The organism is Streptomyces sp. NPDC031121, assembly GCF_055570615.1.
The window spans coordinates 234,142-290,641 of sequence record NZ_JBVIGV010000010.1 but is presented as its reverse complement, the minus strand read 5'-3'; the positions used below and the strand labels follow the sequence as shown (position 1 = coordinate 290,641).

At 73.1% G+C, this 56,500-nt stretch carries 50 protein-coding genes (2 of these 50 running past the window's edge); 21 read left to right on the top strand and 29 right to left on the bottom strand.

The features are described 5' to 3' along the window. The 6 genes from ACZ462_RS20815 to ACZ462_RS20790 form a co-directional block, all read right to left on the bottom strand. On the bottom strand, window positions 1–854 hold the 5' portion of the coding sequence (locus ACZ462_RS20815; RefSeq protein ID WP_467806647.1) for a cysteine desulfurase. The gene continues 403 nt to the left of window position 1, outside the view; only the first 854 of its 1,257 coding nucleotides appear in the window; it begins with the start codon at window positions 852–854; its stop codon lies beyond the left edge, outside the window. Continuing rightward, entirely contained in the window at window positions 851–1,615 is a 765-nt protein-coding gene (gene sufC / locus ACZ462_RS20810; RefSeq protein ID WP_114057062.1) for a Fe-S cluster assembly ATPase SufC, read from the bottom strand. Before sufC ends, ACZ462_RS20815 begins: the two co-directional genes overlap by 4 nt. A gap of 7 nt (window positions 1,616–1,622) precedes the next feature. Further along, window positions 1,623–1,940: a bifunctional 3-phenylpropionate/cinnamic acid dioxygenase ferredoxin subunit gene (locus tag ACZ462_RS20805; RefSeq protein ID WP_114057063.1), complete on the bottom strand. Its 318-nt coding sequence runs from the start codon at window positions 1,938–1,940 to the stop codon at window positions 1,623–1,625. Continuing rightward, the gene (gene sufD / locus ACZ462_RS20800; protein WP_467806646.1) at window positions 1,940–3,118 is read right to left on the bottom strand and encodes a Fe-S cluster assembly protein SufD; all 1,179 of its coding nucleotides are present in this window, start codon (window positions 3,116–3,118) and stop codon (window positions 1,940–1,942) included. The genes ACZ462_RS20805 and sufD overlap by 1 nt, the downstream gene beginning before the upstream one ends. A 77-nt stretch (window positions 3,119–3,195) precedes the next feature. Next, a complete protein-coding gene (gene sufB, locus ACZ462_RS20795) occupies window positions 3,196–4,611 on the bottom strand; it encodes a Fe-S cluster assembly protein SufB (protein WP_189809004.1) in 1,416 nt (471 codons plus the stop codon). Further along, window positions 4,608–5,351, bottom strand: coding sequence for a helix-turn-helix transcriptional regulator (locus tag ACZ462_RS20790; RefSeq protein WP_467806661.1), 744 nt, complete (start codon window positions 5,349–5,351; stop codon window positions 4,608–4,610). Before ACZ462_RS20790 ends, sufB begins: the two co-directional genes overlap by 4 nt. Before the next feature lie 249 nt (window positions 5,352–5,600). On the opposite strand from ACZ462_RS20790, the gene ACZ462_RS20785 reads away from it, so the two are divergent. The 4 genes from ACZ462_RS20785 to ACZ462_RS20770 all read left to right on the top strand — a co-directional run bounded on the left by ACZ462_RS20785 (window position 5,601) and on the right by ACZ462_RS20770 (window position 9,533). Next, a complete protein-coding gene (locus tag ACZ462_RS20785; RefSeq protein WP_467806644.1) occupies window positions 5,601–6,527 on the top strand; it encodes an ABC transporter ATP-binding protein in 927 nt (308 codons plus the stop codon). Beyond that, complete coding sequence (locus ACZ462_RS20780; RefSeq protein WP_467806643.1) at window positions 6,524–7,306, top strand: ABC transporter permease; 783 nt, start codon at window positions 6,524–6,526, stop codon at window positions 7,304–7,306. The genes ACZ462_RS20785 and ACZ462_RS20780 overlap by 4 nt, the downstream gene beginning before the upstream one ends. Before the next feature lie 84 nt (window positions 7,307–7,390). Beyond that, window positions 7,391–8,539 carry a hypothetical protein gene (locus ACZ462_RS20775; RefSeq protein WP_467806642.1) on the top strand — a complete coding sequence of 383 codons (1,149 nt, stop codon included), beginning with the start codon at window positions 7,391–7,393 and terminating at the stop codon, window positions 8,537–8,539. Window positions 8,540–8,543: 4 nt separating this feature from the next. Beyond that, on the top strand, window positions 8,544–9,533 hold the full coding sequence (locus ACZ462_RS20770; protein ID WP_467806641.1) for a COX15/CtaA family protein: 990 nt from the start codon (window positions 8,544–8,546) through the stop codon (window positions 9,531–9,533). A gap of 428 nt (window positions 9,534–9,961) precedes the next feature. On the opposite strand, the gene ACZ462_RS20765 is transcribed toward ACZ462_RS20770, so the two are convergent. Together ACZ462_RS20765 and ACZ462_RS20760 are read right to left on the bottom strand one after the other, a co-directional pair. Next, window positions 9,962–10,306: a hypothetical protein gene (locus tag ACZ462_RS20765; RefSeq protein ID WP_467806639.1), complete on the bottom strand. Its 345-nt coding sequence runs from the start codon at window positions 10,304–10,306 to the stop codon at window positions 9,962–9,964. A gap of 24 nt (window positions 10,307–10,330) precedes the next feature. Beyond that, window positions 10,331–11,272: a heme o synthase gene (locus tag ACZ462_RS20760; RefSeq protein ID WP_162793278.1), complete on the bottom strand. Its 942-nt coding sequence runs from the start codon at window positions 11,270–11,272 to the stop codon at window positions 10,331–10,333. 259 nt (window positions 11,273–11,531) lie between these two features. On the opposite strand from ACZ462_RS20760, the gene tkt reads away from it, so the two are divergent. From tkt to pgl, 5 genes are all read left to right on the top strand, one after another. Beyond that, window positions 11,532–13,619, top strand: a complete 2,088-nt coding sequence (tkt, locus tag ACZ462_RS20755) for a transketolase (RefSeq protein ID WP_467806638.1) — start codon at window positions 11,532–11,534, stop codon at window positions 13,617–13,619. A gap of 35 nt (window positions 13,620–13,654) precedes the next feature. After that, complete coding sequence (tal, locus tag ACZ462_RS20750) at window positions 13,655–14,773, top strand: transaldolase (RefSeq protein WP_467806636.1); 1,119 nt, start codon at window positions 13,655–13,657, stop codon at window positions 14,771–14,773. Window positions 14,774–14,778: 5 nt separating this feature from the next. Beyond that, window positions 14,779–16,305 (top strand): glucose-6-phosphate dehydrogenase, encoded by a 1,527-nt coding sequence (zwf, locus tag ACZ462_RS20745; protein ID WP_125540643.1) that lies wholly within the window; start codon window positions 14,779–14,781, stop codon window positions 16,303–16,305. After that, on the top strand, window positions 16,302–17,372 hold the full coding sequence (opcA, locus tag ACZ462_RS20740; protein ID WP_467806635.1) for a glucose-6-phosphate dehydrogenase assembly protein OpcA: 1,071 nt from the start codon (window positions 16,302–16,304) through the stop codon (window positions 17,370–17,372). The genes zwf and opcA overlap by 4 nt, the downstream gene beginning before the upstream one ends. A 95-nt stretch (window positions 17,373–17,467) precedes the next feature. After that, on the top strand, window positions 17,468–18,244 hold the full coding sequence (pgl, locus tag ACZ462_RS20735; RefSeq protein ID WP_467806633.1) for a 6-phosphogluconolactonase: 777 nt from the start codon (window positions 17,468–17,470) through the stop codon (window positions 18,242–18,244). A 75-nt stretch (window positions 18,245–18,319) separates the two neighbouring features. On the opposite strand, the gene pgi is transcribed toward pgl, so the two are convergent. The 12 genes from pgi to ACZ462_RS20675 all read right to left on the bottom strand — a co-directional run bounded on the left by pgi (window position 18,320) and on the right by ACZ462_RS20675 (window position 33,199). After that, window positions 18,320–19,975 carry a glucose-6-phosphate isomerase gene (gene pgi, locus ACZ462_RS20730; protein ID WP_467806660.1) on the bottom strand — a complete coding sequence of 552 codons (1,656 nt, stop codon included), beginning with the start codon at window positions 19,973–19,975 and terminating at the stop codon, window positions 18,320–18,322. Window positions 19,976–20,150: 175 nt separating this feature from the next. Further along, window positions 20,151–20,438, bottom strand: a complete 288-nt coding sequence (locus ACZ462_RS20725; RefSeq protein WP_030197743.1) for an RNA polymerase-binding protein RbpA — start codon at window positions 20,436–20,438, stop codon at window positions 20,151–20,153. A gap of 244 nt (window positions 20,439–20,682) precedes the next feature. Then, window positions 20,683–20,913 carry a preprotein translocase subunit SecG gene (gene secG / locus ACZ462_RS20720; protein WP_114057075.1) on the bottom strand — a complete coding sequence of 77 codons (231 nt, stop codon included), beginning with the start codon at window positions 20,911–20,913 and terminating at the stop codon, window positions 20,683–20,685. A 153-nt stretch (window positions 20,914–21,066) separates the two neighbouring features. Beyond that, window positions 21,067–21,843, bottom strand: a complete 777-nt coding sequence (tpiA, locus tag ACZ462_RS20715) for a triose-phosphate isomerase (RefSeq protein ID WP_467806632.1) — start codon at window positions 21,841–21,843, stop codon at window positions 21,067–21,069. A gap of 6 nt (window positions 21,844–21,849) precedes the next feature. Continuing rightward, window positions 21,850–23,061 (bottom strand): phosphoglycerate kinase, encoded by a 1,212-nt coding sequence (locus ACZ462_RS20710; RefSeq protein WP_467806631.1) that lies wholly within the window; start codon window positions 23,059–23,061, stop codon window positions 21,850–21,852. 147 nt (window positions 23,062–23,208) lie between these two features. Then, window positions 23,209–24,213: a type I glyceraldehyde-3-phosphate dehydrogenase gene (gene gap / locus ACZ462_RS20705; protein ID WP_125540637.1), complete on the bottom strand. Its 1,005-nt coding sequence runs from the start codon at window positions 24,211–24,213 to the stop codon at window positions 23,209–23,211. 210 nt (window positions 24,214–24,423) lie between these two features. Then, window positions 24,424–27,378: a M14 family metallopeptidase gene (locus ACZ462_RS20700; protein WP_467806630.1), complete on the bottom strand. Its 2,955-nt coding sequence runs from the start codon at window positions 27,376–27,378 to the stop codon at window positions 24,424–24,426. A 170-nt stretch (window positions 27,379–27,548) separates the two neighbouring features. Further along, a complete protein-coding gene (gene whiA / locus ACZ462_RS20695; RefSeq protein WP_356849235.1) occupies window positions 27,549–28,538 on the bottom strand; it encodes a DNA-binding protein WhiA in 990 nt (329 codons plus the stop codon). Beyond that, window positions 28,529–29,599, bottom strand: coding sequence for a gluconeogenesis factor YvcK family protein (locus ACZ462_RS20690; protein ID WP_467806629.1), 1,071 nt, complete (start codon window positions 29,597–29,599; stop codon window positions 28,529–28,531). The genes whiA and ACZ462_RS20690 overlap by 10 nt, the downstream gene beginning before the upstream one ends. Beyond that, window positions 29,596–30,546, bottom strand: coding sequence for an RNase adapter RapZ (gene rapZ, locus ACZ462_RS20685; RefSeq protein ID WP_467806628.1), 951 nt, complete (start codon window positions 30,544–30,546; stop codon window positions 29,596–29,598). The genes ACZ462_RS20690 and rapZ overlap by 4 nt, the downstream gene beginning before the upstream one ends. Then, complete coding sequence (uvrC, locus tag ACZ462_RS20680) at window positions 30,543–32,576, bottom strand: excinuclease ABC subunit UvrC (protein ID WP_467806627.1); 2,034 nt, start codon at window positions 32,574–32,576, stop codon at window positions 30,543–30,545. The genes rapZ and uvrC overlap by 4 nt, the downstream gene beginning before the upstream one ends. Window positions 32,577–32,596: 20 nt before the next feature. Then, on the bottom strand, window positions 32,597–33,199 hold the full coding sequence (locus ACZ462_RS20675; protein WP_467806626.1) for a hypothetical protein: 603 nt from the start codon (window positions 33,197–33,199) through the stop codon (window positions 32,597–32,599). Window positions 33,200–33,429: 230 nt separating this feature from the next. On the opposite strand from ACZ462_RS20675, the gene ACZ462_RS20670 reads away from it, so the two are divergent. Beyond that, window positions 33,430–33,669 (top strand): hypothetical protein, encoded by a 240-nt coding sequence (locus tag ACZ462_RS20670; RefSeq protein WP_467806624.1) that lies wholly within the window; start codon window positions 33,430–33,432, stop codon window positions 33,667–33,669. 63 nt (window positions 33,670–33,732) lie between these two features. Then, window positions 33,733–33,918, top strand: a complete 186-nt coding sequence (locus ACZ462_RS20665) for a hypothetical protein (RefSeq protein ID WP_467806623.1) — start codon at window positions 33,733–33,735, stop codon at window positions 33,916–33,918. Between the two features lie 38 nt (window positions 33,919–33,956). Here the strand turns inward: ACZ462_RS20665 and ACZ462_RS20660 are convergent, their stop codons facing one another. Then, window positions 33,957–34,388 (bottom strand): Rieske (2Fe-2S) protein, encoded by a 432-nt coding sequence (locus ACZ462_RS20660; RefSeq protein WP_467806622.1) that lies wholly within the window; start codon window positions 34,386–34,388, stop codon window positions 33,957–33,959. Window positions 34,389–34,489: 101 nt separating this feature from the next. Between ACZ462_RS20660 and ACZ462_RS20655 the strand changes: the two genes are divergently transcribed. Next, the gene (locus tag ACZ462_RS20655) at window positions 34,490–35,362 is read left to right on the top strand and encodes a carbohydrate kinase family protein (RefSeq protein WP_467806621.1); all 873 of its coding nucleotides are present in this window, start codon (window positions 34,490–34,492) and stop codon (window positions 35,360–35,362) included. Window positions 35,363–35,384: 22 nt separating this feature from the next. On the opposite strand, the gene ACZ462_RS20650 is transcribed toward ACZ462_RS20655, so the two are convergent. Together ACZ462_RS20650 and uvrA are read right to left on the bottom strand one after the other, a co-directional pair. Then, on the bottom strand, window positions 35,385–36,617 hold the full coding sequence (locus ACZ462_RS20650) for an NAD(P)/FAD-dependent oxidoreductase (RefSeq protein WP_467806620.1): 1,233 nt from the start codon (window positions 36,615–36,617) through the stop codon (window positions 35,385–35,387). A 283-nt stretch (window positions 36,618–36,900) separates the two neighbouring features. Then, window positions 36,901–39,876 carry an excinuclease ABC subunit UvrA gene (gene uvrA, locus ACZ462_RS20645; protein WP_467806619.1) on the bottom strand — a complete coding sequence of 992 codons (2,976 nt, stop codon included), beginning with the start codon at window positions 39,874–39,876 and terminating at the stop codon, window positions 36,901–36,903. Window positions 39,877–40,061: 185 nt separating this feature from the next. Between uvrA and ACZ462_RS20640 the strand changes: the two genes are divergently transcribed. From ACZ462_RS20640 to ACZ462_RS20630, 3 genes are all read left to right on the top strand, one after another. Continuing rightward, window positions 40,062–40,751, top strand: coding sequence for a maleylpyruvate isomerase family mycothiol-dependent enzyme (locus tag ACZ462_RS20640; RefSeq protein WP_467806617.1), 690 nt, complete (start codon window positions 40,062–40,064; stop codon window positions 40,749–40,751). 10 nt (window positions 40,752–40,761) lie between these two features. After that, entirely contained in the window at window positions 40,762–41,418 is a 657-nt protein-coding gene (locus ACZ462_RS20635; protein ID WP_467806616.1) for an MBL fold metallo-hydrolase, read from the top strand. Between the two features lie 170 nt (window positions 41,419–41,588). Next, on the top strand, window positions 41,589–42,884 hold the full coding sequence (locus tag ACZ462_RS20630) for an MFS transporter (protein WP_467806659.1): 1,296 nt from the start codon (window positions 41,589–41,591) through the stop codon (window positions 42,882–42,884). Window positions 42,885–42,918: 34 nt separating this feature from the next. Here ACZ462_RS20630 and ACZ462_RS20625 read toward each other — a convergent pair whose 3' ends face one another. From ACZ462_RS20625 to uvrB, 4 genes are all read right to left on the bottom strand, one after another. Beyond that, window positions 42,919–43,902, bottom strand: a complete 984-nt coding sequence (locus tag ACZ462_RS20625; protein WP_467806615.1) for a TerC family protein — start codon at window positions 43,900–43,902, stop codon at window positions 42,919–42,921. 230 nt (window positions 43,903–44,132) lie between these two features. Further along, the gene (locus ACZ462_RS20620) at window positions 44,133–46,166 is read right to left on the bottom strand and encodes a TerD family protein (RefSeq protein WP_467806614.1); all 2,034 of its coding nucleotides are present in this window, start codon (window positions 46,164–46,166) and stop codon (window positions 44,133–44,135) included. Window positions 46,167–46,246: 80 nt separating this feature from the next. Further along, on the bottom strand, window positions 46,247–46,825 hold the full coding sequence (locus ACZ462_RS20615) for a TerD family protein (RefSeq protein ID WP_467806612.1): 579 nt from the start codon (window positions 46,823–46,825) through the stop codon (window positions 46,247–46,249). 78 nt (window positions 46,826–46,903) lie between these two features. Then, window positions 46,904–49,042, bottom strand: a complete 2,139-nt coding sequence (uvrB, locus tag ACZ462_RS20610; protein WP_467806611.1) for an excinuclease ABC subunit UvrB — start codon at window positions 49,040–49,042, stop codon at window positions 46,904–46,906. 243 nt (window positions 49,043–49,285) lie between these two features. On the opposite strand from uvrB, the gene ACZ462_RS20605 reads away from it, so the two are divergent. From ACZ462_RS20605 to ACZ462_RS20595, 3 genes are all read left to right on the top strand, one after another. Continuing rightward, window positions 49,286–50,209 (top strand): glycerophosphodiester phosphodiesterase, encoded by a 924-nt coding sequence (locus ACZ462_RS20605; RefSeq protein WP_467806610.1) that lies wholly within the window; start codon window positions 49,286–49,288, stop codon window positions 50,207–50,209. A gap of 66 nt (window positions 50,210–50,275) precedes the next feature. Further along, window positions 50,276–50,842 carry a methylated-DNA--[protein]-cysteine S-methyltransferase gene (locus ACZ462_RS20600; protein WP_467806609.1) on the top strand — a complete coding sequence of 189 codons (567 nt, stop codon included), beginning with the start codon at window positions 50,276–50,278 and terminating at the stop codon, window positions 50,840–50,842. A 156-nt stretch (window positions 50,843–50,998) separates the two neighbouring features. Further along, window positions 50,999–52,297 (top strand): MFS transporter, encoded by a 1,299-nt coding sequence (locus ACZ462_RS20595; RefSeq protein ID WP_467806608.1) that lies wholly within the window; start codon window positions 50,999–51,001, stop codon window positions 52,295–52,297. Here ACZ462_RS20595 and ACZ462_RS20590 read toward each other — a convergent pair. After that, window positions 52,263–52,667 (bottom strand): cupin domain-containing protein, encoded by a 405-nt coding sequence (locus ACZ462_RS20590; RefSeq protein WP_467806607.1) that lies wholly within the window; start codon window positions 52,665–52,667, stop codon window positions 52,263–52,265. The genes ACZ462_RS20595 and ACZ462_RS20590 overlap by 35 nt on opposite strands. A gap of 152 nt (window positions 52,668–52,819) precedes the next feature. Here ACZ462_RS20590 and ACZ462_RS20585 point away from each other — a divergent pair, with 152 nt between their 5' ends. Both ACZ462_RS20585 and ACZ462_RS20580 read left to right on the top strand, forming a co-directional pair. Then, complete coding sequence (locus ACZ462_RS20585; RefSeq protein ID WP_467806605.1) at window positions 52,820–53,764, top strand: pseudouridine-5'-phosphate glycosidase; 945 nt, start codon at window positions 52,820–52,822, stop codon at window positions 53,762–53,764. Next, complete coding sequence (locus tag ACZ462_RS20580; protein WP_467806604.1) at window positions 53,761–54,690, top strand: carbohydrate kinase family protein; 930 nt, start codon at window positions 53,761–53,763, stop codon at window positions 54,688–54,690. The genes ACZ462_RS20585 and ACZ462_RS20580 overlap by 4 nt, the downstream gene beginning before the upstream one ends. A gap of 13 nt (window positions 54,691–54,703) precedes the next feature. On the opposite strand, the gene ACZ462_RS20575 is transcribed toward ACZ462_RS20580, so the two are convergent. Further along, window positions 54,704–55,348 carry a nucleoside/nucleotide kinase family protein gene (locus tag ACZ462_RS20575; protein ID WP_467806602.1) on the bottom strand — a complete coding sequence of 215 codons (645 nt, stop codon included), beginning with the start codon at window positions 55,346–55,348 and terminating at the stop codon, window positions 54,704–54,706. A gap of 93 nt (window positions 55,349–55,441) precedes the next feature. Here ACZ462_RS20575 and ACZ462_RS20570 point away from each other — a divergent pair, with 93 nt between their 5' ends. Then, on the top strand, window positions 55,442–56,500 hold the 5' portion of the coding sequence (locus tag ACZ462_RS20570) for a WGR domain-containing protein (RefSeq protein ID WP_467806601.1). 387 nt of this gene lie beyond the right edge of the window; only the first 1,059 of its 1,446 coding nucleotides appear in the window; the start codon lies at window positions 55,442–55,444; the stop codon falls past the right edge of the window.

Here is a 56,500-nt window from a genome sequence, read left to right as displayed (position 1 = left end):
GCCTCGAACTTGTGGGGCGCCGGGGCGTACGTCGAGGAATGCATCGAGACGGTCTCGATCATCTCGCCGCCGCCGAGGAACGGGGGCAGGTCCTCCAGGAGCTCCTGGCGGCCCCACAGGACGCCGATGCCGGTCGGGCCGCACATCTTGTGGCCGGTGAAGGCCACGAAGTCGGCGCCGAGGGCCTGGACGTCCAGCGGCATGTGCGGAGCGGCCTGGGAGGCGTCGATCAGCACCAGCGCGCCGACCTCCTGGGCCCGCCGGACGATGGTCTCGACCGGGTTGACCGTGCCCAGGATGTTGGAGACCAGCGTGAAGGAGACGATCTTCGTCTTCTCCGTGATGACCTCTTCGAGGTTGGACAGGTCGAGCCGGCCGTCGTCGGTGAGGCCGAACCACTTCAGCTTCGCGCCGGTGCGCTGCGAGAGCAGCTGCCACGGCACGATGTTGGAGTGGTGCTCCATCTCCGTGATGGCGATCTCGGTGTCGCGGTCGACCCGGTAGGGCTCGTCGGCCCAGCCGAGCATGTTCGCGACCAGGTTGAGCGACTCGGAGGCGTTCTTCGTGAAGATCACCTCGTCGCGGCTCGGGGCGTTGATGAAGGCGGCGACCTTGTCGCGGGCGCCTTCGTACAGTGCCGTGGCCTCCTCGGCGAGCACGTGCACGCCCCGGTGGACGTTGGCGTTGTGCCGTTCGTAGTAGGCGTTCAGCGCGTCGAGGACCTGGCGCGGCTTCTGCGAGGTCGCCGCGTTGTCCAGGTAAACGATCTTCTTCCCGTCGTGGACCATGCGATCCAGCAGGGGGAAGTCCTTGCGGATCGCCTCGATGTCGAGGAGGCCGGGCAGCTGTGTCACGCCGTTGCGCCACCCTTCACGTACTTGTCGTAGCCCTCGGCCTCGAGCTGGTCGGCCAGCTCGGCGCCGCCGGACTCGGCGATGCGCCCGTTGGCGAAGACGTGCACGAAGTCGGGCTTGATGTAGCGCAGGATGCGCGTGTAGTGGGTGATCAGCAGGGTGCCGACCTCGCCGGACTCGCGGACGCGGTTGACGCCCTCGGAGACGATGCGCAGCGCGTCGACGTCGAGGCCGGAGTCCGTCTCGTCGAGGATCGCGATCTTCGGCTTCAGGAGCTCCAGCTGGAGGATCTCGTGGCGCTTCTTCTCACCGCCGGAGAAGCCCTCGTTCACGTTGCGCTCGGCGAAGGCGGGGTCCATCTGCAGACGGGCCATGGCCTCCTTGACCTCCTTCACCCAGGTGCGCAGCTTGGGCGCCTCGCCGCGGACGGCGGTGGCGGAGGTGCGCAGGAAGTTGGAGACCGAGACGCCGGGGACCTCGACCGGGTACTGCATGGCGAGGAAGACGCCGGCGCGGGCGCGCTCGTCGACGGACATCTCCAGGACGTCCTCGCCGTCGAGGGTCACCGTGCCACCGGTGATGGTGTACTTCGGGTGGCCTGCGAGGGAGTACGCCAGGGTGGACTTGCCCGAGCCGTTGGGGCCCATGATGGCGTGCGTCTCACCCTGCTTGACGGTGAGGTCGACACCCTTGAGGATCTCGCGGGCGCCGTTCTCCGCTTCGACGGAGACGTGCAGGTCGTGGATTTCAAGCGTTGCCATGGGTGCCTCAGGACTCCTGGGTGAGGGAGACGAGCACGTCGTCCCCTTCGATCTTTACGGGGTATACGGGAACGGGGCGCGTCGCGGGCAGCCCGGACGGCTTGCCGGTGCGCAGGTCGAACGCCGACCCGTGCAGCCAGCACTCGATCATGCAGTCCTCGACCTCGCCCTCCGAGAGGGAGACGTTCGCGTGCGAGCAGATGTCGTTGATCGCGTACACCGATCCCTCGGTGGCGACGATGGACACCGGCGTGCCGTCGAGTTCCACCCGCTTGGGGGTGTTCTCCTCCAGCTCGCTGAGCGCGCAGGCCTTGACGTACGTCATCAGACGGACGCCTCGAGCTCTGCCTCGATCTTGGCGATCAGGCGCTCCTCGATGTCGTCGACACCGATCTGCTGGACGAGTTCCGCGAAGAAGCCGCGGACCACGAGGCGGCGGGCCTCGTCGGCCGGGATGCCGCGGGCCTGGAGGTAGAAGAGCTGCTCGTCGTCGAAGCGGCCGGTCGCGGAGGCGTGGCCGGCGCCGACGATCTCGCCGGTCTCGATCTCCAGGTTGGGGACGGAGTCGACCCGCGCGCCGTCCGTGAGGACGAGGTTGCGGTTCATCTCGTAGGTGTCGGTGCCCTCGGCGCTCTTCTCGATGAGGACGTCGCCGATCCAGACCGCGTGGGCGTCCTGGCCCTGCAGGGCGCCCTTGTAGACCACGTGGGACTTGCAGTGCGGGGCGTCGTGCGTGACGAGGAGGCGGTGCTCCTGGTGCTGGCCGGCGTCGGTGAAGTAGACGCCGAGCAGCTCGGCCTCGCCGCCGGGGCCGGCGTAGCGCACGCGCGGGTGGATGCGGACGAGGTCGCCGCCGAAGGTCACGACGACGGACTTGAAGGTCGCGTCGCGGCCGAGCAGCGCGTTGTGCTGCGAGGTGTGGACGGCGGTGTCGTCCCAGTCCTGGACGGACACGAAGGTCACCTTGGCGCCGTCGCCGACGAGGATGTCGACGTTGGCGGCGCGGACGCCGTCGCCGGTGTGGTCGATGACGATGATCGCCTCGGCGAACGGCTTGACGTCGAAGACGGTGTGGCCGAAGGTCGTGCCGCCCTCGCCGTGCAGGGCGACGCGGATCGGCTCGGTGAGCACGGTCTCCTTGGGCACGGTGACGACCGTGGCCTTGGCGAAGGAGGAGAAGGCCTGGGCGGCGACCCGGTCCACGGGGGTGCCGGCCCTGCCGATGCGCTCGTCGCCGCGCTCGACCGTCTCGACGGTGACGCCCTCGGGGGCGTCGATCTGGGCCTTGATGGTGCCGTCGGCGGCGGCGGTGCCGTCGTGCAGGCCGCGCAGCCGGCCCAGCGGGGTGAAGCGCCACTCCTCCTCCCGGCCGTGCGGGATGGGGAAGTCCGCCACGTCGAAGGACGGCGGCGCGCTCATCCGGGTGGCGACGGTGGACTCCGCGGCCACCGCGATCGAGCCGGCGGTGGTGGAGCCCACCGGGATGTTCTGAGCCTCAGCCATGGCTGTCGTGTTGCTCACTCTCTTGAAAGAACACTGCCTACGTCAAAGATTGCGCCGGAGGTCCCGCGCTGCCGGGGTCAGCCGACCGAGCCCTCCATCTGGAGCTCGATGAGCCGGTTCAGCTCCAGCGCGTACTCCATCGGCAGCTCCTTGGCGATGGGCTCGACGAAGCCGCGCACGATCATGGCCATGGCCTCGAACTCGGTCATGCCGCGCTGCATCAGGTAGAAGAGCTGGTCGTCGGAGACCTTGGAGACGGTCGCCTCGTGGCCCATGGTCACGTCGTCCTCGCGGACGTCCACGTACGGGTACGTGTCCGAGCGGGAGATCGTGTCGACGAGCAGGGCGTCGCACAGGACGTTGCTCTTGGAGCCGGGGGCGCCCTCGCCGATCTCGACCAGGCCGCGGTAGGAGGTGCGGCCGCCGCCTCGCGCCACGGACTTGGAGACGATGTTCGAGGAGGTGTTCGGCGCCATGTGGACCATCTTGGAGCCGGCGTCCTGGTGCTGGCCCTCGCCCGCGAAGGCGATGGACAGGGTCTCGCCCTTGGCGTGCTCGCCCATGAGGTAGACGGCCGGGTACTTCATCGTGACCTTGGATCCGATGTTGCCGTCGATCCACTCCATGGTCGCGCCCTCGTAGGCCACGGCGCGCTTGGTGACCAGGTTGTAGACGTTGTTCGACCAGTTCTGGATCGTGGTGTAGCGGCAGCGGCCGCCCTTCTTCACGATGATCTCGACGACGGCGCTGTGCAGCGAGTCGGAGGAGTAGATGGGGGCGGTGCAGCCCTCGACGTAGTGGACGTAGGCGTCCTCGTCGACGATGATCAGCGTCCGCTCGAACTGGCCCATGTTCTCCGTGTTGATGCGGAAGTAGGCCTGGAGCGGGATGTCCACGTGGACGCCCTTGGGCACGTAGATGAAGGAGCCGCCGGACCAGACCGCGGTGTTCAGCGACGCGAACTTGTTGTCGCCGACCGGGATGACGGTGCCGAAGTACTCCTGGAAGAGCTCCGGGTGCTCCTTCAGGGCGGTGTCGGTGTCGAGGAAGATGACGCCCTGCGCCTCCAGGTCCTCGCGGATCTGGTGGTAGACGACCTCGGACTCGTACTGGGCGGCGACACCGGCGACGAGGCGCTGCTTCTCCGCCTCCGGGATGCCGAGCTTGTCGTACGTGTTCTTGATGTCCTCCGGCAGGTCCTCCCAGGACTCGGCCTGCTTCTCGGTGGACCGCACGAAGTACTTGATGTTGTCGAAGTCGATGCCCGACAGGTCGGAGCCCCAGGTCGGCATGGGCTTCTTGTCGAAGAGCTTCAGGCCCTTGAGGCGGAGCTTCAGCATCCACTCGGGCTCGTTCTTCTTCGCCGAGATGTCCCGGACGACGTCCTCGGACAGGCCGCGCTTCGCCGCCTGGCCGGCCGCGTCGGAGTCGGCCCAGCCGTACTCGTAGTTGCCCAGACCCTCGAGCTCAGGGTGAGCAGTCTCCGTGGTCATGCGGGGTTCCTCCCGGCCGTGCTTGCAGATGCTGATGAGTTGGACTGTGCTGTGCCCGCGCCACGCGGGATGAACGTCGTGCACACCCCGTCGCCGTGGGCGATGGTGGCGAGGCGCTGCACATGGGTCCCGAGCAGGCGGGAGAAGACCTCGGTCTCCGCCTCGCAGAGCTGCGGGAACTGCTCGGCTACGTGGGCCACCGGGCAGTGGTGCTGGCAGAGCTGTTCTCCGCTGTGCGGACCGGGAGCGCTCTTCGCCGTGGCAGCGTACCCGTCCGCCGTCAGCGCCCTGGCGAGGGCCTCGGTGCGGTCCTCGGGGGCGGCGGCCTCGACGGATGCGCGGTAGGCCGCGGCCTGTGCCTCCATGCGGGCCCGCGCGAACGCGGCCACGGCCGCCTCGCCCTGCTCGCCGTCGCCGGCGGACTGCGCGATCCAGCGCAGGGCGTCCGCGGCGAGCGAGTCGTACGACTGGTCGAAGGCGTCACGGCCGCAGTCCGTCAGGGCGAAGACCTTGGCGGGCCGGCCCCGGGTGCGCGCGCCGTAGACCCGCTGTTCGCGGGCTTCGACGACGCCGTCGGTGACCAGGGTGTCCAGGTGGCGGCGGACTGCGGCCTGGGTGAGGCCGAGGCGCGCCGCGAGGTCGGCGACGGTGGACGGGCCGTGGTCCAGGATGGACCGCGCGACCCGGTTGCGGGTGGACCGCTCCCCGGTAGCGGGCTCCCCCTGGGGGGCCTCGATCATCCGTTCGCCGTATTTCACAACGCCATTGTTGCGTAATTGGCCGAGCGGCGACAAGCCGTGACGGACGCCACGCCTGGTGTCCTCCGTCACTAAGGGTCACCTAACATATCCACGCAGAGTGATTCCGGTCGCTTCCTCTCCCCCCTCTCACCAGCACTGATGTGCGGCCTCGCCGGGAGCCCCGCGGGCGCTCCGGGCGTCCCGCCCCGGCGCCCCGGGCGCCTCCGGCCGCTCCGTAGACTCACCCGCATGAGCAACGACCCCGCCGTGGAGATCCGCGGACTGGTGAAGCGGTACGGCCCCAAGACGGCGGTGGACGGTCTCGACCTCACCGTGCGCCGGGGCGAGGTCACCGCGGTACTCGGCCCCAACGGCGCGGGCAAGACCACCACGATCGAGACGTGCGAGGGCTACCTGCGGCCCGACGCCGGGACGGTCCGCGTCCTCGGACTCGACCCGGTCGCCGAGGCCTCCGCCCTCCGCCCCCGGATCGGCGTGATGCTCCAGTCCGGCGGCGTGTACTCCGGCGCCCGCGCCGTCGAGATGCTCCGCCACACGGCCCGGCTGTACGCCGACCCGCTCGACGTGCCGGCGCTCGTGGAGCGGCTCGGCCTGGAGAGCTGCGGCCGCACCCCCTACCGCCGCCTCTCCGGCGGCCAGCAGCAGCGGCTGTCGCTCGCCATGGCCGTGGTGGGCCGCCCCGAGCTGGTCTTCCTGGACGAGCCGACCGCGGGCCTCGACCCGCAGGCCCGCCGGGCGACCTGGGAGCTCGTACGGGAACTGCGCGCCGACGGGGTCGGCGTCGTCCTCACCACCCACCACATGGACGAGGCGGAGCAGCTGGCCGACGAGGTCGCGATCGTGGACGCCGGCCGGGTCATCGCCCACGGCAGCCCCGAGCAGCTGTGCCGCGGCGGCGCCGAGAACACCCTGCGCTTCACCGGCCGGCCCGCCCTGGACCTGGCCTCGCTGCTCAAGGCGCTGCCGGACGGCACGCAGGCCGCCGAGATCCTCCCCGGCGTGTACCGCGTGACCGGTGACGTCGACCCGCAGATGCTGGCCACCGTCACCTCCTGGTGCGCCCAGCACGGGGTGATGCCGGACGGCCTCTCGGTGGAGCGGCACACCCTCGAAGACGTCTTCCTCGAGCTGACCGGTAAGGAGCTGCGCGCATGAGCGCCGGTACGTTCACCCCCCGCCCGGGGGCCGCGCCCGTGTCCCGCATGGTCCTCGCGCAGACGGTGCTGGAGACCCGGATGCTGCTGCGCAACGGGGAGCAGCTGCTGCTGACCGTGGTGATCCCGGCGCTGCTGCTGGTGCTGTTCTCGGCCGTCGACATCGTCTCCGTCCCACTCGACGCGGCCCGCGGGGAGGAGCCCGTGGACTTCCTCGCGCCCGGCGTCATCGCGCTGGCGGTGATGTCGACCGCGTTCACCGGCCAGGCCATCGCCACGGGCTTCGACCGCCGCTACGGGGTGCTCAAGCGGCTCGGCGCCTCGCCGCTGCCGCGCTGGGCGCTGATGGCCGCCAAGACGCTGTGCGTGCTGGTCACCGAGGTGCTCCAGATCGCCCTGCTGACCGCGATCGCCTTCGCGCTGGGATGGTCCCCGCAGGGCGGGGCGCTGTCCGCGGCCCTGCTGGTGCTGCTGGGCACCGCGGCCTTCTCGGGGCTCGGGCTGCTGATGGCCGGAACGCTCAGGGCGGAGGCCACCCTGGCCGCCGCGAACCTGGTCTTCCTGCTCCTCCTGGTCGGCGGCGGGGTGATCGTGCCGATCGAGAAGTTCCCCGGAGCCGTGCAGTCCGTCCTCGGGCTGCTGCCGATCACCGCGCTGTCGGAGGGGCTGCGGGAGGTGCTGCGGTACGGGGCGCCGATGCCGTGGGGCGACGCCGCCGTCCTCGCGGCGTGGGCCGCGCTGGGCCTGGGCGCCGCGGCCCGGTTCTTCCGCTGGGAGTGAATCGCCCGCCCCGTACGTTGGTCCCTGGGGACGATGGGCGCCGCAGCACAGGGGTGGCGCACACCAGGACGCCGGGGGGCGGAAATGGGGCAGCGGGAGGCCGCACTGCGGCTGGACGGGCAGTGGGCGGGGATCAGGTCGGGGGAGCGGGAGGCGGCGTACGGCGAGGCCGAGGCGCTGCTGGGGGAACTCATCGCGGCCCTGCGCGGGCCGGCCGGGACCGACCCGGAGTGCGCGGCGCGGCTGGGGCTGCGCCTGGGCGATCTGGCGGCGCGGCGCTTCGCCGGCGGTGACCGGGCCGGGGCGCTGGCGGCCGTCGAGGAGGGGGTGGGGTACGCACGGCAGGCCGCGGGGTACGCGCCGCAGTACGCCCGCTGGTACGCCCGGCTGCTGATCAACCAGGGCGTCTGGCTGGCGTGGCCGCTCAGCGGCCCCGACCGGCTGCCGCTGAACCCGCTCGGCGCGGCCGCCGAGGACGGGCCGGGGGCGATGGAGCGGGCGGCCGGCGAGCGGGCCCTGGACCTGACGCGCACCGCGGTCGGCGTGTGGAGCGGCCTGGACCAGGAGGATCCGGTCAACCGGCGCGGCCTGGCACAGGCCCTGGTCTTCCTCGGTGACCGGCTCGCCGAGCTGGGCCTGGCCGAGGAGGCTGCGGCCCGCGCGGTGGAAGCGGAGGGTGCCTTCCGGGCCCTGCTTCTGTCCGACCCGGGCTCTGCGGGCGCGGCCGACGCCGAGGAGGCGCTCGACCACATAGGCCGGCAGCTGGAGCTGCGCCTGCGCTTCCTGTCCTTCGGCTCCCTGGTGGGGCTGCGGGCCCGGGGCCTGCTGCCGGGGCGGCTGCTGCCGCAGGCCGTGGTGGCCGCCCGGATCCAGGGGGTGCCGGAGGAGGAGCTGGCGGCCCGGCTGCACCTGGGCGCCGACCAGGTGCGCACCATGCTGGAGGTCACGCCGTGGCGGGCCGTGTGGCGGTTCGAGGCCCGCGGCGCCGACGGGCTGTGGGAGGTCCGGCACGGCGGCTGGCGGGGCAGCGCCGAGGTCCGCAACCGTACGGCCGAGGAGTTCGGCGCGGAGCTGGTGCGCGGCTTCCGGATGTCCTCGCACTACCCGGGGGACGGGACGCACTGGCGGCTGCGGGTGTGGTGGCACGAGGAGGGCGACCCGGCGGGCGCCCGCTTCCGCTACGTCTCCGGCCCGGAATCCGCGGCGCGCCACCCGGGCGACACCCCCTCGTGAAAGTTTGCACAAGGCGCCGCCTACGATAGGGGGCGTGTTTAACCCCCTCGCCTACCTCGCCGCCCGCTGGACGCCCTCGCCGCGGATCGTCCAGCGTGCCGCGCTCGCCGCGCTCACCATGACCGTCGTCATCGTCGTCACCGGCGGCGCCGTACGGCTGACCGGGTCCGGGCTGGGCTGCGACACCTGGCCCAAGTGCACCGACGACAGCCTGATCACCACCCAGGCCCAGGGCATCCACGGCGCCATCGAGTTCGGCAACCGCATGCTGACCTACGTGGTCAGCGCGGCCGTCGGCTGGTGCATCCTGGCCGCCCGGTGCGCCAAACCGTGGCGCCGGTCGCTGACCAGGCTCGGCTGGGCCCAGTTCTGGATCGTCGGCGCCAACGCCGTGCTCGGCGGGATCACCGTCCACACCAAGCTCAACCCGTGGAGCGTGGCCGGTCACTTCCTGCTCGCCACCGCGCTGATCACCGTCACCACGCTCACCTGGCAGCGCGCCCGTGAGGGCGACGGCGCCCCCAGGCCGCGGGTGCCGGGGCCGGTGCGCAAGCTGTCTTGGGCCCTGCTCGCCACCACCGCGGTGCTGATCGCCGCGGGCACCGTGGTCACCGGCTCGGGGCCGCACGCCGGTGACAGCAGCGAGGTGCCGCGTATGCCCTTCGACTGGGAGAGCACAGCCCACGTGCACGCCGTCGCCGCCTGGGTGGTGTGCGCGCTCGCCGTCGCCATGTGGCTGGTGCTGCGGGTGGTGGACGCCCCGGACGACGCCCGCGCCCGCGCACGGGACCTGCTCCTCGTCCTCCTCGCGCAGGGCGCCATCGGCTACGTGCAGTTCTTCACCGACCTGCCCGAGGTCCTGGTCGGCGCCCACATGCTGGGCTCCTGCCTGGTGTGGATCGCGGTGCTGCGCGTGGCGCTGAGCCTGCGCGAGCGGCCCGGGCTCCCGGCCGGGGTCCCGGCCCAGGGCGAACCGTCGCTCTCGGCGGCCTGAGGCGGCTTCCGGCCCGGATCCGGGGCCGGTACGCGGTGGGAGGGGCGGCGCAGCCCAGCGCCGCCCCTCCGGCGTGTCGCGCGGCGGGCGCGGACCGCGGCAACACGGCGGCGAGCGGTACGGGCTTGTTCGGCGTCCCGCCGGAACCGGCCGCCGCCGCGGGCCCGGCCCCGGCTGGCGGCTCGGCCGGCGGCTCAAACCGTACGGAGAGGCTCCGGCCGTCGGATCCGTACGCCTCTGCCGGCCCTGGCCCGCCGTGGAGCGCTCCCCGCACTGCCGGCCCGCGGGGGGTGTCTCGCTCCTGCGGGCATGCCGACGAGGACGCGGGAAGGGGCTTCCACACGTCCTCACGGGTGAACGGGGTGCGCTCGCGGTTGACCGGGGAACCGCCGGGGGGGGCGGCCCGGGGACGTGCGGGCCGGGCGGCGTCAGGCCGCGGGCTGGGTCCCGCCGAGCTGGAGGCCCGCCATGCGGTTCCACTCGTACGGGCCGGTCTTCACGCGCGCGGCGAAGTCGCCGTCGAACTCCTCGTGGAGGGTGAGGGCGGCCTTCTCGGCGGCCAGGGCGGCGGCGGCGTGGGTCGGCGCGACGAGGTCGCCCCAGGCGCCGTCCGCGCCGACCAGCACGATCCGGGTGCCGGCCTGGCCGATGTGCGCGAGGTGCCCTTCGGCACCGCCGTGCTCCTTGGCGAACGCCCCGATCTGCTTGGCCAGCTTCGCGGCGGCCCGCTCCTGCTTCTTGTCCGCGGCGTCCGCGGGGGTGGTGTCTGCCATGGACAGCATGCTACCCGCGGGTAATCAGCGGAGGAAGGGATCCACGGCCACGGCCACGAACAGCAGCGACACGTAGGTGATGGACCAGTGGAACAGGCGCATCTCCTTCAGCTTCGCGCCCGTCACGCCCGCCTTGGCGCGCGCGTGCAGCGCGTGCGCCTCCCAAAGCCACCAGCCGCCGGCCGCCAGCGCGACCGCCGTGTAGAACCAGCCGGTGTACCCCAGCGGGGTGAGCAGCAGCGAGACGGCGACCATCACCCAGCTGTAGGCGACGATCTGCCGCGCCACGGCCCGGTTGCCGGCGACGACCGGCAGCATGGGCACGCCGACACGCGCGTAGTCGTCGGCCACCTTCATGGACAGCGGCCAGTAGTGCGGCGGGGTCCAGAAGAAGATGACGAGGAAGAGGATGACGGCGGCCCAGGAGACCTCGTTGCGGACCGAGGACCAGCCGATGAGCACCGGCATGCATCCGGCGATGCCGCCCCAGACGATGTTCTGGGTGGTGCGCCGCTTCAGCAGCATCGTGTAGACGACGACGTAGAAGAGGAGCGCGCCGAGGGCGAGCGCGGCGGACAGCCAGTTGACGAGCAGTCCGAACCACACGGTGGAGACCACGCCGAGGGTGATGCCGAAGACCAGGCACTCCCGCGGGCTGACCATGCCGGTCACGAGCGGCCGCTGCGAGGTGCGGTCCATCAGCGCGTCGATGTCGCGGTCGATGTACATGTTCAGGGCGTTGGCGCCGCCCGCGGACATGTAGCCGCCGAAGCACGTGGCGAGGACCAGCCAGAGCGAGGGCACGCCCTGCTCCGCGAGGAACATCACCGGCACTGTGGTGATCAGCAGAAGTTCGATGATCCGCGGCTTGGTCAAAGCCACAAAAGCCATGGCACGGGCCCCGAACGGCCGGTGCCCGGGGCTCGTCCCGAGCACCCCCGATGGACGGGATTCGACGGCCGTCACGCACACCCCTGACAGAGAAACCAGCAAGCTCCGGGCATGGGGGCCCGTAAAGGCTTGCGCGTACCACGCCACTGTAGACGTTGCACTTGTGTCGCCCTGCGCGGGGGTCGCCTCGTGTTGGCCCGATCGGGGGCGGCGACGTTGTGACGGACTGCGGGCACTCGAATAGCTGCACGCCGCGGCGGGGGTAGGCTCGGAATCGCGCCGGTGCACCGTACGTCACCGGGAACAGACATGTGGAGAGGAGCCCTGACCCACGGTGAGCACGAAGCCGACGACCACAGAGCTCGATTGGACCGAACTGGACCAGCGCGCGGTGGACACCGCCCGCATCCTCGCCGCGGACGCGGTCCAGAAGGTCGGAAACGGCCACCCCGGCACGGCCATGAGCCTGGCCCCCGCCGCGTACACGCTCTTCCAGAAGGTGATGCGGCACGACCCGGCCGACCCCGAGTGGGTCGGCCGCGATCGTTTCGTGCTCTCCGCCGGACACTCCTCGCTGACCCTCTACACCCAGCTGTACCTGGCCGGCTTCGGCCTGGAGCTGGACGACCTCAAGTCGTTCCGCACCTGGGGCTCGAAGACCCCGGGCCACCCGGAGTACGGCCACACGGCCGGCGTCGAGACCACCACCGGCCCGCTGGGCCAGGGCGTCGCCAACGCGGTGGGCATGGCCATGGCCGCCCGCTACGAGCGCGGCCTGTTCGACCCCGAGGCCGCCCCGGGCACCTCTCCCTTCGACCACATGGTGTACGCCATCGCCGGCGACGGCTGCCTCCAGGAGGGCATCTCCGCCGAGGCGTCCTCCCTCGCGGGCCACCAGAAGCTCGGCAACCTCGTCCTCCTCTGGGACGACAACCACATCTCCATCGAGGGCGACACGGAGACGGCCGTCTCCGAGGACACCCTCAAGCGGTACGAGGCCTACGGCTGGCACGTCCAGCGCATCGAGCAGCAGGCCAACGGCGACATCGACCCCGCCGCCCTGTACGCGGCCCTGGCCGCCGCCAAGGCCGAGACGGAGCGCCCGTCCTTCATCGCCATGCGCTCGATCATCGCCTGGCCGGCCCCGCACGCCCAGAACACCGAGGCGGCCCACGGCTCGGCCCTCGGCGACGACGAGGTCGCGGCCACCAAGCGCGTCCTCGGCTTCGACCCGGAGCAGGCCTTCGAGGTCTCCGACGAGGTCATCGCCCACACCCGCAAGGCGCTGGACCGCGGCCGCGAGGCCAAGGCCGAGTGGGAGAAGGAGCTCTCCGCCTGGCGCACGGCCAACCCGGAGCGCGCCGCCGCCTTCGACCGCATCAACGCCAACGAGCTGCCCGAGGGCTGGGAGGACGCGCTCCCCGTCTTCGAGCCCGGCTCCTCCGTCGCCACCCGCGCCGCCTCCGGCAAGGTCCTCCAGGCGCTCGGCGCGGTCATCCCGGAGCTGTGGGGCGGCTCGGCCGACCTCGCCGGCTCGAACAACACCACCATCGACAAGAACTCCTCGTTCCTGCCGAAGGGCAACCCGCTGCCGGAGGCCGACCCGTACGGCCGCACCATCCACTTCGGCATCCGCGAGCACGCCATGGCCGCGGCCATGAACGGCATCGCCCTGCACGGCCACACCCGCGTCTACGGCGGCACCTTCCTGGTGTTCTCCGACTACATGCGCAACGCGGTCCGCCTGTCCGCGCTGATGCACCTGCCGGTCACCTACGTGTGGACGCACGACTCCATCGGCCTCGGCGAGGACGGCCCGACCCACCAGCCGATCGAGCACCTCGCCTCGCTGCGCGCCATCCCGGGCCTCAGCCTCGTCCGCCCGGCCGACGCCAACGAGACGGCCGTCGCCTGGCGCGAGATCCTGCGCCGCCACACCAAGGTGTTCGGCAAGGGCACCCCGCACGGCCTGGCCCTCACCCGCCAGGGCGTGCCCGTGTACGAGCGGAACGAGGACGCCGCCAAGGGCGGCTACGTGCTCTTCGAGGCCGAGGGCGGCGAGCCGCAGGTCGTGCTCATCGGCACCGGCTCCGAGGTCCAGCTGGCCGTCGCCGCCCGCGAGGCGCTCCAGGCCGAGGGCATCCCGGCCCGTGTCGTGTCGATGCCGTCCGTCGAGTGGTTCGAGGAGCAGGACCAGGCCTACAAGGACGGCGTGCTGCCGCCGTCCGTCAAGGCCCGTGTCGCGGTCGAGGCCGGCATCGGCCTGACCTGGCACCGCTACGTCGGGGACGCGGGCCGGATCGTCTCGCTGGAGCACTTCGGCGCCTCCGCCGACGCGAAGGTGCTGTTCCGCGAGTTCGGCTTCACCCCGGAGGCCGTGACCGCCGCCGCCAAGGAATCCCTCGAAGCCGCCGCGCGCTGACGCCGGTACAAGAACCAGTAGGAGATGCAATTCCCATGACAGACGCACTCAAGCGCCTCTCCGACGAGGGCGTGGCGATCTGGCTGGACGACCTGTCCCGCAAGCGCATCACGTCGGGCAACCTGGCCGAGCTGATCGACCAGTCGCACGTCGTCGGCGTCACCACCAACCCGTCGATCTTCCAGAAGGCGATCAGCAGCGGCGACGGCTACGAGCAGCAGCTCGCCGACCTCGCCGCCCGCAAGGTCACCGTCGAAGAGGCGATCCGCATGATCACCACGGCGGACGTCCGCGACGCCGCCGACATCCTGCGGCCGGTCTTCGACCGGACCGACGGCCAGGACGGCCGCGTGTCGATCGAGGTGGACCCCCGCCTGGCCCACAACACGGCGGCGACGGTCGCCGAGGCCAAGCAGCTCGCCTGGCTGGTGGACCGCCCGAACACGCTGATCAAGATCCCCGCGACCAGGGCCGGCCTGCCGGCGATCACCGAGGTCATCGGCCGGGGCATCAGCGTCAACGTCACGCTGATCTTCTCGCTGGAGCGCTACCGCGAGGTCATGGACGCCTACGTGTCCGGCCTGGAGAAGGCCCGGGCCGCCGGCCTGGACCTCTCCGAGATCCACTCGGTCGCCTCGTTCTTCGTCTCCCGTGTGGACACCGAGATCGACAAGCGCCTGGACGGCGTCGGCACCGACGAGGCCAAGGCCCTGAAGGGCAAGTCGGCCCTCGCCAACGCCCGTCTGGCGTACGAGGCCTACGAGGAGGTCTTCTCCTCCGACCGCTGGGCCGCCCTGGAGCGCCTGGGCGCCAACAAGCAGCGCCCGCTGTGGGCCTCGACCGGCGTCAAGGACCCCGCGTACAAGGACACCCTGTACGTGGACGACCTGGTCGCGCCGAACACGGTCAACACGATGCCGGAGGCCACCCTGGAGGCGGCCGCCGACCACGGGCAGGTGACCGGCGACACCGTGCGCGGCACCTACGAGGACTCCCGCCGGGTGCTCGCCGCGGTCGCGGAGCTCGGCATCTCGTACGACGATGTGGTGCAGCTGCTGGAGGACGAGGGCGTCGAGAAGTTCGAGGCGTCCTGGAACGACCTGCTGAAGTCCACCGAGGCGGAGCTGGAGCGCCTCGCTCCCACGGAGGCCTGAACACCTTGTCTGTAAACGGAGCGAACCCGCTTCGTGACGCACAGGACCGGCGGCTCCCGCGTATCGCGGGGCCGTCCGGCCTGGTCATTTTCGGCGTTACGGGTGACCTGTCGCGCAAGAAGCTGATGCCTGCCGTCTACGACCTGGCCAATCGCGGCCTGCTCCCGCCGGGCTTCTCGCTCATCGGCTTCGCCCGCCGCGAGTGGGAGCACGAGGACTTCGCCCAGGAGGTGTACGAGGCCGTCAAGCAGCACTCGCGCACCCCCTTCCGGGAGGAGGTCTGGCAGCAGCTGGTGCAGGGCTGCCGCTTCGTCCAGGGCGACTTCGACGACGACCAGGCGTTCGAGACGCTGAAGGCGACGATCGAGGAGCTCGACAAGCAGCAGGGCACGGGCGGGAACTTCGCCTTCTACCTGTCGGTGCCGCCGAAGTGGTTCCCCAAGGTGGTCCAGCAGCTCAAGGACCACGGGCTCGCCCAGAAGGAGGGCTCGTGGCGGCGCGCCGTCATCGAGAAGCCCTTCGGGCACGACCTGAAGAGCGCCGAGGAGCTCAACAAGGTCGTCCACGAGGTGTTCCCCCGGGACGAGGTCTTCCGCATCGACCACTACCTGGGCAAGGAGACCGTCCAGAACATCCTGGCGCTCCGCTTCGCGAACACGATGTTCGAGCCGATCTGGAACCGGTCCTACGTGGACCACGTGCAGATCACCATGGCCGAGGACATCGGCATCGGCGGCCGGGCCGGGTACTACGACGGCATCGGCGCCGCCCGCGACGTCATCCAGAACCACCTGCTGCAGCTGCTCGCGCTGACGGCGATGGAGGAGCCGGGCTCCTTCCACCCCAAGGCCCTGGTGGCGGAGAAGCTGAAGGTGCTCAGCGCCGTCCAGATCCCCGAGGACCTGGGCAAGCACACCGTGCGCGGCCAGTACACCTCGGCGTGGCAGGGCGGCGAGAAGGTCGTCGGCTACCTCGAAGAGGACGGCATCGACCCGAAGTCCAAGACGGACACCTACGCCGCGATCCGCCTGGAGATCAACAACCGCCGCTGGGCGGGCGTGCCGTTCTACCTGCGGACGGGCAAGCGCCTGGGCCGCCGGGTGACGGAGATCGCGGTGGTCTTCAAGCGGGCCCCGTACCTGCCGTTCGAGTCGGGCGCGACCGAGGAGCTGGGGCAGAACGCCCTGGTCATCCGGGTCCAGCCGGACGAGGGCGTCACGGTCCGCTTCGGCTCCAAGGTCCCGGGCACCTCGATGGAGGTCCGGGACGTCACGATGGACTTCGCGTACGGCGAGTCCTTCACGGAGTCGAGCCCCGAGGCGTACGAGCGCCTCATCCTGGACGTCCTGCTGGGCGACGCGAACCTCTTCCCGCGCCACCAGGAGGTCGAGCTGTCCTGGAACATCCTCGACCCGATCGAGGAGTACTGGGACAGGCACGGCAGGCCCGCGCAGTACCCGGCGGGGACCTGGGGGCCGATCGAGGCGGACGAGATGCTCGCACGAGACGGACGGAGCTGGCGCCGGCCATGAAGATCGACCTCACGGAGACCACCTCCAGCAAGATCAACGCCGCGCTGGTGCAGGCCCGCCGCGACATCGGCACGCCGGCCATCGGCATGGTCCTCACGCTGGTGATCGTGACCGACGAGGAGAACGCGTACGACGCACTCAAGTCGGCGAACGACGCGTCCCACGAGCACCCCTCGCGGATCATCGTCGTCATCAAGCGGGTCAGCCGCTCGGCCCGCAGCCGCCGCGACGCCCGCCTCGACGCGGAGGTCCGGGTCGGCGCGGACGCGGGCACCGGCGAGACGGTCGTGCTCCGCCTCCACGGCGAGCTCGTCCACCACGCCGACTCGGTGGTCCTCCCCCTGCTGCTGCCGGACGCGCCGGTCGTCGTCTGGTGGCCCGAGGGTGCGCCCTCGGACCTGGCGGGGAGCGCGCTGGGCGCGCTCGGGCAGCGCCGCATCAGCGACACGTACGCGTGCGAGGACCCGATAGGGGCCCTCGCGGAGCGGGCGGCGACGTATGCGCCCGGGGACACGGACCTGTCCTGGACCCGGATCACGCCGTGGCGCTCCATGCTGGCGGCTGCTCTGGACCAGCAGGCCTTCGAGGTGGTCTCGGCGACCGTCGAGGGCGAGGACGAGAACCCGTCCTGCGAGCTGCTGGCCATGTGGCTGGCGGACCGCCTGGAGGTGCCAGTCGAGCGCACGCTGTCGTCGGGCCCCGGCCTGACGGCGGTCCGCCTGGAGACCAAGGAGGGCGAGATCCTCCTGGGCCGTGCGGACGGCTCGCTGGCGACGCTGTGCATGCCGGGCCAGCCCGACCGGAGCGTGGCGCTCAAGCGCCGCGAGACGGCCGAGCTGCTGGCGGAGGAGCTGCGCCGGCTGGACCCGGACAACACGTACGAGTCCGCGCTGAAGTTCGGTGTGACGAAGCTGCGGGCGGCGAAGGGCTCCCCCGCCCCGGCCGCGGCCGCGCAGGCGGCGGACGGCGGCGGCGCCGGGGACGGCGGCGAAGCGGCCGCCCCCGACGGCAAGGCCGCGAAGCCGGCCTCCAAGGCGGCCGCCAAGAAGGCCTCGGCCAAGCAGTGACACCCCCGCGGCCGCCGGCCGGCTCCGCCCCTCCGGGGGCGGTCCGGTCGGCGGCCGCGCCGTTTCCCGACCAAGAAGGCGGCAACAACATGGGTATGACGACTCCCCAGGTCGTCGTCCACCGGGACAAGGAGCTGATGGCCCAGGCCGCGGCCGCCCGGCTCATCACGAAGATCGTGGACGCGCAGGCCGCCCGGGGCACCGCCTCGGTGGTCCTGACCGGCGGCCGCAACGGCAACGGGCTGCTCGCCGCGCTGGCGGCGGCCCCGGCCCGCGACGCTGTCGACTGGGCCCGGATCGACCTGTGGTGGGGCGACGAGCGCTACGTCCCCGCCGACGACCCCGAGCGCAACCACGTCCAGGCCCGCGAGGCGCTGCTGGACGCCGTGCCCGTCGACCCGGCGCGGGTGCACGCCATGCCGGCGTCGGACGGCCCGTACGGGGACGACGTGGACGCCGCGGCCGCGGCGTACGCGGAGGAGCTGCGGCGGGCCGCCGGCCCGGAGGACCACGGCCCGGTGCCCCGTTTCGACGTGCTGATGCTGGGCGTGGGCCCGGACACGCACGTGGCGTCGCTGTTCCCGGAGCATCCGGCGGTGCGGGAGTCCGAGCGGACGGTCGTCGGCGTGCACGGCGCCCCGAAGCCCCCGCCGACCAGGGTCTCGCTGACGCTGCCCGCGATCCGGGCGGCCCGCGAGGTGTGGCTGCTCGCGGCGGGCGAGGACAAGGCCGGGGCGGTCGCGATCGCGCTGGGCGGCGCCGGCGAGGTGCAGGCCCCGGCGGCGGCCGCGTACGGGCGCTCGCGCACCCTGTGGCTGCTCGACCGGGCCGCGGCCGCGAAGCTCCCGCCGGGCCTCTACCCGCCGGTGTGACGCCGGCGGCCGGTCACCGGTACGCGGACGGCCCGCCCTCCCCTGGGGGACGGCGGGCCGTCGCGCGCGCGGCGGTCAGGCGCGGCCGCGCAGCGAGCGGTAGACCGCGACGAGGTTCCGGGTCGACGCGTCGAGCCCGGGGACGTCGGCCCCGTCGGCCAGCGCCGGCTCCACGCGCTTGGCGAGGACCTTGCCGAGCTCCACGCCCCACTGGTCGAAGGAGTCGATGTTCCACACGGCGCCCTGGACGAAGACCTTGTGCTCGTACAGCGCGATCAGCTGGCCGATCACGGACGGGGTGAGTTCGCCGGCCAGGACCGTGGTCGTGGGGTGGTTGCCGCGGAAGGTCTTGTGGGGGACGAGCTCCTCGGCGACGCCCTCCGCGCGGACCTCGTCCGCGGTCTTGCCGAAGGCCAGCGCCTGCGTCTGCGCGAAGAAGTTGGCCATCAGCAGGTCGTGCTGGGCCGCGAGGCGCGGCGGCAGCTCGGCGACGGGGCGGGCGAAGCCGATGAAGTCGGCCGGGATCACCTTGGTGCCCTGGTGGATCAACTGGTAGTAGGCGTGCTGGCCGTTGGTGCCGGGGGTGCCCCAGACGACGGGGCCCGTCTGCCAGTCGACGGGGCGGCCCTCGCGGTCCACGGACTTGCCGTTGGACTCCATGTCGAGCTGCTGGAGGTAGGCGGTGAACCGCGACAGGTAGTGGCTGTAGGGCAGGACGGCGTGCGACTGGGCGTCGTGGAAGGCGCCGTACCAGATGCCGAGGAGGCCGAGGAGGAGCGGGGCGTTCTCCTCCGGGGGCGCCGTGCGGAAGTGCTCGTCCATCAGCCGGAAGCCGGCGAGGAGTTCGCGGAAGCGGTCCGGCCCGATCGCGATCATCAGCGAGAGGCCGATGGCCGAGTCGAAGGAGTAGCGGCCGCCGACCCAGTCCCAGAACTCGAACATGTTGGCCGGATCGATGCCGAAGCCGGTCACCTTCTCCGCGTTGGTGGAGAGCGCGACGAAGTGCCGTGCGACGGCGGCCTGGTCGCCGCCGAGACCGTCCAGCAGCCAGGCGCGGGCCGATTCGGCGTTGGTGATGGTCTCGATCGTCGTGAACGTCTTGGACGCGACGATGAACAGGGTCCGCGCCGGGTCGAGGTCGCGGACGGCCTCGTGCAGGTCGGCGCCGTCGACGTTGGAGACGAAGCGCACCGTCAGCCCGCGGTCGGTGAAGGGGCGCAGCGCCTCGTAGGCCATCGCCGGTCCGAGGTCGGAGCCGCCGATGCCGATGTTGACGATGTTGGTGAGGGGTTCTCCGGTGAAGCCGGTCCACTCCCCGGAGCGGATCCGCTCGCTGAAGGAGGCCATCTTGTCGAGGACGGCGTGCACACCGGGGACGACGTCCTCGCCGTCGACCTCGACGACCGCGCCGGCGGGGGCGCGCAGCGCGGTGTGCAGGACCGCGCGGCCCTCGGTGTTGTTGATCTTCTCGCCGCGGAACATGGCCTCGCGCAGTTCGGCGACGCCGGTGGCGGCGGCCAGTTCGCGCAGCAGCGTGAGCGTCTCGTCGGTGACGAGGTGCTTGGAGTAGTCGATGTGGAGGTCGCCGACGCGCAGCGTGTACGCCGTGCCGCGGTCGGGGTTCTCCTCGAACAGCTGCCGCAGATGCGTCTGCCCCAGCTCTTCCCGGTGCTTGCCGAGGGCAAGCCACTCGGGGGTCCGGTTGAGCCTTGCCCGGCCTTCTGCGTTCATCTCGGACATCAACCCGTTTCTTCCGTCCTGTCGTGCCCCGCCGATCACCAACTTAAGGGATAGAGGGGCCCTGTGCGGGACAGCGCTGCGGTGGGCGCGCACGGCGAAGGGCCCGGTCCGCCGGAGGGGGCCTCCTGCGGGCCGGGCCCGGTACCGCGCCGGTGCGCGGCTCTCGTCAGATCTCGCCGCGGAGCTTGGCGAGGGCCTCGGCGAGGATGGCCTCGCCGTCGGCGTCGGTGCGGCGTTCGCGCACGTACGCCAGGTGCGTCTTGTACGGCTCGGTGCGCGGCGGCGCCGGGGGGTTGTCCCGGTCCTGGCCGGCCGGGAACCCGCAGCGCGGGCAGTCCCAGGTGTCCGGCACCTGTGCGTCGCTGGCGAAGCTGGGCTGAGTCTCGTGCCCGTTCGAGCACCAGAACGAGATGCGCAGGCGGGGCGCGGACTCGCCGCGCTCGGCCTCGCCCATCGGCCCCGCCCCGACCCGGCTGCCACGGATCGCGTTGCCACTTGCCACGGTCGTAACTCCCCTGCGTGATGGTGCCGCGAAGCGTGAGAGGTTTCCGCCGCGGGCGCCCCAGTCTATGGAAGGCCCAACGGACGTCCAGCAAATGGAGTTACTCACTCCGAGCCGTGGACGCCGCCTTCATGATAGGCGGGGCGCACCGGGCGGGACGGCCGGATTGGCGAGAACCGGCGGCTGCCGGAAGGCGTCAGCCGTTCGACTTCATCATCAGGCCGAGGGCGACGATGCACGCGAACCACAGCAGGCCGACCACGACCGTGATGCGGTCGAGGTTGCGCTCGGCGACCGAGGAGCCGCCGACGGAGGACTGCATGCCGCCGCCGAACATGTCGGAGAGGCCGCCGCCCTTGCCCTTGTGCATCAGCACGAGCAGCATCAGCAGCGCACTGAAGACGATCAGGGCGATCGAGAACCCCATAACCACGGCTGATTCCTACTTTCTGGCTTCCGAAGGCTTTCCGGCTGTGCCGGATGGGCGCGGGGGCCAGTGGCTGGTGGTGCAGCCTCCTGGCCCCCGCAAGGGTACGACGGATCCGGCCCGCGGCCTACTCGCTGCCGCGGGGGTGCGCCACTACTGGTCCCGGAACCGGACGATCTTGACGAACTCGTCCGCGTCGAGGGCGGCGCCGCCGATCAGGGCGCCGTCGACGTCGGGCTGCGCCATGATCGCCGCGATGTTGTTCGCCTTGACGGAGCCGCCGTACTGGATGCGGACCTTGTCGGCCAGCTCCTGGGAGTACAGCTCGGCGAGGCGGCCGCGGATGGCCCCGCAGACCTCCTGCGCGTCCTCGGGGGTGGCGACCTCGCCGGTGCCGATGGCCCAGACGGGCTCGTAGGCGATGACGATCGACTCGGCCTGGTCGGCCGGGACGTCCTTCAGGCCGCCGTCGACCTGGGCGAGGGTGTGGGCGACCTGGTCGCCGGCCTTGCGGACCTCCAGGCCCTCGCCGACGCACAGGATCGGGGTGAGGCCGTGCCGGTAGGCGGCCTTGACCTTGGCGTTGCAGACCTCGTCGCTCTCGCCGTGGTACTGGCGGCGCTCGCTGTGGCCGACGGCCACGAACGTGCACTTGAGCTTGGCGAGCATGGAGCCGGAGATCTCGCCGGTGTAGGCGCCGGCGTCGTGGGCCGAGAGGTCCTGGGCGCCGTACTTGATCTTCAGCTTGTCGCCGTCGACGAGGGTCTGGACGGAGCGCAGGTCGACGAAGGGCGGCAGCACCGCGACCTCGACGGCGTCGTAGTCCTTGTCGGCGAGCGCGAAGGCGAGCTTCTGGACGTGCGCGATGGCCTCGAGGTGGTTGAGGTTCATCTTCCAGTTGCCCGCCATGAGCGGGGTGCGCGTGGTCATCGGGGGTCAGACCTCCAGTGCAGCGAGACCGGGGAGCGTCTTGCCCTCGAGGTATTCGAGGGAGGCGCCGCCGCCGGTAGAGATGTGGCCGAAAGCGTTCTCGTCGAAGCCGAGCGTGCGCACGGCCGCGGCGGAGTCGCCGCCGCCGACGACGGTGAAGGCGCTGCTGTCGACGAGGGCCTGCGCGATGGCGCGGGTGCCGCCCGCGTAGTCGGGGTGCTCGAAGACGCCCACGGGGCCGTTCCAGAACACCGTCTCGGCATCGGCGATCTTCGAAGCGTACAGCTCGCGGGTCCTGGGGCCGATGTCGAGGCCCTCCTTGTCGGCGGGGATGCTGTCCGCGTCGACGGTGGTGTACTCGGCCGGGGTCTTGCCCTTGAGGTCGGGGAACTCGGCGGCGGCGAGGACGTCGACCGGCAGGACGAGCTCGACGCCGTTCGCCTCGGCGCGGGCCATGTACTCCTTGACGGTCTCCACCTGGTCCTTCTGGAGCAGGGAGATGCCGACCTCGTAGCCCTTGGCGTGGAGGAAGGTGTAGGCCATGCCGCCGCCGATCAGGAGGCGGTCGGCCTTGCCGAGCAGCTCGTCGATGACGGCGAGCTTGTCGGAGACCTTGGCGCCGCCGAGGACGACCACGTAGGGGCGCTTGACGTCGGCGGTCAGCTTCTTCAGGACGCCGACCTCGGCGGCGATCAGGGAGCCGGCGGCGTGCGGGAGGCGCGCGGGCAGGTCGTAGACCGAGGCGTGCTTGCGGTGTACGGCGCCGAAGCCGTCGCCGACGTAGACGTCGGCCAGCTCGGCGAGCTGGTCGGCGAAGGCGCCGCGCTCGGCGTCGTCCTTGGCGGTCTCGCCGGGGTTGAAGCGGAGGTTCTCCAGGACGGCGACCTGGCCGTCGGAGAGCTTCGCGACGGTCTCCCGGGCGGAGGCGCCGACGGTGTCGGCGGCGAAGGCGACGGCGGCGCCGAGGAGTTCGCCGAGCCGCTTCGCGGCCGGGGCGAGGGAGAACGCCGGGTCCGGGGCGCCCTTGGGGCGGCCCAGGTGCGAGGCGACGACCACGCGGGCGCCGGCCTCGGCGAGGCGGGCGATGGTCGGCTGCACGGCGCGGATCCGGCCGTCGTCGGTGATCTCGTCTCCGGCGAGCGGCACGTTGAGGTCCGCGCGGACGAAGACCCTCTTGCCCGAGACGCCCTCGGCGAGGAGTTCGTCGATCGTCTTCATGTGTTTCTACTCCTTGTCCCCCGGCACGGGCCGTACCGGCGCGGGGTGGGTGGGGCGGGCAGGCAACAGGGCCCGTACGGCGCTTCGTCGCGCTGCGCGGACCCTGTGCTCACATCATGGGAGTTCGGCTTGTGTGTCCGACGTGCGTCAGAGCCGGCCGCCGACGTAGACGGTCAGGTCGACGAGTCGGTTGGAGTAGCCCCACTCGTTGTCGTACCAGCCGACGACCTTGACCTGCTTGCCCTGGACCATCGTCAGCGACGAGTCGAAGGTGCAGGAGGCCGGCCAGTTCACGATGTCGGAGGAGACGATCGCGTCCTCGGTGTAGTCCAGGATGCCCTTGAGCTGGCCCTCGGACGCCTTCTGGAAGGCGGCGTTGATCTCGTCCTTGGTGACCTCGCGGTCGAGTTCGATGACGAGGTCGGTGACCGAGCCGGTCGGGACCGGAACGCGCATGGCGATGCCGTCCAGCTTGCCCTTCAGCTGCGGGAGGACCAGTGCGGTGGCCTTGGCGGCACCGGTGGAGGTCGGGATGATGTTCTCGGCGGCGGCGCGGGCGCGGCGCAGGTCCGAGTGCGGGAAGTCCAGGATGCGCTGGTCGTTCGTGTACGCGTGGACCGTCGTCATCATGCCCTTGACGATGCCGAAGTTCTCGTCGAGGACCTTGGCCATCGGCGCCACGCAGTTGGTGGTGCAGGAGGCGTTGGAGATGACGTGGTGGTTGGCCGCGTCGTACTTGTCGTGGTTGACGCCCATCACGATGGTGATGTCCTCGTCCTTGGCCGGGGCCGAGATGAGGACCTTCTTCGCGCCGGCGGCGATGTGCTTGGCGGCATCGGCCTTCTTCGTGAAGATGCCGGTCGACTCGATGACGATGTCGGCGCCCAGCTCGCCCCAGGGGAGGTTCGCGGGGTCGCGCTCGGCGAACGTCTTGAAGGTGTTGCCGCCGACCGTGATCGTGTCCTCGGTGTGCGTGACCTCCTGCTTGAGGCGGCCGAGGATGCTGTCGTACTTGAGGAGGTGCACCAGGGTGGCGTTGTCCGTCAGGTCGTTGACACCGACGATCTCGATGTCCGCCCCCTGCTCCAGGAGAGCTCGGAAGTAGTTGCGGCCAATTCGACCAAAACCGTTGATTCCTACGCGGATCGTCACGAACCGATCTCCTCGTTGGTGCGCCGGTCTGTGCGCCCGGCGAGCTGTAAATGGGATGTCCCCGACCGCTTACGACCCTACCTCTCCGTGAGCTTGCGAGTGACATCGTCCGGGACCTGACACACCCCGGGACCCCGCGCCGGCGGGCCGGAGCGGGCTCCCGGGGTTCGGGTGCCGGTCACTCGGTGTGAGCGGCGGCCGGGGCGGTGATCAGCGGTTCAGCGCTCGGAGCGCCTTACCGACGAGTAGCGCGCGGTCGGCCGGTTCGCGGAGGTGCTCCAGGCCGAAACCGAGCAGGACGGTGTCACGCGTGGTGACCGAGGCGTACGAGCGGAACAGCTCGCCGGAGCGCGCCCAGTCGCCGGGAACTTCGGCGCTTCCCACAGGGGCGCCGACCGCCGTCCAGGAGCCCAGGGAGGTCTCGAACCCCTCGGTGGTCTGGTCCACTCCGCCGACGGAGAGGCGGACGTCGTCGGCGAAGACGCCGCGGCCGCCGTCGCTCCCGTCCGTGATGTACGACAGGGACACCTCGACGGTCCGGCCCGCGTACGCGCTCAGGTCGAAGGACGCCTGCTTCCAGCCGTCGGACGAGCCGGTGAGGCTGTGCCACGCCCCGCTGCTCCCCTGCGCGGTGCAGCCGCCGCCCTCCAGGGCGAGGTAGTGCCGCAGGAAGGGGTGCGCGTTCACGAGGAAGCCGGCCCCGCAGTCGGTCGGCACCTGGCTGCGGGTCAGGCCGCCCGCCTCGGGCAGGGTGGTCCAGTCGTCGGCGCCCGCCGTGCGCGCCTCCACGACGGCGTGGTCGTAGCCCCTCTCGGTGTGCCAGTTCAGGGCGGCCTTGAGCTGCGGCGCGTCCGCGGCGGACACGTTCGTGAGGTCGAGGGTGCGGGTCAGCCGCCGCCAGTCCCCGTCGGCGTGGGTCGCCGCGGCCATGCCGGTGCCGGTGTGGGGGGCGTACGGGTTCGCGACCCCGGCGTACCCGCCCGCCTGCGCGCTGCGGAACTGGGGGAACCGGTCCGCGGGCAGGGTCTCGGAGGTGACGGTGAAGGCGCCGGGCGCGTCCAGCGGGTTGCCGTCGGCGTCCCCGAGCCCGCCCCGCGTCCCGGCGAGGCCTCCCGCGCCGGTGAAGCCGGTGGCTCCGCGGACGCTGCTGCGGCCGTAGGCGCCGAGCCAGTACTGGCCGAAGTCGTCGGTGAGGGCGGGCCCGACCCGGGCGTCGCCGCCGGCCGACTCGCCGGCCTCGATCAGCTTGCCGCCCTCGTTGAGGTACGAGCGCAGCGCGAGCTGCGTGGCGCCTCCGGGGGCGCCGGCGCCGGTGTAGTGGACGGCGGTGCGGAAGTGGGCGAGGACGCCGAGGCGGTGCGGGGCGCCCTGGACGGCCGTGTCCCAGACGGCGGCGGACCGGCCGTTGGCGCGCAGCGCGTCGGCGTAGCCCCGGGCATGCCGGGCGGGGGCGCCCTCCTCGGCGACCACGAGGGCGTCGGCGCGGGGCCGCTCGGCGACCGTGTACGTGAAGCGGTCGCTGGAGACGCGGCGGCCGTCCCGGTCGCGGCCGGTGAACCAGACCTCGACGCGGTCGCCGGGGCGGGCGCCGTGCACCGCGCCCCGGTACTCGTCGAACCAGTTGTTGTCCTCGCCGCCGTAGACGGAGCCGCCCTTCCAGGGCTTCAGGCCCCGGTCGTGGGTGCGGCCGCCGTTGACGCGCCAGTGCAGCCGCTTGTCGCCGAGCGCCTTGCGGGCGGTGACGGCGACCGGCTGGTCCCGGCCGTCGGCCGCGTAGGAGGTGGTGAAGGGGTCGAGGGTGAAGTCGGCGGCGGCCAGGCCCACCGGCGACACCGGCCGGTCGGGGCGCGCGGCGCTCTCGCCGACGGCGAGCGCGAAGGGGATGTTCTTGGCGAACTCGGCCTGGATCAGCTTCTCGTCGTCGGGGAAGTTGAAGCCGGAGCGGCAGTCCTCGGGCTTCCAGCGGTCGTTCGGGTCGGAGGCCGAGGCCGTCCGGCAGGTGGTCATCTCCGGGGTGAACATCATGATGCCGTTGACGTTCGAGGCGTGGCCGTCGGCCTCGCCGTTGGTGGTGTACAGCTCGGACGACAGCTGCGGGCGGTAGCCGGGGACCGCCGGGTTCTCGGGGGTGCCGGCGAGCGCCCGGTAGGCGGTGTCGTCGGGGGTGGGCGTGGCGACCTGCCAGCCGACGCCGTAGAGGATGAGCTCGGCGGCGGAGTGGTAGTTGACGGCGTACTCGAAGCCGATCCGCTTCTGGAACCGGTCGAGGGCGGCTGTCTCGGGCTCGGAGGCCGCGGACGGGCCGCGGTAGGTCTCGTTCGCGGGGTTGGGCGAGGAGCCCTCGTCGTCGTAGCCCCACTTGTAGGCGAAGTTCCGGTTCAGGTCGACGCCGTCGCCGCTGGTGGTCTTCCCGTCGCCGTTGTTGTCGCGCAGGTTCTTGCGCCAGAGCCGGTTGGCCTCGGAGGCGTGGGTGTGGTCGTAGCCGTCGGGGTTGGCGGACAGCAGGAACCACAGCTCGGTGGAGTCCACCAGCTTCGTGATCCGGGGGTCCTTGCCGTAGCTGTCCAGCGTGTGGTGCATCAGGCGCCGCGTCATCTCGGGCGTGATCCACTCGCGGGCGTGCTGGTTGGACATGTACAGCACGGAGGGCTTCGCACCGTCGCGCGTGGTGCGGGCGTTCTTCGTGACCTTCAGCGCGAGGATGTCCCGGCCCTGCACGGTCTTGCCGATGGAGACGGCCTTGGCGAGGCCGGGATGCTCCCGCGCGGTCCGCAGGACCTCCTCCTTGAGTCCGCCCTTGCCGCTGTACGGGCGGAAGACGCCGTCGCCGGGGGCCTGCGAGCGGGCGGCGGCGCCGGCCCTGCGCTCGGCGAGGGGCACGCCGCGGGCGGCGAGTGCGCGGGCCTGGCTCTCGGTGAGGAACAGCTCCACGCGGGCGGTGCCGGTCTCCGGGGCGCGCTCGGAGAGTTCGTGCCCGTCCTGGCCGGCGGCGAGGACGAGCGGGACCTGCTCCTTGGTGATGTCGGCGTCGTAGACCCGGACCTCCTCGGCGCCGGGGGCGGCGTCCGCTGCGGGGCGGGCGTGGGCCGCGGCCGGGAGGGCGGCCGTGGTGGTTGCTAACAGGAGTGAGCTGGCGGCGAGGATCAGTCCCGCGCGGTGCCTCATGTGCCCCCCTGGGCGTCGACTGCCACGAAAGCGTTCGGACGACAGGCTCACGAGGCCTCGTGTCCATGTCAATGGGGCGTTGCGGGAACGAGCCGCCGCGCACCGGGGGCCCGTACGCGGCGCGCTGTGCGGCGTACGGGCCCCGGTGCGTGGCGCGGCGGCCGGGCCGGTCAGCCGGCCATGTTGTCGGCCAGCTCCTCGCTGAGGTTGGACTCGGTGCCCGGGATGCCGAGGTCCTGGGCGCGCTTGTCGGCCATGGCCAGCAGGCGGCGGATGCGGCCGGCGACGGCGTCCTTCGTCAGCGGCGGGTCGGCGAGGGCGCCCAGCTCCTCCAGGGAGGCCTGCTTGTGCTCCATGCGCAGCCGGCCCGCGGCGGCCAGGTGCTCGGGCACCTCCTCGCCGAGGATCTCCAGGGCGCGCTGGACGCGGGCGCCGGCGGCGACGGCGGCGCGGGCCGAGCGGCGCAGGTTGGCGTCGTCGAAGTTGGCCAGCCGGTTCGCGGTGGCGCGGACCTCGCGGCGCATCCGCCGCTCCTCCCAGGCCAGCACGGACTCGTGGGCGCCGAGCCGGGTCAGCAGCGCGCCGATGGCGTCGCCGTCGCGGACGACGACGCGGTCGACGCCGCGGACCTCGCGGGCCTTCGCCGCGATGGAGAGCCGCCGGGCGGCACCCACCAGGGCCAGGGCTGCCTCGGGACCGGGGCAGGTGACCTCCAGCGAGGAGGACCGGCCCGGCTCGGTGAGCGAGCCGTGGGCCAGGAAGGCGCCGCGCCAGGCCGCCTCGGCGTCGCAGGTGGCCCCGGAGACCACCTGCGGGGGAAGGCCCCGGATGGGGCGGCCGCGGCCGTCGACCAGGCCGGTCTGGCGGGCCAGCTGGTCGCCTCCGGCCACGACGCGGACGACGTACCGGCTGCCGCGGCGCAGGCCGCCCGGCGCCATGACGACGAGGTCCGAGGAGTGGCCGAAAATCTCCAGGATGTCCTTGCGGAGCCGCCGCGCGGCGATCCCGGTGTCGAGCTCCGCCTCGATGACGATCCGGCCGCTCACCAGGTGCAGACCGCCGGCGAACCGAAGAATCGCCGAGACCTCCGCCTTCCTGCAGCAGGTCCGGGTGACGGGGAGCCGGGAGATCTCATCCTTCACCGCTGGCGTCATCGCCATGGGCCGATCCTTCCATGCATCCGAAAAATACGGTCGTACGCGGCTGCGAGCAGCTCCGGGTCGTGCTTGGGCGAGCCGTCTTCCCTGGCCACCGGCGCCAGCTCGACCGCGGCACCGAAGCGCTGCGCGGCATCGGCGAGGGACTCGCGGTCGGGCACGGCGGCCTGGTCGGCCAGCACCACGTCCAGGGCGAGTTTAGGGGCGTGTCGGGCCAAAACCTCCAAATGACGCTGCGGAGAGAAGCCCTCTGTTTCACCGGGCTGCGGGGCCAGGTTCAGCGACAGCACGCGCCGGGCCTTGGTCTCCGTCAGCGCCTCGAGGAGTTCCGGCACCAGCAGGTGCGGGATGACGGACGAGAACCAGGACCCGGGCCCGAGCACGACCCAGTCCGCGTCGAGGACGGCGGCCACGGCCTCCGGCACGGCGGGCGGGTCGGACGGCACGAGGTGCACGGACAGCACCTCGCCGGGGGTGGTGGCGACGGTGGCCTGCCCCCGGACGGTGTCCACGTCCGCCGGGCGGGCCGGGTCGTGCCCCCGTACGAGCGCCTGGAGCTCCAGCGGCACCGCCGACATCGGCAGCACCCGGCCCTGCGCGCCGAGCAGCCTGCCGACGAGGTCCAAGGCCTGGACGGGGTCGCCGAGCTGCTCCCACAGGGCCACGATCAGGAGGTTGCCCACCGCGTGCTCGTGGAGGGCTCCGGCCGACTGGAAGCGGTGCTGGATGACGCGGGCCCAGGTCTGGCCCCAGTCGTCGTCCCCGCACAGCGCCGCCAGCGCCTTGCGCAGGTCGCCCGGCGGGAGGACGCCGAGCTCCTCGCGCAGCCGCCCGCTGGATCCGCCGTCGTCGGCGACGGTGACGACGGCGGTCAGCTCGCCGGTGATCCGGCGCAGGGCGGCCAGCGACGCCGACAGGCCCATGCCGCCGCCGAGCGCGACGACCTTGGGCGCGGCGCCCTTGGCGGCTGCGCCGCGGCGCGGCGCGGTGCGGACCGCGCCGTCCTCGCCCCGCCCCGGGGTGAGGCGGCGCAGGCGGCGCAGCCGCAGGGTGCGTCCGGTCACTCGCGCCCCATGTCCCGGTGGACCACGACGGTCTCGACTCCCTCGGAGGCGAGGCGGGCGGCGAGCTTCTCGGAGACGGCGACGCTGCGGTGCTTGCCGCCGGTGCAGCCGACGGCGATGGTCACGTACCGCTTGCCCTCGCGGCGGTAGCCGGCGGCGATGAGCTGGAGCAGCTCCGTGTAGCGGTCGAGGAACTCCTTGGCGCCGGGCTGCCCGAAGACGTAGCCCGAGACCTCCGGGTTCAGGCCGGTGAACGGCCGCAGCTCGGGCACCCAGTGCGGGTTCGGGATGAAGCGGCAGTCCACGACGAGGTCGGCGTCGACGGGGAGGCCGTACTTGTAGCCGAAGGACATGACGGTGGCCCGCAGCTCGGGCTCCTCCTCGCCGGCGAACTGGGCGTCCATCTTGGCGCGCAGCTCGTGCACGTTCAGGCTGGAGGTGTCGATCACCAGGTCGGCGTCGCCGCGCAGCTCGCGCAGCAGGTCGCGCTCGGCCGCGATGCCGTCGGTGATCCGGCCCTCGCCCTGGAGCGGGTGGGGGCGGCGCACGGACTCGAAGCGCCGCACCAGCGCGTCGTCGGAGGACTCCAGGAAGACGATGCGCCGGGTGACGCCGCGCAGCTCCAGGTCGGCGAGGGACTCGCGCAGGGCGTCGAAGAACTGGCGGCCGCGGACGTCGACGACGACCGCGATCCGCGCCACGTTGCCCTGCGAGCGGGCGCCGAGCTCCACCATGGTGGGGATCAGTGCCGGCGGGAGGTTGTCCACGACGAACCAGCCGAGGTCCTCCAGGCACTTGGCCGCCGTGCTGCGGCCGGCTCCGGACATCCCGGAGATGATCACCAGCTCGGGAATGGCGGCCTCGGCGCTCTCGCCGGGCTCCAGTGTCGTGCCCGTACTCACCTGTGCTCCGTCTCGGTCGTACTCGGTCTCGTGCTGCTCGGTCATCGGTCGGTCCCCCGTTCGGACGAGGTTCCCGCGGGCGCGGGGGTCTCCTCCTCCATGATCTCCCCTGTCGCCGTGTTGACGGCAGGAGCGGCGGGGACCGCCCGGGCGAGGGCCGCGGCCACCGTCTCGGCCGTCTTGCGCCCTATGCCCGGGACCTCGCAGATCTGGTCGATTGTCGCCTGTCGCAGCCTCTTCACCGAACCGAAGTGCTTGACCAGGGCCTGCTTGCGCGTTTCGCCGAGGCCGGGCACCTCGTCGAGCGGGCCGGCCTTGAGCCGCTTGCCGCGCTTGCTGCGCTGGTACCGGATGGCGAAGCGGTGCGCCTCGTCGCGGACGCGCTGGAGCAGGTAGAGGCCCTCGCTGGTGCGGGGCAGCACGACGGGGTCGTCCTCGCCGGGAAGCCACACCTCCTCCAGGCGCTTGGCCAGGCCGCACACGGCGACGTCGTCGATGCCGAGCTCCTCCAGGGCCCGCTGCGCGGCGGCGACCTGCGGCCGGCCGCCGTCGACGACGACGAGCTGCGGGGGGTAGGCGAAGCGCTTGGGCCGCCCGTCGTCCTCCGCCCGCCCGTCGCCGGCCCGGCCGTCCCCGTCGGCCGCGCTCTCCTCGGGGGACCACTCGCCGGTCTTCAGCTTCTCCTGGAGGTAGCGGCGGAAGCGCCGGGAGACCACCTCGTGCATGGAGCGGACGTCGTCCTGCCCGGCGAAGGACTTGATCTGGAAGCGCCGGTACTCGCCCTTGCGGGCGAGCCCGTCCTCGAAGACGACCATGGAGGCCACGACGTCGTCGCCCTGGAGGTGGGAGATGTCGAAGCACTCGATGCGCAGCGGCGCGCTGTCGAGGCCGAGGGCCTCGGCGATCTCCTCCAGGGCGCGGGAGCGGGTGGTCAGGTCGGCGGCGCGCTTGGTCTTGTGCAGGGCGAGGGCCTGCTGCGCGTTGCGGTGGACGGTCTCCATGAGGGCCTTCTTGTCCCCGCGCTGCGGGATGCGCAGGCTGACCTGCGAGCCGCGCCGGCCGGCGAGCCACTGGCCGAGGGCGGGCGCGTCCTCGGGCAGGGCCGGGACCAGCACCTCCTTGGGCACGGCCTCGCCGGTCTCCTCCCCGTACAGCTGCTGCAGGGCGTGCTCGACGAGCCCGGCCGTGTCGACGGCCTCGACCTTGTCGGTGACCCAGCCGCGCTGGCCGCGGACCCGGCCGCCGCGGACGTGGAAGATCTGCACGGCCGCCTCCAGCTCGTCCTCGGCGACCGCGACGAGGTCGGCGTCGGTGGCGTCGGCGAGGACGACGGCGTTCTTCTCCATGGCGCGGCGCAGCGCCCCTATGTCGTCGCGCAGCCGGGCGGCCTTCTCGTACTCCATCTCCTCGGCGGCCTCGTGCATCTGCGCTTCGAGGCGGGAGAGGTAGGTGCCGGTGCGGCCGGCCATGAAGTCGCAGAAGTCCTCGGCGAGTTCGCGGTGCTCATCGGGGGTGACGCGGCCGACGCAGGGGGCGGAGCACTTGCCGATGTAGCCGAGGAGGCAGGGCCGGCCGATCTGCGCGGAGCGCTTGAACACCCCGGCGGAGCAGGTGCGGACGGGGAAGGCGCGCAGCATCAGGTCGACGGTCTCGCGGATCGCCCAGGCGTGCGCGTACGGGCCGAAGTAGCGGACGCCCTTCTTCTTGGGGCCGCGCATGACCTGGACGCGCGGGTACTCCTCGTTCATGGTGACGGCGAGGGAGGGGTAGCTCTTGTCGTCCCGGTACTTGACGTTGAACCGGGGGTCGTACTCCTTGATCCAGGAGTACTCCAGCTGGAGGGCCTCGACTTCGGTGGAGACGACGGTCCACTCGACGGAGGCGGCCGTGGTGACCATGGTGGCCGTGCGCGGGTGGAGGCCGGCGATGTCCTGGAAGTAGTTCGCCAGGCGCTGGCGCAGGCTCTTGGCCTTCCCGACGTAGATCACCCGGCGGTGCTCGTCGCGGAAGCGGTAGACCCCCGGCGAGTCGGGGACCTGGCCCGGCTGGGGGCGGTAGCTGGAAGGGTCGGCCATGCCGCCCACCCTACTGTCGCCTACCGACATCCAGGCCCCTGCCACCGGGCCGCCCGAGGCGCCGGCGGGGTACCGGTGAGCGGCGGGCCGCCGCGGCCGTCCCGGCCGGCGGCCCGCACCGTAGAGCGGTCAGCCCGTACGCCGGCCCGGGCGCCGACGGCGCACCGCGAGGAGCCCGGCGGCGGCGGCCAGGGCCGCTCCGGCGGCCCCTGCGGCCCCGCCGGAGGCGACCCGTCCGGCCCGGCGGAGGCGGCCTCGGCGTAGCCGCCGGCCTGCCCGCTGCGGTCGTACGCGGACCCCGGCAGCTTGTCCCCGTACGCGGCGGCGACGCGCGCCCGGTGGGCGGCGAGGGCGGTGCCCCGCTCCCCCACCGCGCGGACGGCGTCCTCGTCGAGCGGGAGCACCCGGCCGCCGCCGGCGGCGTACCGGGCGTCGATCTGCGGCTCGCGGAACACGGTGCCGCCGGGCATCCGCTCCGCCCCGGGCCGGGCTTGGCGGAACTCGTCGTCGCCGCCGGCCGTGTTGACCACCTCCCAGCCGCGGCGGGTCCGCGCGGTCCACACCGCGGCCTGCCGGCCGTCGGCGGCGACGGCCCGGCCGGTGAGGAACTCCAGGCGGGACACGGCGGCGCCGGGGTGGCCGGCGACGAAGTCGGCGGGAGGTGCGTACCTCGGCGGGCTCCCCCGGGGCTGCCCTGCGGCGGCGGCGCCGGGGCCGCCCTCCCGGCCGAAGAACCGGGTGCGGACCGCCAGGGTGTCGGGTGCGCCTGCGGCCCGGGCGGCGGCGGCCCGGTCCTCGGCCCCGGCGGTGGGCGGCTGCGGGACGGCGGCGGGGGCGGCCGCCGCGGCCTGCGGTGCGAGGCCGAGGAGGGCGGTCGCGGCGAGGACCGCTGCGGCGGTGGTGCGCTTCGTACCTCGCCGTCCACCACGGCGACCCCGGCTGCGACGCGGCCCGCGTACGGGTGCAGGCGGGCGAGAACTGCCGGACGGGGCGGGTCCGCTGGCACCGCGAGGCCGAGGTGCTCGTCGCGGTGCTGCTGTTCGAGCGGCGGCTGCGCACCGGGGAGACGTACGTCTTCGGCTACGGCTTCTAGGACGGCACCGGGGCCCGGTGCACCGAGTACGTCCGCGGCTTCGGCCACGCCGGCGGGCAGTACGTGCTCCCGGTCCGCTTCGACGAGGCCGCGCTGCCCGTGCGCTGCCGCCGCTTCACCCGGTGCGGGTCCGGGGGGCGCCGCGCAGCGGCCTGGCGGACCTCACGCCCGGCGGCCGGCGGCGCCGTGCACATCGGGGAGCCGGCGGTGCGGCGCGGCCTCCTCGGCATCGCCTGGGACCGGGCCTGACCGGCGCCCGGACCCGGCTGCGGCGGGGCCGCCCGGCCTCAGCCCGCGATCAGCTTGCCGCCCTCGGCGCGGACCGGCACCTCGGGCAGCGGGTCGGTGGCGGGGCCGCGCAGCGCCTTTCCGGTGGCGGTGTCGAAGCGGCTGCCGTGGCAGGGGCAGTTGCCCTCCCCCTGCACGATCTTGTCGAGGACGCAGCCGGCGTGCGTGCACTGAGCGCTGAACGCCTTGTACTGCCCCTCCGCCGGGCAGCTGACGATCAGCTTCCGTTCCCGGTACAGCTTCGCGCCGCCGACGGGCACGTCCGCGGCGTCCCCGAGTTCGACGGGCGCCGTGGGGACGGCCGGGCTGCCGTGACCGCTGTTGGTCTCGGTGGAGCACGCGGTGAGGGCCGCTCCGGCGCCGGCGGCCCCGACGATCGCGGCCGCACCCCTGAGGACGGTACGGCGGGCGGCGGACTGCGGCGCGGACATGCGGATCTCCCGGGTGGTGCGGACTGCTGGGGGCCGCGGCGGCGGAGGGCCGGCCGGGCCCACCCGACGATACCCCCGGCCGATGGGATACCTTCCCCCGCGTGATCGTCGTCGGCGGAGAAGCCCTGATCGACCTGGTGCCTGCGGCGCAGCCGCCGGGTGCGCTGCTGCCGCGGCCGGGCGGGGGCCCGTACAACACCGCCGTCGCGCTGGGCCGCCTCGGAGCGGAGGTGGCGTTCTGCTCGCGGATCTCGGCCGACGGGTTCGGCGAGAGCCTCCTCGACGGGCTGCGGGCCGCCGGGGTCGACGTCTCGCTCGTGCAGCGCGGGCCGGAGCCGACCACCCTGGCCGTGCCCTCCCTCGGCGCGGACGGCTCGGCCGTGTACGGCTTCTACGTGGAGGGCACCGCCGACCGGCTGTTCCGCCTGCCCGACGCGCTGCCGGCCGGCGCCCGGGCGCTGGCCGTCGGCACGTGCTCGCTGGTGCTGGAGCCGGGCGCGAGCGCGTACGAGGCGCTGCTGCGCCGGGAGGCGGCCCGCGGGCTGCTGACCCTGCTGGACCCCAACGTGCGGCCGGCGCTGATCGCGGACCCGGCGGCGTACCGGGCCCGGTTCCTGGGCTGGCTGCCGTCGGTGTCCGTGCTGAAGCTGTCCGAGGACGACGCCGACTGGCTGGGCGGCCGCGTGGAGGACTGGCTGGCGGCGGGTCCGTCGGCGGTGGTGCTGACCCGCGGGGCGAAGGGGCTGACGGTGCGGACGCGGGAGGGTGCCGAGCACTCGGTGCCGTCCCCTGCCGTGGCCGTGGCGGACACGATCGGTGCGGGCGACACCGTCAGCGCGGCGCTGCTGCACCGCCTCGCGGGCGGCGGCCCGCCGGACTGGCCGGACGTCCTGGCGTACGCCGCCCGCGCGGCGGCCCTGACCTGCACCAGGCCGGGCGCGGAACCCCCTTGCGCCGCCGAGCTCGGCGGGTAGCGGCCCGCGCTCCGCGCCGGGCTCACAGGACGCCGGGCGCCTCCTGCGCCATCCGCTCCTCCATGTGCCCGAAGAACACCTCCGGCGGCGTCACCCCGGCCGTCACCCGGACGAACTCGTCCCGCGCCTGCGGGCTCCGGGACACCGCCGCCAGCAGCTGCTGCATCTCGGGCGGCGGCGGCTCCATCTGCGCGAACCCGGCCGTGAACTCGTACATGGAGGCGACCTGCGCGTCCCGCGCCTCCTGGGCGGCCCGCATCGCCTCCCCGAAGGGCCTCCGGCCGGCGAGGACGTCGTCGAGGGCGGCGGCGCACCGCTCCGCGTCCCGGAAGGAGTCCTGGATGCCCTGGGCGGTGATGGGGTCCCTCAGGTAGCCGGCGTCGCCGACGAGGACCCAGCCGGGGCCGTACGGCTTGCGGAAGTAGTTCGGGATGGCCGTGCCGACGAACCGCTCGGCGCGGGCGGCGGCCGCGACCCGCTTGGCGAACGCCGGCGCGCGGGCCAGCGTCGCGTGGTAGTTGCCCTCGACGTCGTCGCGGTTGGCCTCGAAGTCGCGCATGGACCAGCCGCAGATGACCATCGTGAGCCCGTCGTTGGTGGGCCACGCGGCGAACGCCCGGTCGCCGCGGTCGTAGGCCTCGAACATCCCGTTCATCGGGAGCCCCGACCAGTACGTGTAGTAGTAGGCGTTGATCTTCGGCTTCTCCGCGTAGGCCGCGGCGCCGGTGGCCCGGGCGACGGACGAGTGGAGGCCGTCCGCGCCGACGACGAACGGGGCGCGGTGCCGTGCGGGGCCGTCCCGGCCGCGTCCGGCGACGCCCGTCACGGTGTCCCCGTCGAAGAGCAGCTCGTCGACGGTGAACCCCTCCACGACCTCGGCGCCGGCCTCCGCCGCGGCGTCGACGAGGATCTTGTCGAGGACGGTGCGGCGGGGCGCGTACGAGGCGTCGAAGCCCTCGCCGGCCGGCGATCCGGAGATGCTGATCGGCCCGAGGTCGAACAGGTAGGTGTGGATGGGCGGGCATCCGGTGGCGACCATCCGTTCCAGCAGCCCCCACCGCTGCAGCGCGGCCAGTCCGGGCGGATGGATCAGGTGGGTGGAGAGGGTGTCGCTCGGGAAGGTGGCCCGGTCGACGAGGAGGACCCGGTGTCCGCGCCGGGCGAGGAGCATCGCGGTCGGCGCGCCGGCGCAGCGCGCGCCGACGACGATCACATCGTGGGAGGGGGTGCCGGCGGAGCCGGCGCTGCCGGTCATGGCTCACCTGCCGATCCTTGCGGCGGCACGCCGGACGGGCGGCGCGAAGGGGAGCACGAGGAGGTGCGGAAGGGAAGGCCGCCGGCCCGCGGCCGCCGCGCATGCGGGGGACTACTTCCACGGTAGGCCGTCTCCTCCGGCCCGGCCCGGCCCCCGACGCCCGGCACCGCGTACCGGGGCCCTCCCCGGCTTCCCGGGAGCGCCCCGGGTAGGCCGAGGGGCCCGGCCGTACGGACGGCCGGGCCCTTCGTCGATCGCCGCGGGCGGTGCCGCGGGCCGCGGGCTACGCCTTGCGGGCCCGCGGGGCGGCCTTCTTCGCCGCGGCCTTCTTCGCCGGGGCGGCCGCCTTCCTGGCCGCGGTCTTCTTCGCGGCCGTCTTCCGCGCCGGGGCTGCGGATGGGGCCGCGTCGGAGATCCGGTCCGCGCCCAGGATGTCCCGCAGGAACTTGCCGGTGTGGCTGGCGCCGACGGAGGCCACCTGCTCCGGGGTGCCCTCGGCGACGACCATGCCGCCGCCGTGGCCGCCTTCGGGCCCCATGTCGATGACCCAGTCGGCGGTCTTGATGACGTCGAGGTTGTGCTCGATGACGATCACCGAGTTGCCCTTGTCGACCAGGCCCGACAGCACCTTGATCAGCTTCGAGATGTCCTCGAAGTGCAGGCCGGTCGTCGGCTCGTCGAGGACGTACACCGTCCGGCCCGTCGACCGCTTCTGCAGCTCGGAGGCCAGCTTCACACGCTGCGCCTCGCCGCCTGACAGGGTGGGCGCCGACTGCCCGAGGCGGACGTAGCCGAGCCCCACCTCCGTCAGCGTCTTCAGGTGCCGGGAGATCGTGGGGACGGCCTCGAAGAAGCCGAGGGCCTCCTCGATCGGCATGTTGAGGACTTCCGCGATGGACTTGCCCTTGTAGTGGACCTCCAGCGTCTCCCGGTTGTAGCGGTCCCCGTGGCAGACCTCGCACGGGACGTACACGTCCGGCAGGAAGTTCATCTCGATCTTGATGGTGCCGTCGCCGGAGCAGTTCTCGCAGCGGCCGCCCTTGACGTTGAAGGAGAAGCGGCCCGGCAGGTAGCCGCGCACCTTCGCCTCCATCGTCTCCGCGAACAGCTTGCGGATGTTGTCGAAGACGCCCGTGTACGTGGCCGGGTTCGACCGCGGCGTGCGGCCGATCGGCGACTGGTCGACGTGCACCACCTTGTCGACGAGGTCGTCCCCTTCGACGCGGGTGTGCCGGCCCGGCACCGACCGGGCGCCGTTCAGCTCGCGCGCCAGGTGCGTGTACAGGATGTCGTTGACCAGGGTCGACTTGCCCGAGCCTGACACGCCGGTGACCGCGGTCAGCACTCCGAGCGGGAAGGAGACGTCGATGTCGCGGAGGTTGTTCTCCTTCGCGCCGTGGACGGTGAGCCTGCGGTCGCCGTTCACGGGGCGGCGGATCTCCGGGACCGGGATCGACCTCTTGCCCGAGAGGTACTGGCCGGTCATCGAGGTGCCGTTCTCCAGCAGCTCGGCCAGCGAGCCGCTGTGCACGACCTTGCCGCCGTGCTCGCCGGCGCCGGGGCCGATGTCCACGACCCAGTCGGCCACCTTGATGGTGTCCTCGTCGTGCTCGACCACGATGAGGGTGTTGCCCATGTCGCGCAGCCGGACGAGCGTCTCGATGAGCCGGTGGTTGTCGCGCTGGTGCAGGCCGATGGACGGCTCGTCCAGCACGTACAGCACGCCGACGAGTCCGGAGCCGATCTGCGTGGCCAGGCGGATGCGCTGTGCCTCGCCGCCGGACAGGGTGCCCGCGGCGCGGTTCAGCGAGAGGTAGTCCAGGCCGACGTCGACGAGGAAGCGGAGCCGCTCGTTGACCTCCTTCAGGACCCGCTCGGCGATCTTCTTGTCGCGGGCGTCGAGGCGGAGCCGGCCCAGGAAGTCGGCGCACTCGCTGATCGACATCGCGGCGACCTCGGCGATGGACTTCTCCATCACCGTCACCGCGAGGACGATCGGCTTGAGGCGGGTCCCGCGGCAGGTCGGGCAGGGCACCTCGCGCATGTAGCCCTCGAAGCGCTCGCGGCTCGCGTCGCTCTCGGACTCCGCGTGCCGGCGCCGCACGAACGGCACGGCGCCCTCGAAGGCCGTCGTGTACGCCCGCTCCCGCCCGTACCGGTTGCGGTAGCGGACCTCGATCTGCGTCTTGTGCCCGTACAGCAGGGCCTTCCTCGCGCGCTGGGGCAGTCCGGCCCACGGGATGTCCGTGCGGAAGCCCAGCTCGTCGGCGAGGGCGCCGACCAGCCGCTGGAAGTAGTCCTTGGTGTGGCCGAGCGACCACGGGGAGACGGCGCCCTCGTCGAGGGACTTCTCCTCGTCGGGGACGATCAGCTCCGGGTCGACCTCCATGCGGGTGCCGATGCCGGTGCACTCGGGGCAGGCGCCGAACGGCGAGTTGAAGGAGAAGGAGCGCGGCTCCAGCTCCTCGAAGGACAGGTCGTCGTACGGGCAGTACAGGTGCTCCGAGAACATCCGCTCGCGCTCGGGGTCGTCCTCCGGGAGGTCGACGAAGTCGAGGATCACCATGCCCCCGGACAGCCCGAGGGCGGTCTCGACGGAGTCGGTGAGGCGGCGTTTGGCGCTCTCCTTCACCGTGAGGCGGTCGACGACCACCTCGATGGTGTGCTTCTCCTGCTTCTTGAGCACCGGCGGCTCGGAGAGCTGGATGGTCGTGCCGTCGACCCGGGCGCGGCTGTAGCCCTTGGTCTGGAGGTCGGCGAAGAGGTCGACGAACTCCCCCTTGCGCTCGCGCACCAGCGGCGAGAGCACCTGGAAGCGGCTGCCCTCGGGCAGGGCGAGCACCTTGTCGACGATGGCCTGCGGCGACTGCCGGGAGATCGGCCGGCGGCACTCGGGGCAGTGCGGCTTGCCGATGCGCGCGAAGAGCAGGCGCAGGTAGTCGTAGACCTCGGTGATGGTGCCGACCGTGGAGCGCGGGTTGCGCGAGGTCGACTTCTGGTCGATCGAGACGGCCGGGGAGAGGCCCTCGATGAAGTCCACGTCGGGCTTGTCCATCTGCCCGAGGAACTGGCGGGCGTACGACGAGAGCGACTCGACGTAGCGGCGCTGCCCCTCGGCGAAGATCGTGTCGAAGGCCAGGGAGGACTTGCCGGACCCGGACAGACCGGTGAAGACGATGAGCGAGTCGCGGGGCAGGTCGAGCGAGACGTTCTTGAGGTTGTGCTCGCGAGCGCCACGGACGATGAGTCGGTCGGTCACGCCGGTCCGCACCTTTCTTGAGAGAGCGGGGGCACGGGCCCCCGTCCCAGGGTATGGGGGGCGCCTCGGCAATGGGGTCGGGCTGGACTTCCGAGCGTATAGCACGCGCATTCGATTTACGGCACTCCGCCGTCTGCTTCACCCGTTCGTGTGGCCCAGGGCACGGTGCCACTAGGCTCGCCCCCATGACCGATCATGTGCACGACCTGCAATCTGTACGTGAGGCCACGGACCGGCTGCTGACCGCGGTCGCGAAACTGGACAACGCCGACCTGGCCGGGGAGTCACACCTCCCGGGCTGGAGCCGCGGCCATGTGCTGGCCCACCTCGCCCGCAACGCCGACGCCCTCGTGAACGTCCTCGCCGGCCGCCCCATGTACGAGAGCGCCGCCGCCCGCGACGCGGACATCGCCGCCGGCTCCGGCCGCCCCCTGGACGAGCAGCTCGCCGACCTGCGCGACAGCCACGCCCGCTTCCTCGCCGAGACCGCCGCCGACCAGGACTGGTCCCGCACCGTCGAACTGCGGGGCGGCGTCACCGACCTCGCCTCGAACGTGCCGTTCCGCCGCCTCGTCGAGGTCGAGCTGCACCACGTCGACCTGAACGCCGGCTACGGGCTGGAGGACCTACCCGCCGAGTTCACCCGCCGCGAGATCGACTTCCTCGCCGACCGCTGGAGCGGCCGCCCCGAGGTGCCGCCCACGGCCCTGGCCTGCGACGACGGGCGCACTTGGCGGACCGGCTCCGCGGGCGACCCGGCCGTTACCGTGTCCGGCCCGGCCGCGGCCCTCCTGGCCTGGCTCGCCGGCCGCGGCGACAAGGGCGCCTCGCTGACCGTGTCCGGCGGGCCCCTCCCGGCCCTCCCCCCGCTCTAGGATCGGAACCATGACGTACAGCGGAGCGGTCAAGGTCGGCGGTCCCGCCGACGTGCACGAACTCGCGGACCTGATGATTTCCAAGGTCGCCGTGGGCGAGATGAACAACAACGCCTACCTGCTGCGCTGCCGGGCCACCGGCGAGCAGCTGCTGATCGACGCGGCCGCCGAGGCGGACACGCTGCTCAGCCTGATCGGCGACGACGGCATCGCCTCGGTGGTCACCACGCACCGGCACGGCGACCACTGGGGCGCCCTGCAGGCCGTGGTCGACGCCACCGGCGCCCGCACCTACGCGGGCGCCCTGGACGCCGAGGGCATCCCGGTGCCCACCGACGTGCCCGTCGCCGACGGCGACACGATCACGGTGGGGCGGGTCTCCCTGACCGCCCGCCACCTCGTCGGGCACACCCCCGGGTCGATCGCCCTCGTCTACGACGACCCGCACGGCCACCCGCACGTCTTCACCGGGGACTGCCTCTTCCCGGGCGGCGTCGGGAACACGCACGGCGACGCGTCCGCGTTCGCCAGCCTGATCGACGACGTGGAGGCCAAGATCTTCGCGCAGCTGCCGGACGAGACCTGGGTCTACCCGGGCCACGGCAACGACACCACGCTCGGCGCCGAGCGGCCGCACCTGGCCGAGTGGCGCGAGCGCGGCTGGTAGGCCCGGCTGGTAGGCCCGGCCGGAAGGTCTCGGTCGCAGCCCGGGTCCGGTGCACTCGTTCAGGTCGAACATGACCGGGCGCACGGCCGGGCCGGACGGGGCGGGGTAACTGCTGCACCATGCGACAGGACCCCTCCCCGCCCGCGTCCGGCCGTCCCCGGACCCCCTCGATGCCGCGGCTGGCCTCGGCGGCCCTCGCCGGCACCGCCATCGAGTTCTACGACTTCTTCGTCTACGGCACGGCCGCGGCCCTCGTCCTCGGGCCGCTCTACTTCCCGTCCTTCTCCCCGCTCGCCGGCACCCTCGCCGCGTTCGGCACGTTCGGCGTCGGTTTCCTCGCCCGCCCCCTCGGCTCGGCGCTGTTCGGGCACGTCGGCGACCGCCACGGCCGCCGCCCGGTGCTGCTCGCCTCGCTGCTGCTGACGGGCGTGGCCACCGTCGCCGTCGGCTTCGTGCCCACGTACGCCTCGATCGGCCCGGCCGCCCCGGCCCTGCTGCTCCTGCTGCGGTTCCTCCAGGGGCTCGGCCTGGGCGGCGAGTGGGGCGGCGCGGTGCTGGTGACCGTCGAGCACGCGCCCCCCGAGCGGCGCGGGCTGTGGGCGAGCTTCCCGCAGATCGGCCCGTCGGTGGGCTTCCTCCTCGCCAACGGCCTGACGCTGGCGCTGTCCGCGCTGCTGACCGACGCCCAGTTCGCCTCGTGGGGCTGGCGGGTGCCGTTCTGGGCGGCGGGCCTGCTCGTCCTGGCCGGGCTGTGGCTGCGCCGCTCCATCACGGAGACCCCGCAGTTCCGTCAGCTCGCCGAGACGGGCTCCCGCGCCGAGGCCCCGCTCGCCGAGGTGCTGCGCGGACACTGGCGGCTGCTCCTGCTGACCGGCGGGGCGCTCGCCTCCGCGTACTCCGTGTTCTACGGGGTGAGCACCTGGTCCCTGGCGTACGGCACCGAGCAGCTCGGCGTGGACCGGACGACGATGCTGTCCTGCATCCTGCTCGCCGTCGCCGTCATGACGGTGTGGACGCCGGTCGCCGCGGTCCTGGGCGACCGCTGGGGCCGCCGCCCGATGTGCCTGGCGGGCTGTGCGGCCTGCGCGCTGTGGATGGTCCCGTACGCGGCCCTGCTGGGCTCGGCGAGCCCGCCGCTGGTGGCCGCCGGGGCGGTCCTGGCGCTGCTGTCGGTCGGGACGGTGCTGTCGGTGATCGGCGCGTACCTGCCCGAGCTGTACGCCCCCCGGATCCGCTGCACCGGGGCGGCCGTCGGCTACAACCTGGGCGGGGTGCTGGGCGGGGCGCTGACCCCGATCGTGGCGACGGGCCTGGCGGGCGGCTCCGGTCCGCCGTGGGGCGTGGCGGCGTACCTGGCCGGCATCGCCGTGGTGAGCCTGGCCTGCTTCGCGCTGCTCCCGGAGACCCGCCCGGGCGCGGGTACGGGCACGGAAGCGGGGGCGGCCGAAGCGACCGCCCCCGTGTAGGCCCGCCGCGGCCGGGGCTCCCGGCCGGTGCGGGTCAGGCCCCGATGCTCTCCTTGCGGGCGGCCGCCTCGGCGGCCTCCTGCTTCCGGGCGGCGATCAGGCTGGTGATCGTGGTGATCACCAGGACGCCGCAGATGACGCCCAGGGAAACCGGGATGGAGATCTCCGGGACGTGCACGCCTGACTCGTGCAGGGCGTGCAGCACGAGCTTGACGCCGATGAAGCCGAGGATGACGGACAGGCCGTAGCTGAGGTGGACCAGCTTCTTCAGCAGGCCGCCGATGAGGAAGTACAGCTGGCGCAGGCCCATCAGGGCGAAGGCGTTGGCGGTGAAGACGATGTACGGGTCCTGGGTGAGCCCGAAGATCGCGGGGATCGAGTCCAGGGCGAAGAGCACGTCGGTGGTGCCGATGGCGAGCATGACGATCATCAGCGGGGTCAGGACGCGCTTGCCGTTGCTGATGACGGAGAGCTTGGTGCCGTGGTAGCGGTCGGCGACGCCGAACTTCTTCTCGATCGACTTCAGCAGGCGGTTCTCCTCGAACTCGTCGTCCTCCTCGTCGGCCCGCGCCTCCTGGATGAGCTTCCAGGCGGTGTAGATCAGGAAGGCGCCGAAGAGGTAGAAGACCCAGGAGAAGGTCGTGATGATCGCGGCGCCGGCGGCGATGAACACCGCGCGCAGGACCAGGGCGATCAGCACGCCCACGAGCAGCACCCGCTGCTGGAGGTGGGACGGCACGGAGAACTTCGCCATGATCAGGACGAAGACGAACAGGTTGTCGACGCTCAGGGACTTCTCGGTGATGTAGCCGGCGAAGAACTCCTGGGAGGCCTGGCCGTTGCCGAAGAACAGCAGGCCGAGGCCGAAGATCACGGCAAGGACGATCCAGACGACCGTCCAGATGCCCGCCTCCTTGACGGACACGTCGTGCGGTTTGCGGCCGACGAGGAAATCGGCGCCGATGAGGAGGGAGAGACCGGCGATGGTCAGCACCCAGAGGGTCGTCGAGACGTCCACTTTGCTTTGCCTCCGGCAGATGGCTCAGGACACAGGTCAGCGACACAGGTCGGCGATCGCTGCCGGAGGTCTCTTCCACCCGCGGGCCGCTGGGGCCGCGGGCCGGCGCCCCGGGACCGGGTGGTCCGTACTGACGGGTACGCCGTAGCAGGAAAGCAGGAGTACTCCCCTCCGCACGGCCGAGGATACCGGGCGGAGGCGCTGAAGGTAAAGGGAAGGCCAAGTGATGGTCACGGGCGGGCATGGCGGCGGGCGCGCGCGGCCCGCTCCACGGCCTGGTCCAGGACGAGGCTCCCGGCCGGCGGCAGGTCCGGTTCGAACGTCCAGGCGTGGCCGACCCAGGGGTCGGCGAGGTGGTCGTCGGGGACGGGGGTGAGCCGCATCAGCTTCCGCCACAGCGGGTCCAGCAGCGGCCCGTAGGCCGCGGCCTCGTCCCGGTCGGCGACCATCAGCAGGTGCACGCCGACGGCCGGACCCTCGTCGGCGAGGTACCGGAGCCGGGTCACGGCGCGGTCGTCGAAGCCGTGCGGGAAGTCGTGGACGATCAGCAGCTGCTCGGCCGTGTCCACGTCGGGCGGCAGGTCCTCGGGCGCTCCGGCCCGCACCGCCATCTGGACGAGGTCCACCCGGCGGGTGAGCCGCTCCAGGACCTCGGCGACCCCCGCGGCACCGGCGGCGGGCGGCCCGGCCAGCACCCCGGCGTTCACGAGCGGCGCCAGGGACGCGGCGCCGGCCCCGGCCGCGTCGATGACGTGCACGGAGTACCGGCCGGCCGGGTGCACGGCGAGCAGCCGTGCCGCGTGCGCGACGGCCATGTCCATGGCGGCCCGGCGCAGCCGGTCGGTGTCCGCGGCCATCGCGGCCTCGGAGCCGGTGCGGCCGTTGTCGATCCACAGGCCGCGCTCCAGGGGGAGCCGGACGAGCATGGGGATCCGCAGGTCGGGGCGCTCGGGCAGGCGGAGGTCGCCCAGGCGCAGTGCCATGGGAGCCTCGTCGGGGCCGGCCGCGGGGGTGTCGTGCCAGACGGGGGAGGCCCAGCGGGCGTAGGCGGCGGGCAGGGCGGGCTCGACGACGGCGGCCTCGGCGGCCAGCTGGTCGAGGTCGCGGTCGAGGACGGAGCGGGCCTGGGCGACGAGTTCCTCGCGGCGGGCGCGGGCGGCGTCCCGGGCGGGGTGGCCGGCTCCGGCCATGCGGTGGCGCGGGTCGGACAGGGCCGCGTCGAGTTCGCGGTCGAGTCGGGAGTCGGCGAAGTCGCAGGCGCTGCGGTAGGCGGCGACGGCGCGGGCCAGGTCCTCGAACATGCCCCAGACCTGGTTGTAGAGCCGTTCGTCCATGGTCCAGCCGGACGCGTCGCCGGCGACGGGGACGGGCGCCTCGCCGGGGGCCGCAGGGGCGGGGGCCTGCGGGCCGGGCTCGGGGGCCTCGGAGGTGCTGCGGCGGCGGCGCGGGTGGACGTAGTCGACGGTGGGCGGCCCGCCGGCGCCGTCCGCGGGTGCCGGGCCGGGCGTACCGGCGTACGGGGCGCCGGAGACGGGGCCGGGCACGGTGGCCGGCCCGCCTCCGTCCGGCCCTGCCCCCGCCGGGCCCGTTCCCGCGGGCCCGGCGGCGGTGCCGGCCGGCGGGGTGTCCTGCGGGCCGGGGAGGCCGTGCGTGCCGGCCGCGGCGTGCACCGCGGCGACTCCGGCGCCGTCCCGGGCGGCCGCGCCCGACCCGGCCGGTCCCGCCGCCCCGGCCGCCGCCGAGGCGAGGGCCGCGGCGGCCTGGGCGGACAGCCCGGCGTCGGCCAGGAGCGCGGGGAGGCCGTCGGCGTAGCCCTGGCCCACGGCGCGGACCTTCCAGGCGCCCTGGCGACGGTAGACCTCCAGGGCCGTGACGGCGCCCTCGGCGTCCAGGCCGGCGAGCGCGAACCCGGCGAGGTCGGCGCCGCCCGGTTCGGCGACGGCCGTGTACGGGGCCGCGACCGATCCGAAGCGCGCGGGCCCGCCAGGCGGCAGCGCGAGGACGACGCGGAGCTGGTGCACGGACGGCGCCACGGCGTCGAGGTCGACGGCGAAGCGATGCGCTGCGGCCGCCTCCGCCGGGGCGGCGAGGCCGGGCAGGGCGGCCGGGTCCCCGGGGTGCGCGAGCGCGTCGGGGCCGGCCATCCGGCCGGTGTCGTCGCAGGCGGCGACCAGGGCGAGCAGCGGCGTGCCCGCCGCGATCCTGATCTCCACCCGGGTGCGGGACAGGGGGCTGTTCTGCCCCCGGACCAGTTCGGCCGTCATCGTGCAGCCCTCCCCCGTGCCTCGTGCCGTGCTGCCGTTCGGTGCACCGCGCCCGGCCGGGCGCGGTGCCTGGTCTTCTCCTACAGGTGCGGCAGGATCGCCGGCATCAGGTCCTGGAAGGTGCGGCCGTTGGCGGCGGCGCCGATGGCCGTCATCTGCCAGCCGGCGCCGGCCCGGGACACCTTCGCCATGATCTGCGCGGTGTACTGGCCGCCCCCGTCGAGGGTGTAGCGGGCCAGTTCCTGGCCGTTGGTCTCGTCGACGAGGCGGCAGAAGGCGTTCTGCACCTCCTGGAACGTCTGGCCGGTGAACGAGTTCACCGTGAAGACGATCGTGTCGATGTGGACCGGCACGCGCTGGAGGTCGACGAGGATCGACTCGTCGTCGCCTCCCTGGCCGGCGCCGCCGACGAGGTTGTCGCCGGTGTGCCGGACGGAGCCGTCGTCGCTCTGCAGGTGCCGGAAGAACACCACGTCCACGGGCTGCTTCTCCGCGAAGAGCACCGCGGAGGCGTCCAGGTCGACCTCGCGGGTGCGCGACCCGAACAGCCCGCGGCGCTTGGCCGCCTGCCAGCCGAGGCCCATCCGGACGGAGGTCAGCGAGCCCCCGTCGCCCTTCTGAAGACTGATGGCCTGTCCCTTGGACAAGTTGACCGTCACGCGCCGTCCCCTTTCATAGCCACCCCCAGGCAAAGCGTGTACCTGCGGCTGCCGCCACCCTACTGAGCCGGTCCCCTGTCAGGCGAGGCCTGCCTCCTTCATCTGCCGCAGCTCCTTCTTCAGCTCGCCGACCTCGTCCCGGATCCGGGCCGCGACCTCGAACTGGAGCTCGGCGGCCGCGGCCCGCATCCGCTCGGTCATCTGCTCGATCAGCGCGGCCAGTTCCTCGGCGGGCCGGTCGGTGGGCACCGCGGCGGCCCGGCCGCCCTTGGCGGCCTTGCCCGCGGCGGCCCCGGCGGAGGACAGCGCCGGCACCGGGGCCTTCGCCCCCTTGCCGTCCTTGGCCTGGCGGTAGCCGGTGCCGAGGAGCTGCTCGGTGTCCAGCTCCTCGCGGGCGATGGTCGCGACGATGTCGTTGATCTTCTTGCGCAGCGGCTGCGGGTCGATCCCGTTGGCCGTGTTGTAGGCGATCTGCTTCTCCCGGCGCCGGTTCGTCTCCTCGATGGCCTTCTCCATCGCCGGGGTCATCTTGTCCGCGTACATGTGGACCTGGCCGGAGACGTTGCGCGCTGCGCGGCCGATCGTCTGGATCAGCGAGGTGCCCGAGCGCAGGAAGCCCTCCTTGTCGGCGTCGAGGATCGCCACCAGCGACACCTCGGGCAGGTCCAGTCCCTCGCGCAGGAGGTTGATGCCGACCAGGACGTCGTACTCGCCGGCCCGCAGCTCGCGCAGCAGCTCGATGCGGCGGAGCGTGTCGACGTCGCTGTGCAGGTAGCGGACGGCGATGCCGAGCTCCAGGAAGTAGTCCGTGAGGTCCTCGGCCATCTTCTTGGTGAGGGTCGTGACGAGGACGCGCTCGTCGCGCTCGACCCGCTGCCGGATCTCGTGCACGAGGTCGTCGATCTGCCCTTCGGTGGGCTTGACGACGACCTCGGGGTCGACGAGGCCGGTGGGGCGGATGATCTGCTCGACGAAGCCGTCGCCGCGGGAGAGCTCGTACGCTCCCGGGGTCGCCGACAGGTAGACCGTCTGGCCGATGCGCTCCTGGAACTCCTCCCACTTCAGCGGCCGGTTGTCGAGTGCCGAGGGGAGCCGGAAGCCGTGGTCGACGAGGGTCCGCTTGCGGGAGGCGTCGCCCTCGTACATGGCGCCGATCTGCGGGACCGTGACGTGCGACTCGTCGATGACGAGGAGGAAGTCCTCCGGGAAGTAGTCGATGAGGGTGTTGGGCGCCGAGCCGCGCTCGCGGCCGTCCATGTGCAGCGAGTAGTTCTCGATGCCGGAGCAGGAGCCGATCTGACGCATCATCTCCAGGTCGTAGGTGGTGCGCATGCGCAGTCGCTGCGCCTCCAGCAGCTTGCCCTGCTTCTCCAGCTCGGCCAGCCGCGCCTCCAGCTCCGCCTCGATGCCGCGGATCGCGTTCTCCATGCGCTCGGGGCCGGCGACGTAGTGGCTCGCCGGGAACACGTACAGCTCGCGGTCCTCGCTGATGACCTCGCCGGTCAGCGGGTGCAGGGTGGAGAGGGCCTCGATCTCGTCGCCGAACATCTCGATGCGGACGGCCAGTTCCTCGTACACGGGGAAGATCTCGATGGTGTCGCCGCGCACGCGGAAGGTGCCGCGCGTGAACGCGAGGTCGTTGCGCGTGTACTGGATGTCGACGAAGCGGCGCAGGAGCCGGTCGCGGTCGATCTCCTCGCCGACCTTGAGCGGGACCATCCGGTCGACGTACTCCTGCGGGGTGCCCAGGCCGTAGATGCAGGAGACGGACGCGACCACGACGACGTCGCGCCGGGTGAGCAGCGAGTTCGTCGCGGAGTGGCGCAGCCGCTCGACCTCCTCGTTGATGGAGGAGTCCTTCTCGATGTACGTGTCCGACTGCGGGACGTACGCCTCGGGCTGGTAGTAGTCGTAGTACGAGACGAAGTACTCGACGGCGTTGTTCGGCAGGAGCTCGCGGAACTCGTTCGCCAGCTGCGCGGCCAGCGTCTTGTTCGGCGCCATCACCAGGGTGGGCCGCTGGAGCCTCTCGATCATCCAGGCGGTGGTCGCCGACTTGCCCGTGCCGGTCGCGCCCAGCAGGACGACGTCCTTCTCACCTGCGCGGATGCGCTTCTCCAGCTCGGCGATGGCCGCCGGCTGGTCGCCGCTGGGCTGGTAGGGGCTGACGACCTCGAAAGGCGCCACCGTGCGTTCGATCTTCGATACGGGCCGCATGACTCCACCGTACGACCCCGCGCCGACAGTCACCGCCCCCGCCGGGCGGCGCCGCCCCCGGCGCACGGGCCGCGCCGCGCGCCGTTCCCCCGTTCTGGTCCGTTTGTCGTAGTTCGGTGGCGGCCCGGTGATCTTCGAGCCCATGATCGCCCCAACGGACACCGCAGTGAGTCACCACGGCAACGGCTGCCGCTGCGCGCCTGTCTGACGCAGCAGCAGGGTTCACGACCCGAGGGAGAACACATGTACCTCCGACCCGCCGCAGCGGCCGCCGCCGCCGTCCTGGGCTTCACCTTCACCGCGCTCGGCGGGACGTCCGCGGCGGCCGCCGCGGATCCGGGCTCCCCCGCCGCGGCGCCGGGCCTGCTCGGCCCCGTCGTCTACGCCCACCGGGGCGCCTCGGCGTACGCGCCCGAGAACACGCTGGCCGCGGTCGACGCGGCGATGCGGCTGGGCTTCGCCTGGGTGGAGAACGACGTCCAGCGGACCATGGACGGCGAGCTGGTGGTGATCCACGACGACACCCTGGCCCGCACGACCGACGTCGAGGAGGTCTTCCCGGGCCGGGCGCCCTGGCGCGTGCGGGACTTCACGGCGGAGGAGATCTCCCGGCTGGACGCGGGCAGCTGGTTCGGCGCCTCCTTCGCCGGGGCCCGCGTCCCGACGCTGCGGGAGTACCTCGCCCGGGTGCAGCGCAACCGGCAGCGGCTCCTGTTGGAGATCAAGAAGCCGGAGCTCTATCCGGGCATCGAGGAGCAGACTGTGCGGGTGCTGGACGAGGAGGGCTGGCTCGATGCCGCCCACGTGCAGCGCCGGCTCGTCGTGCAGAGCTTCAGCGCCGACTGCGTACGCCTCGTGCACGGGCTGCGGCCCGACGTGGTGACGGCCTTCCTGGGCACACCGCCGGTGGCCGAGCTGCCCGCGTACGCCGAGTTCACCGACCGCATCAACCCCTGGCACACCACGATCTCCGCCGACTGGGTGGCCGCCGTGCACGGGCTGGCCGGGGCCCACGGCAGGGCGCTGGAGGTGGACACCTGGATCGTGGACGACGCGGTGACCGCGCGGAAGGTCCGGGAGATGGGCGTGGACGGGATCATCTCCAACGCCCCGGACGTGGTGCAGCGCGCCGTGCAGGAGGCGGCTCTCGGCTCGCTCGTGCCCTGACCCCCGCGGGGCGCCGGACCCCCGGGGCGCGGCCGCGCTGTCGGCGGCCGCCCGTACGGTGGAGGGGTGGACACCCCCGAGCGGCCGGACGGGCCGTACCTGGAATGGACCGTCGTCCCCAGCGGCATCGGCCCGCTGCTGCTCGCCGCGACCCCGCAGGGCCTCGTCAAGGTCGGCTTCCACGCCGGCTCCGCGGACCTGGACCGCCGGACGGCCGAGGCGGTGGCCGCCCGGCTCGGCGCGCGGGCCCGGCGCCCCGAGCCGGGCGCGGAGGTGCTGCTCGCCGAGCCGGTGCGCAGGCTGGCCGCGTACTTCGCCGGATCCCTGCGCCGCTTCGACCTGCCGCTGGACTGGCGGCTGTGCGCCGGCTTCCACCGCGAGGTCCTCCAGGAGCTGGACCGCTCCGTCCCCTACGGGTCCGTCATCGGGTACGGGGATCTGGCGGCCCGCGTCGGCCGGCCGGGCGGCGCGCAGGCGGTGGGGCACGCGATGGGGTCCAACCCGCTGCCGCTCGTGGTCGCCTGCCACCGGGTCGTGGAGAACGACGGGGGGATCGGCGGCTTCGGCGGCGGCGTCGAGACGAAACGGGCCCTGCTGGCCCTGGAGGGCGTCCTGCCGCAGCCGCTGTTCTGACCGGCCGGGCGGCGGGGAGGCCGGGCCCGGGCGGGCGGTTCCGCCGCGGGGCGGCGGCTGGGAGACTGCTGCGGTGACCACTCCCGCCGCGCCAGGCCGCCCCGCACCCCGCACCGCCCCGCTTCCCGCACCGCAGCCGCACCGCGGGGGCCCGGCGTGAGCGCCGCACCGGGCGCCGGATCCGGAACCGCGGGCCCGGCGGCCGCCGCCGTCGACCCGGCGGAGCTGACCCGGCTGCGCCGCCGCACCTCGTGGGTGCTGATCGCCTCCCAGGTCCTGGGCGGCGTCGGTGTGCCCATCAGCATCGCCCTGGCTCCGGTCCTCGCCACCGAGGTCGGGGGCAGCGAGGCCCTGTCCGGGCTCGCCTCGACCGCCTCGGTCATCGGCACGGCCGCCGTCTCGCTGCCGCTGGCCGCGCTGATGACCGCGCGGGGCCGCCGCCCGGGCCTCGTCCTCGCGTACGCGATCGGCGCCGCGGGCTCGGCCCTCGTCGTGCTGGCGGCCGTGGTCCGCAGCTTCCCGCTGCTGATGCTCGGCATGGCCGCCTTCGGGGCCGCCTCCTTCGCCAACTTCCAGGCCCGGTTCGCCGCCGCCGACCTCGCCGCCCCGGACCACCGCGCGCGGGCCATCTCCGTGGTGGTCTGGGCGTCGACCATCGGCGCCGTCCTCGGCCCGAACCTGTCCGCGCCCGCCAGCCGCAGCTTCGCCGGCACCTCCATACCCGCGACGGCGGGCCCCTTCGTGTGGGCCGGAGCCGTCTTCGTCCTCACCGGCCTGCTGCTCGCCGTCCTGCTGCGGCCGGACCCGCTGCTGACCGCCCGCGCGCTCGCCGGGCCCGACGAGCACGGGCACGCGGGCCACTCGCTGCGCGCCGGCATCGCGGCCGTCCGGGCCTCCGCGCGGGCCCGGGTGGCGCTGGTCGCCGTCGCCGTCTCCCACACCGCCATGGTCTCGATCATGGTGATGACCCCGGTCGACCTCGGCCACCACGGCGCCGGGCTGCACATGGTCGGCCTGGTGATCAGCGGCCACATCGCCGGCATGTTCGCCTTCTCCCCGGTGATGGGCTGGCTGGCGGACCGCCTCGGCCGGCTCTCCGTGATCGGCCTGGCCGCCGGCCTGCTGGCGCTCGCCGCACTGCTCGCCGGCACGGCCGGCCCGAACCACGGGCAGAGCGCCCTCGGCCTGTTCCTGCTCGGGCTCGGCTGGTCCGCCGGGCTCGTCTCCGGATCCGCGCTGCTGACCGACTCGGTGCCGGCCAGTGCGCGGGCCGCCGTCCAGGGCCTGAGCGACCTGACGATGAACACCTGCGCGGCGGTGGGCGGCGCCGCCTCCGGCCTGGTGATGGCGGCGGCCGGCTACGGCTGGCTGAACGCGATCGCCGCGGCGCTGCTGCTGCCGATGGCGGCGCTCGCCCTGCTCACCGCCCGGCGGCAGGCCGCGGCGCGGAAGTGATCTGGTAGACCTTGCGGAGGGTCTCGTGGACGGTCCACACCGTCCGGTCGCCCTCCCGCAGGATGCAGGCGGAGCCCGGCCCGAGCTCCAGCGCCGCGCCGCCCTCGACCTCGACGGTCGCGCGGCCGCTGACGACCACGAACAGCTCGTCGGCCTCGGTGTCGGCCACCACTCCGGGGGTGATCTGCCAGATCCCGCGGACCTGGCTGCCGTCGGGCGACTCCCACAGCACCCTGCCGGTGACGACGGGGTTCCCGGAGAGGATCTGCGCGGGGTCGAGCTCCTCGGCTTCGAGCGCGGCGTCGGGGATGTCCGGCACGCTGACCGCGAAGGAGGCGGGGGCCGCGGCGCTGTGATCGCTGGTGCTCATGGGGCGCCAGCGTAGTGCGGCGGGGGGCCGCTCCGGGGTGGCCTGAGTGTCCGGTTCCGCGCGGCGGAACGAGGCACTGTGTCCAGCGCCGCGGCCGCCCGGTCCGGCCGCCGGGTGTTTGCGGGTGCTGATCCGGTGCCATGGATGGGGACATGTCACAGCACTCAGCATCTGCGCCGCGGCCCGCCGGGCCCGTCCTGTCCGAAGAGGTCCGCGAGGCGGTCGAGCAGGGACAGCCGGTCGTGGCTCTGGAGTCAACGATCATCACGCACGGCCTGCCGCGCCCCCGCAACCTGGCGGTGGCCGCGGAGCTGGAGGCCGCCGTACGCGCGGAGGGGGCCGTACCGGCGACGGTCGCGGTCGTCGACGGGGTGGCGCACGCGGGCCTCGACAAGGACCAGCTGGAGCGGATCGCGGCCGGTGAGGGCGTACGCAAGCTCGGGCACCGGGACCTGCCCGCCGCCCTCGCGACGGGGGCGACCGGGGCGACGACCGTCTCGGCGACAGCGTTCCTCGCCGCGCGCGCCGGGCTGCGCGTCTTCGCGACGGGCGGGCTGGGCGGCGTCCACCGGGGATACGCGCAGACCCAGGACGAGTCGGCGGACCTGGGGCTGCTGGCCCGGACCCGGATCACGCTGGTGTGCGCGGGAGTGAAGTCGATCCTGGACGTGCCGGCGACGCTCCAGCGGCTGGAGACGCTCGGGGTGGCGGTCGTCGGCTACGGGACGGAACGTTTCCCCGGCTTCTACCTGGCGGACTCCGGCGAGCCGGTCGACTGGACCGTCCACCGCCCCGAGGAGGTGGCGCGGATGATGGCCGCCCAGGACGCCCTGGGCGGCCCGGAGTCGGCCCTGGTCGTGGCCAACCCGGTGGCGGAAGAGGAGCAGCTGGACCCGCAGCTGCACGACCGGGTCCTGGCCGAGGCCCTCGACGAGGGCCGCAGGCGCGGCATCACGGGCCAGGCGGTGACGCCGTTCCTGCTGGACCACCTCGTCCGGGCCACCGGCGGGGCCTCCCTGGAGGCCAACCTGGCGGCGGTGCGGGGCAACGTGGTGCTCGGCGCCCGGATCGCGGCGGCCTGGGCGGCCCGTCCGTGACGGCGGCCGGCGGGCGCCCCGGCGCCGCGCCGCGGCCGGGGGCGCTGCTGGTCGTCGGGGACGTGGTGACGGACGTGGTCGCGGTGCACCCGGAGCCGCTGGCTCCGGCGACCGACACCGCCGCCCGGATCCGCACCCTGCCGGGGGGCGCCGGGGCGAACGCGGCCTGCTGGGCGGTCCACTCCGGCGCCCCGGAGGTACGCCTCCTCGCCCGGGTCGGCGCGGAGTCGGCGCAGTGGCACGAGCGGGCGCTGCTGGCGGCCGGGGTGCGGCCGCGCCTGCTGATAGACGCGGCCGAGCCGACCGGGACGGTGGTCGCCCTGGTCGGCCGGGACACCGAGCGCACCTTCCTGACCGACAGCGGGGCCGCGCTGCGGCTCGGCCCCGCGGACTGGTCGCCGGACCTGCTCGACGGCGTCGTGCACCTGCACCTGTCCGGCTACCTGTTCTTCGCCGACTCCGCACGGGCCCTGGCCGCCGCGGCGCTGGCCGACGCCGTGCGGCGCGGGGTGCCGGTGAGCGTCGACCCGGCGTCGGCGGGCTTCCTCACCGCGCTCGGCCCGGACCGCTTCCTGCGGGCGGCGGCGGGGATCGGCGTCCTGCTGCCGAACGAGGACGAGGCCCTGCTGCTGGCCGGGCTGCCGCCCTCGGCCGGGACCGCGCGGGCCGCGGCGGAGCTGAGCCGGCGCGTGCCGCTGGTGGTGGCCACGCGGGGCGCGGCGGGCGCGCTGGTCGCCGAGGGCGGCCGGGTCGTCGCGGAGGTCCCGGCGGAGCCGGCCCGCGCGGTGGACTCCACCGGAGCCGGGGACGCGTTCACGGGCGGGTTCCTCGCGGCCCGGCTCGCGGGCGCGGATCCGGCCGGGGCGGCCCGGGCGGGCTGCCGGTCGGCGGCCCTGGCGGTGGCCCGGCTGGGCGGGCGCCCGTAACGGCGCCCGCGGGTCAGCGGCGCAGGCCGGTCCAGGCGGGGTGGCGGGGGTCGTCGGCCCGGACGACGGCGTCGGCGAGTTCGGCGGGGCCGGTCTCTGCCTCGTAGCGGGCGAAGGCGGGCAGGGTCCAGCGCTCGGACTCGCCGGTGCGGCGCGCCAGCGCCCCCGGGGAGAGCCGGATGTGCACGCTGAGGTCGAAGGGGAACCAGTGGCCGAGGAGCAGCGGCCCGTGCACGATGACCGCGGCGCCGGGCGGAAGTTCGGCGTAGGGGCTGCGGGTGGCGCGATCGGTCGCCGGGTCCCACAGGTCGGGCAGGACGCGCCCGGTGCCGCCCGGGTCGGTCGGGCCGAACACCTCCCGCCACAGGGCGCCGGTGTCGTACCAGCCGGAGAGGTACGAGTCGGCATCCCGGCGGCCGTGTTCGAACCGCAGGGAGGCCGGCCGCAGGAACCCCTCGGCGGGGACGGCGAGGACGGCGCGGCCGCGGGCGCGCAGGGCGTCGGCGAGCAGGGCGGCGAGGCCGCCGGTGTCCGCGGCGGGCGCGCCGTCGATGCCGACGCGCTGCCAGGCCGGCGGGTCCGCGGCGGGCGCGTGCTCGTCCAGGTGGCCGGCGAGCCGCTCGGCCATCCGCTGCCAGGTGATCGGTTCCAGGTGCACGGGTCCCATTGTCAGTGCGCGCCCCTAGCTTCTTCCCCGAAGGGATCACCGGCGGGACGGAGCCGTCGGCCCGACCTTGGGGAGGGGTCTGTCATGGCTCGCGAGACCACGTATCTGGAGCTGTCGCAGGACGGCGGCGGGGCGCACAAGTTCTACGAGGTCGTCGTGGACGGCACCGCCGTGGTGGTGCGGTACGGGCGCATCGGGGCCGCCGGCCAGGTGCAGCAGTCGTCGTTCCCGACCGCCGAGAGGGCGCGCGCGGCCGCCGCGAAGAAGATCGGGGAGAAGATCCGCAAGGGGTACGCGCCCGCGGTGCAGGGGCAGCGCGGGGCCCGCCCGGTGACGCGCCGCCAGGTGGTCTCGGCGCCGTCGACGGCGCGCGCGGCCGCCCCGGTGCTGTGGCGGTTCCGGACGGGCGCCTCGGCGTTCGGGATCCACGTGGACGAGGACCGCTGCTGGGTCGGCAACCAGGCGGGCGACGTCTACACGCTGAGCCACGGCGGCGAGGTGCTGGCCCGCTACTCGCTGCCGGACGGGGTCAAGTGCCTCGTGGCGGACGAGTTCTGGATCTACGCCGGGTGCGACGACGGCGCCGTGTACGACCTCTCCTCGAAGGTCCCCTTCAAGGCGTACGACATCGCGGAGGACGTCGACATCTTCTGGCTGGACATCCGCGAGGGCGTGCTGAACGTCGCGGACGCGAACGGCGGCCTGACGGTCATCGACCACGAGGACGAGTTCCAGTGGTCGCGGAAGTCGTCGGGGGCGCAGGCGTGGATGGTCCGGGCCGACGCGGACGCCGTGTACCACGGCCACGTGGACGGGGTGACGGCCTACGCCCCGGACGGCGGCGGCGAGTTGTGGCACACGCGGACCAACGGGCAGGTGCTGTTCGGCTGGCAGGAGGACCACGCGGTCTTCGCGGGCACGGCCCGGCACTGCGTCCAGCGCCTGTCGAAGGAGACGGGCGCGCTGGAGGCGACGTTCCGGTGCGACGCGGCGGTGTACTCGTGCGCGACGTCGCCCGACGGCCGGCACGTCTTCGCGGGCGACTCGTCTTCGTCGGTGTACTGCTTCGACGCGGACGGGCGGCGGCTGTGGAAGCTCGGCACGGGCAGCGGCTCGGCCCTGTCCATGCAGTACCTGGACGAG

Bases quoted from the DNA above. Each gene is read 5' to 3' on its own strand.
- ACZ462_RS20630 (WP_467806659.1), top strand. From the start codon at position 41,589: ATGCCGCGGCTGGCCTCGGCGGCCCTCGCCGGCACCGCCATCGAGTTC.
- ACZ462_RS20640 (WP_467806617.1), top strand. From the start codon at position 40,062: ATGACCGATCATGTGCACGACCTGCAATCTGTACGTGAGGCCACGGAC.
- ACZ462_RS20710 (WP_467806631.1), bottom strand. From the start codon at position 23,061: ATGAAGACGATCGACGAACTCCTCGCCGAGGGCGTCTCGGGCAAGAGG.
- ACZ462_RS20725 (WP_030197743.1), bottom strand. From the start codon at position 20,438: ATGGGCGAGGCCGAGCGCGGCGAGTCCGCGCCCCGCCTGCGCATCTCG.
- ACZ462_RS20765 (WP_467806639.1), bottom strand. From the start codon at position 10,306: ATGGCAGACACCACCCCCGCGGACGCCGCGGACAAGAAGCAGGAGCGG.
- ACZ462_RS20805 (WP_114057063.1), bottom strand. From the start codon at position 1,940: ATGACGTACGTCAAGGCCTGCGCGCTCAGCGAGCTGGAGGAGAACACC.
- uvrB (WP_467806611.1), bottom strand. From the start codon at position 49,042: ATGCGGCCCGTATCGAAGATCGAACGCACGGTGGCGCCTTTCGAGGTC.
- opcA (WP_467806635.1), top strand. From the start codon at position 16,302: ATGAAGATCGACCTCACGGAGACCACCTCCAGCAAGATCAACGCCGCG.
- ACZ462_RS20635 (WP_467806616.1), top strand. From the start codon at position 40,762: ATGACGTACAGCGGAGCGGTCAAGGTCGGCGGTCCCGCCGACGTGCAC.
- ACZ462_RS20605 (WP_467806610.1), top strand. From the start codon at position 49,286: ATGTACCTCCGACCCGCCGCAGCGGCCGCCGCCGCCGTCCTGGGCTTC.
- whiA (WP_356849235.1), bottom strand. From the start codon at position 28,538: ATGGCGATGACGCCAGCGGTGAAGGATGAGATCTCCCGGCTCCCCGTC.
- ACZ462_RS20660 (WP_467806622.1), bottom strand. From the start codon at position 34,388: ATGTCCGCGCCGCAGTCCGCCGCCCGCCGTACCGTCCTCAGGGGTGCG.
- sufB (WP_189809004.1), bottom strand. From the start codon at position 4,611: ATGACCACGGAGACTGCTCACCCTGAGCTCGAGGGTCTGGGCAACTAC.
- sufC (WP_114057062.1), bottom strand. From the start codon at position 1,615: ATGGCAACGCTTGAAATCCACGACCTGCACGTCTCCGTCGAAGCGGAG.
- ACZ462_RS20780 (WP_467806643.1), top strand. From the start codon at position 6,524: ATGAGCGCCGGTACGTTCACCCCCCGCCCGGGGGCCGCGCCCGTGTCC.
- tpiA (WP_467806632.1), bottom strand. From the start codon at position 21,843: ATGACCACGCGCACCCCGCTCATGGCGGGCAACTGGAAGATGAACCTC.
- ACZ462_RS20650 (WP_467806620.1), bottom strand. From the start codon at position 36,617: ATGACCGGCAGCGCCGGCTCCGCCGGCACCCCCTCCCACGATGTGATC.
- ACZ462_RS20775 (WP_467806642.1), top strand. From the start codon at position 7,391: ATGGGGCAGCGGGAGGCCGCACTGCGGCTGGACGGGCAGTGGGCGGGG.
- secG (WP_114057075.1), bottom strand. From the start codon at position 20,913: ATGGGGTTCTCGATCGCCCTGATCGTCTTCAGTGCGCTGCTGATGCTG.
- pgi (WP_467806660.1), bottom strand. From the start codon at position 19,975: ATGAACGCAGAAGGCCGGGCAAGGCTCAACCGGACCCCCGAGTGGCTT.
- ACZ462_RS20585 (WP_467806605.1), top strand. From the start codon at position 52,820: ATGTCACAGCACTCAGCATCTGCGCCGCGGCCCGCCGGGCCCGTCCTG.
- rapZ (WP_467806628.1), bottom strand. From the start codon at position 30,546: ATGACCGAGCAGCACGAGACCGAGTACGACCGAGACGGAGCACAGGTG.
- ACZ462_RS20785 (WP_467806644.1), top strand. From the start codon at position 5,601: ATGAGCAACGACCCCGCCGTGGAGATCCGCGGACTGGTGAAGCGGTAC.
- ACZ462_RS20620 (WP_467806614.1), bottom strand. From the start codon at position 46,166: ATGACGGCCGAACTGGTCCGGGGGCAGAACAGCCCCCTGTCCCGCACC.
- pgl (WP_467806633.1), top strand. From the start codon at position 17,468: ATGACGACTCCCCAGGTCGTCGTCCACCGGGACAAGGAGCTGATGGCC.
- tal (WP_467806636.1), top strand. From the start codon at position 13,655: ATGACAGACGCACTCAAGCGCCTCTCCGACGAGGGCGTGGCGATCTGG.
- ACZ462_RS20700 (WP_467806630.1), bottom strand. From the start codon at position 27,378: ATGAGGCACCGCGCGGGACTGATCCTCGCCGCCAGCTCACTCCTGTTA.
- uvrC (WP_467806627.1), bottom strand. From the start codon at position 32,576: ATGGCCGACCCTTCCAGCTACCGCCCCCAGCCGGGCCAGGTCCCCGAC.
- sufD (WP_467806646.1), bottom strand. From the start codon at position 3,118: ATGGCTGAGGCTCAGAACATCCCGGTGGGCTCCACCACCGCCGGCTCG.
- ACZ462_RS20790 (WP_467806661.1), bottom strand. From the start codon at position 5,351: ATGATCGAGGCCCCCCAGGGGGAGCCCGCTACCGGGGAGCGGTCCACC.
- ACZ462_RS20590 (WP_467806607.1), bottom strand. From the start codon at position 52,667: ATGAGCACCAGCGATCACAGCGCCGCGGCCCCCGCCTCCTTCGCGGTC.